Here is a 47756-nt window from a genome sequence, read left to right as displayed (position 1 = left end):
GGCGAGCGGCCCTTGGCGTGCGCCTCGTGGATCGCCGAGACCAGGAACATCTGGTAGTCCATCGCCAGGCCGAAGAGGATGCCGACGACCAGCACCGGCATGAAGCTCAGCAGCGGCCCGGGCTGCGTGACCTGGAACACGTCGGCCAGCCAGCCCCACTGGTAGATCGCCACCACCGAGCCCAGGCTCGCGCCGAGCGAGAGCAGGAAGCCGACGGTCGCCATGAGCGGCACCGCGATGGAGCGGAAGAGCATCACCAGCAGCGCCAGCGCCAGCACGACGATGAGGGCGATGTAGACCGGCAGGGCGTCGTCGAGGGCGTCGGTGACGTCGATGTCGAGGGCGGTCTGGCCGGTCACCAGGACCCGGGCGCCCTCGACGTCGTCGGTGGCCGAGCGGATGGCGCGCACGAGGTCGCTGGTGGCCTCGTCGGTGGGGCCGCTGCCGGGCACGACGGTGATGAGCTGGGTGCTGCCGTCGGCGGAGGGCACCGCGGGCGTCACGGCCACGACGTCCTCCAGGCCCTGCACCCGACCGGACACCTCACCGGCCGCGCTCGCCACCGCCGCCGGGTCGTCGCCGTCGACGACGACGAGCAGCGTGGCCTGCGAGCCGGGGCCGAAGCCCTGCACGAGCAGGTCGTAGGCCTGGCGGGAGGAGCTGGCGGGGTCGTCGTTCTCCGCCGAGGGCAGCGCGGTGCGCATCGAGGCGACGGGGAGCGCCACCGCGCCGACGACGAGCACGGCGCCCAGCAGCGCGATGACCGGGTGGCGGGTGACGGCACGGGCCCAGCGCCCGAGCAGCCCGCGGGCGGCGTCCTGCGGGGCCCCGGCGGAGTCGGCCTCGTCGCGCGTCGCGGCGGCGGCCCGCAGGCCGGCCGGGTCGCGGTGGCGCTCCCTCTTCGGCAGCACCCGCAGCCCGAGCACCCGCAGGAAGGCCGGCACGGCGGTGAGCGCCACGAGCACGGCGGTCGCCACGGTCGCGGCCGCCGCCAGGCCCATCTGCGTCAGGAACGGGATGTCCACCACGGCCAGCCCCACGAGGGCGATGACGACGGTGGTGCCGGCGAAGACGACGGCGGTGCCGGCGGTGCCGGTGGCCTTGGCGACGGCCTGCTCGACGCTCTCGCCGCGCCGCAGCTCGCTGCGGGTGCGGGCGAAGACGAACAGGGCGTAGTCGATGCCGACAGCCAGGCCGAGCATGCCGGCGAGCGCCGGGGTGGTCGTCGACAGCGAGACGACCTTTCCGAGCGCCAGGATCCCCAGGTAGCCGGCGCCCACGCCGATGCCGGCCGTCAGCAGGTTGGCGCCCGCGGCGACCAGCGAGCCGTAGGTGAGGACGAGCACGACGAAGGCGACGGCGACGCCGATGGCCTCGCTGGCGTGACCGGCGCTCGTGGTGACCAGGTCGGAGGTCGTCTCCACGCGCACGGTGCCGTCGGCGCTGCGCAGGTCGCCGTCGGTGGCGTCCGCGAAGGCGTCGGTGGTGGCCTCGTCGACGTCGCCGACGGCGCCGTCGAAGGTGACGGTGGCGGCGGCGATGCTCTGGTCGGCCGAGACCCGCGGGGACTGCGGGGCGAAGGGGTCGGTGACCGAGACCACGCCCTCGATGCCGCGCAGCTCCGCGAGCAGCCCCTGCACGGCGGCCGCGTCGGCGGGGGCCGTCAGCGTCCGCCCCTGCGGGGCCTGGAAGACCACGGTGGCGGTGGCCGCGTCGGTGCCGGTGGAGAACTCCTCCCCGATGACGTCCAGGCCCTCGCTGGCCTGGGTGCCGGGGATGGAGAAGCCGGTGTCCTCGGGGGCGGTCTGCTTCAGGCCGAGGGCCAGGGCGGCCAGGACCGCCAGCAGGAGCGCCCAGACGGCGAGCACCAGCCAGTGGCGGCGGGCGCTGAACCTGCCCAGGCGGTACAGCAGGGTGGCCATCGGGAGGCTCCTTCGACGAGGTCGCGGGGGTGCGGCGGGTCGTCGACACCGGTGGCGACGCGGAGGGCCGGCGGGCCGACGGTATCCCGCGGCCAGCCGGTCGACAACCGAACGCCCTAGCCGATCGGCAGGTTCCCGCCCAGCCGTTCGGCAAGGTGGGCGGCGGGTGCGCGGATATGCTCGGGACATGACGACGGCAGCTCGCGAGGAGCGTCCCGCGAGCGCCGGCCGGGAGCGGCTGCACGCCGCGGCCCTGCGGCTGTTCGCCGAGCACGGGGTCAGCGGGACGTCGCTGCAGATGATCGCCGACGAGGTGGGCGTCACCAAGGCGGCCGTCTACCACCACTACAAGACCAAGGACGAGCTGGTCGTGGGGGTCATCGACCCCTTCCTCGACCGGGTCGCGGGCATCGTCGAGCGGGCCCACGCGCGCCGCGGGTGGCGCGCCCAGGCGGAGGCGGCGCTCAGCGGGCTCGTCGACCTCATCGTCGACGTGCGCCGGCTGTACGTGGTGGCCGTGACCGACCCGGTGGCCGTGCACCTGCAGGAGCAGCACCCGCGGCTGCGGGTGGTCGCCGGTGAGCTGCGCGGGCTGCTCGCCGGTCCCGACGCCGACGACGAGCGCCGCATCGACGTCGCCTTCTTCCTGGCCGGCCTCGTCGGCCCGCTGGGCGACCCGCAGACCTTCCACGTGCCCGACGAGGACCTGCGCGCCCACCTGCTGGACCTCGGCCGGCGCTTCCTGCTGGGCCGGCGCCGCTGACCGGGCGCGCGGCGCTCAGGCGCCGGGCGCGACCCTGATGGCCAGGCCCTCGAGGTAGCCGGCGACGTTGGCGCGCACCTGCTCGACGTTGTCGCCGCCGAACTTCTCCAGCACCGCGTCGGCCAGCACGAGGCTGACCATCGCCTCGGCGACCACGCCCGCGGCGGGGACCGCGCACACGTCCGAGCGCTGGGCGATGGCCTGCGCGGCGCCGCCGGAGGCGGTGTCCACGGTGTCCAGGGCGCGGGGGACGGTGGAGATGGGCTTCATCGCGGCGCGCACCCGCAGCACCTCGCCGTTGGTCATCCCGCCCTCGATGCCGCCCGCGCGGTCGGTGCGCCGGCGCACGGTCATCCCCGCGGCCTGCTCGCCGCCGTCGGTGCGCTCGATCTCGTCGTGCGCGGCGGACCCGCGGCGGCGCGCGGTCTCGAAGCCGTCGCCGACCTCCACGCCCTTGATGGCCTGGATGCCCATGAGCGCCGCGGCCAGGCGGGCGTCGAGCTTGCGGTCCCAGTGCACGTACGAGCCCAGCCCCGGCGGCAGGCCGTGGACGGCGACCTCGACGACCCCGCCCAGGGTGTCGCCCTCGGCGTGCGCCTTGTCGATCTCGGCGACCATGCGGGCGCTGGTGTCCGCGTCGGCGCAGCGCACCGGGTCGGCGTCGATGGCCTCGCGCTGCCCGCGCGCCGGCACCACGCCCGGCGGGGCCTCCACGGTGCCCAGGGAGACGACGTGGGAGACGACCTCGGCGCCGACGGCCTGCGCGAGGAAGGCGCGGGCCACCTCGCCGAGCGCGACGCGGGTGGCGGTCTCGCGGGCGGAGGCGCGCTCCAGCACGGGGCGGGCGTCGTCGAAGCCGTACTTCTGCATGCCCGTCAGGTCCGCGTGCCCGGGGCGCGGGCGGGTCAGCGGCGCCGAGCGCCCGCGCGCGGGCAGCCGGCCGGGCTCGTCGTAGCGGCGGCCCTGCTCGTCGGCGGGGTCGGCGGCCATGACCTCCTGCCAGCGCGGCCACTCGGAGTTGCCGATGCGCAGCGCGACCGGCCCGCCCTGGGTGCGCCCGTGCCGGATGCCGCCGATGACCTCCAGCTCGTCCTGCTCGAAGCCCATCCGGGCGCCGCGGCCGTGGCCGAGGCGGCGGCGGGCCAGGGCGGCGCGGATCTGCGCGCTGTCGACCTCCACGCCCGCCGGGAGGCCTTCGAGGATGCCCGCCAGAGCGGGTCCGTGGGATTCGCCTGCCGTCAGCCACCGCAACACGCCCCCGATTCTGCCCCACGCCGGGGCGGGCGCCGGTGCGCGCGCGGTGCTCCGCTCAGTCCGTGAGACCGGACAGCAGCGGATCGATGCGGTAGGGGACCAGTTCGCGCATCGCCAGCGAGGTGCGGGTGCGCACGACGCCGGGGATCGACAGCAGCCCCTGCCCCACGCGGTAGAGGTCGTCGGCGTCGCGGGCCACGACGCGGCACATCAGGTCGCCGTCCCCGGTGATGCCGTGGACCTCCAGCACCTCCGGCGTCTCGCGCAGCCGGGCCAGGGTGTCGTCCTGCTGCCCCTGGTGGATCTCGATCATCACGAACGCCGACACCGAGAAGCCGAGCGCCGCGGGCGCCAGCCGCCGGGAGAAGCGGTGCAGCACGCCGTCGGACTCCAGCCGCTCCAGGTGCGCCTGCACCGTCCCGCGCGCCAGGCCCAGCTGGCGCGAGAGCCCGAGCACGGTCGCGCGGGGGTCCTCGTCCAGGGCCAGCAGGATCCGGGCATCGATGGTGTCGAGACGGCGCACGGACGACATCCTGGCGCATCCGGGGCGTGATCCGTCGGTCAATGTGCCCAGCGAGCCGTGTCCTCGCTGTGCATCCGGCGCATCAGGGCGCCGGGGGCGTCCCGACCTCGACCACCACGTCGCCGTCGACGACCTCCACGCGGTGGGTGCGCACCGGCCGGATCGCCGGCGGACCCGAGGGCTCACCGGTGCGCAGGTCGAAGGCGGAGGCGTGCCGGGGGCACTCGACGGCGCAGTCCTCGACCCAGCCGTCGGCCAGCGACTCCTCGGCGTGCGTGCACGTGTCGTCGATCGCGAACAGCTCGCCGTCGACGTTGAACACCGACACCGGCGCACCCAGCTCCGGGCGGTCCACCCGCACCACCTCACCGGGCGGCAGCTCCGCCACCGAGCACGCCACCCACCGCACACCAGCCATCGCCGCAGTCCTCCTCCTCGCGCTCGCGCGCGCCCGTGATCGCCCGGCGATCGTAGGCGCGGGCGTCCGCGCCGGCGCCCCGGCGCCCCGGCGCTCGCTACGGTTGACCCGGTGGAGACGCTCGAGCCGGTGCAGCCGCAGGACCCCGCGCAGCCGCTCGACCCCGCGCGGCCGCAGGCCCTGCCCGCCGCGCGGTGGCGCGAGCGCGAGGCCGCGCACGAGGAGCGCGCGCACGCGCTGACGGCCGCGGCCGCGCAGCGGCGCCGCGACGGGCGGGCGCACCCGGTCGAGGACTTCCTCTTCACCTACTACTCCTGGGCCCCCGGCCGGCTGCGCCGCTGGCACCCCGGCGTCGGGGTCGAGCTGCTGCTGGACGACGGCGACCCGGGCGGCGACGGGCGCGGGCGGGCCGGCTGGGCGCACTACGAGCGCACCGCAGGCGGGGTCCGCGTCGACGCCGCCTCCCTGCTCGCCCAGCGCGGGCCGACGGTGCGGCTGGCCCGGGACGTGCTGGCCGGCACCCGCGGCCGCCCCGCGCAGCTGGCCTGCTTCGGCCTGCACGAGTGGGCGATGGTCCACCGCGCCCGCCCCGAGGAGGTCCGGCACGCCGGGCTGCCGCTGCGGCTGGGGCACGCCGGCACCGACGCCGTCGTGGAGTCGCACCGCATCCGGTGCAGCCACTTCGACGCGTTCCGGTTCTTCACGCCCTCGGCCGTCGGCCTCAACGAGCTGCGGCCCACGCGCACCGCGCAGGCGGCGCAGGAGCAGCCGGGGTGCCTGCACGCGACGATGGACTGCTACCGGTGGGCGATGAAGCTGTCGCCGGCCGTGCCGGGGGAGCTGCTGCTCGACTGCTTCGAGCTCGCCCGCGACGTCCGCGTCCTGGACATGCGCGCCTCCCCGTACGACGTCAGCTCCCTGGGGTGGTCGCCGGTGGCGATCGAGACGCCGGAGGGCAAGGCCGAGTACGTGCGCGCGCAGCGGGAGTTCGCCGAGCGGGCCGATCCGCTGCGCGCCGCGCTCGTCGCGGTCTGCGACCGGCTGCTCGCCGCCTGAGCGGTGGCCCGCGCCGCCCCCGGCGGTATCCCGCTGGAGGCGCGGGCGGCGCCGACGTAGCATCGCCCCGCCGGCCGGTGGGGCCGGCGGACCGTCGGAGCGAGGAGCGGGCGCGTGCGCGACGTCGCCGCAGGGTGCGAGGTGGCCGTCCCGGCCTGCTCGGCTCCCGGCCGGACCCGCGTCCGGCGCCCCTGACTCCCGCACCACCTCCTCGCGCGCTCCCGGCTGCCCGGGTGCCCGCGCGCGCCGGTGGGGCTCGAGCGGTGCGCGGGCGCGGTGCCGTCCCCGCCCCGCCGCCGCCCGCACTGGGCCGCGGCCACCGACGAGACCGGAGCCGAACCGCCGTGCACCCCCTGACCGAGCAGCAGATCCGCGCGTCCTTCGCCAACGCCACCCGCCGGGAGGCGGCCTCGGCCGCGCTGCCCGACCTCGACGCGCTCCCCTGGGAGCGCCTGGACTACCTGGGCTGGCGCGACCGCCGCTCGCCCCAGTCCGCCTACGTGGTGCTGGAGCTGGACGGCGCCCCCGCCGGCCTGCTGCTGCGCGCCACCGCCCCGGACCCCACCCGGGTGCGCCGCACCACGCTGTGCGCCTGGTGCCAGGACGTGCGCTCCACCGACGCCGTCCTCCTCGTCGCCCGCCGCGCCGGCGCCGCCGGCCGGGCCGGCAACTCCGTGGGCACCCTGGTCTGCGAGGAGTTCACCTGCTCGCAGAACGTGCGGCGGGTGCCCACCGCCAGCGAGGTCGGCACGGACGACGAGGACGTCCGCGCGCTGTTCGTCGCCGAGCGCGTGGAGGGCCTGCGCGAGCGCTCCCGCCGCTTCGTCGAGGGCGTGGTGCGCGGGCGCTGACGCCCGCCGGGTCCCCGGCCGCCCGCGCCGGGGACCCGGTCGACGGCGCGGCGGCGGGGGCGCTTGGATCGGGCGGTGACCTCCCACGTCCTGCCGGCCGAGCGCCCCCTCCTCACCGACGTCTTCGACCCCGCGCTGCCGCCGGTGCTGACCGTCGAGCCCGGGGACACCGTCACCGTGCGCACCCTCGACGCCCGCGGGTACCTGGAGCGCCCGCGGCTGCCCGACGGCGCGGGCGAGCGCGCGTTCGCCACCAGCCGCGGGCACTGCCTGGCCGGGCCGATCGCCGTGGCCGGCGCGCGCCCCGGCGACGTGCTCGCCGTGACGCTGCGCTCGCTGCGCACCGACGGCTGGGGGTGGACGGCGACCGGCGCCCCGACCCCGCTGAACCGGCGGCTGGGCGTGCGCCGGGACGAGCTGCTGCTGTGGGAGGTGGACGACAGCGCCGGGACCGCCGTCAACCAGCTCGGCATCGAGGTCGACACCGCCCCGTTCCTCGGCGTCGTCGGCACCACCCCGGCGCAGCCGGGGGAGCACTCCACGATCCCGCCGCGGCCCGGGTGCGGCGGGAACGTCGACTGCCGCTCGCTGGTCGCGGGCAGCACCCTGTTCCTGCCGGTGCACGTGGACGGCGCGCTGCTGTGCGTCGGCGACGGGCACGCCGCCCAGGGCGACGGGGAGGTGTGCGGCACGGCGATCGAGTGCGGGATGACCACCGAGCTGCACCTGGACCTCGTCGAGGCGGCCGCGCTGCCGACCGTGCACGCCACCACCCCGCACGAGCGCATCACCTTCGGCTTCGACGCCGACCTCAACCGGGCCACCGACGCCGCCCTCGCCGACGTCGTCACCTGGATCGCCGCCGAGCTCGGCGTGGGCTTCGAGACGGCCCTGGCGCTGGCCAGCACCGCCGTCGACCTGCGCATCACCCAGGTCGTCAACGACACCTGGGGCGTGCACGCGGTGTGGCCGCACGGCGCGCTGCGCCGCCGCGGCTGAGGGCGGCCTCCGCCGCGGGCCTTCCCGGGAGCGCCCCGCGGGGGGCACCCTGGTGCCCCGCCGACCGCAGGAGGTGCGCCGTGCCGCTGCCCCGCCGCATCGCGCGGCTGAACCGCCGGGGGCTCAACCGCGTCGTCGTGCGCGCCGCGCCGGTGCTCCCGGGCTTCGGCGTGCTCGAGCACCGCGGCCGCCGCTCCGGGCGCGCCCACCGGGTGCCCGTCAACGTCTTCCACCGCGGCGGGCGGGTGCGGATCGCCCTCACCTACGGCGCGGGCAGCGACTGGGTGCGCAACGTCCTGGCCGCCGGCGGCTGCCGGCTGCTCACCCGCGGGCGCGTGCTGGAGCTCACCGCCCCGCGGGTGGTGCGCGACCCGGAGCGCGCCGGTCTGCCGGGGCCGGTGCGCGCGGTGCTCGGCCTGCTCGGGGTCGAGGAGTTCCTCGACCTCGACGTCGTGGCCGGCTGAGGCTCGCTGGGCGGCGCCTCAGCCGGTGGTCAGGACGGTCGTGCGCTGGTCGAGGCGGGGCACGTGGCGGCTGCCGAGCATGCTCGTCAGGGTGCGGTCCAGCGTCAGGGCGACCGCGCCCTCGACGGTGGCCTGGTCGCCCAGGGCGCTGGCCGCGACGTCGAATCCGCCGGCGCGCTCGGCGACGGCTCGGTGCACGGCCGCGGACATGAGCGCGTTCTGCCCGACGCCGCCGCCGAGGACGAGCAGGCCGGGGTCGAGCACCGCCGAGAGGGTCATCGCGAGGTGGGCGACGTCCCGGGCGTGCTGTTCCACGGCCCGGACGGCGACCTGGTGGCCGCGCTCGGCGTGGCGGAACAAGCCCGGGAGGCTGCGGGGAGCGGGCACCTCGGCGTCGTCCCACTGCGCGCGGCAGCGCTCGAGGAAGCTCGCCGACCCCAGGTACTGCTCGAGCTCGGTGGGGGAGGCCGGTTCGCGGGCGGGCCAGCCGACGGGGACGGCCGCGACCTCGCCGGCCGCTCCGTGCGCGCCGCGCAGCACGCGCCGGTCGGCGACGATGCCGGCTCCGACGCGGACGCCGACCTGCAGGAACACGAAGTCGTCGTGCCCGCGCGCGGCGCCGCGTTCCATCTCGGCGAGGGCGGCGCAGTTGACGTTGTTCTCCAGCAGGATCGGCACCCCCGCCGGCAGCGCGAGGGCGTCGAGGATGCCGGCGAGCGTGTGCTCCGCCCCGGCCCGCTCGGCCGTGGCGGCGGCGACGTAGTCGGGGATGATGCGCGGCAGTGCGATGCCGACCGATCGCAGGGGTCCGTACCGGGCGGGGAGGTCCTGCAGGTAGCCGGCGACCTCCTCGCGCAGCGCGTCGAGGACGTCGCCGCCGCGGCGGCGCAGCTCCCGGCGGGAGCTGCGGACGGTGCGCCCGTCCAGCGCGCGGGCGAGCAGTTGGACGCGGGTGGAGCCGACGTCCACGCCGAGCAGCCAGCCCGCGGTGGGGGCGACGGCGTAGACGGCCGCGGCCCGCCCGAGGCTGCCCTGGCGGGCGCTCACCGCGTGCACGAGGGACTCCGCCTCCAGCCGGCTCACGGCGGCGGAGACCGTCGGCTTGGACAGCCCCAGCTCGCCCCCGATCTCCGGGCGGGTGGTCTCACCGCGGGTGAGGACGACCGACAGCACGGCGCGCTCGGTCTCGGACAGGCCGACGTGGTCGCTGGTCGTCATGGGGCCTCCGCCGTTCGCATGTGCCGATCCTGCCCGGTCCGCACCCCTTGACGAGACCGGTCCTAGTAAGTCAATTTTACTTACCTGATCGACGACACCTCCGAGGGGACCGATGACGCAGCACACCTGGCTCAGCTTCGAGGACGGCATCGCCGTCCAGCGCGAGGGCCTCGAGACCTCCATCGCCACCGTCCGCGACTGGCTGGGTTCCGGCGCGGCCGACCACCTGCGCGGGCGCTCGCTGCTGCTCGCCGGCATCGGCGCCAGCCACGCGGCCGCCGCCACGCCCGCGTACGCGTTGCGCGAGAACGGCATCCGCGCCTACCGCAGCAGCTGCGCCGACGTGCCCGACGCCGGCGCCGATCTCGCCGACGTGTACGTCGGCATCTCCCAGAGCGGCCGCTCCCGGGAGACCCTGCAGGCCCTGCTCACCGTCCCGCGCGAACGCCGCGTCGCCGTCGTCAACCACGCCGGGTCGCCGTTGGAGGACCAGGCCGGCACCGTCCTCAGCGTCGGTGACCTGGACGACAGCCGCATGTCCTCCATCGGCTTCACCGCCACCGTCGCCGCGCTGGGCATGCTGGGCGACTACCTCTCCCGCGGCGCCGTCGGTCCCGGCTGGGACGACCTGGCCGCCACCGCGGAGGCCGCCGTGCGCGAGCACGACGACGTCCTGCGGGCCTTCGGCGCCCGCGTCGCCGCCGCCGGCACCGTCGACCTCGCCGCTGCCGCACCGGACCTGACGGCCGCCGAGCAGGGCGCGCTGCTGTTCCGCGAGGGCCCCTCCCTGCCGTCCACCGCGATGGACACCCGCAGCTACCTGCACGGGCCGATGGACTGCGCCGGGTCCACCACCAGCCACGTGCTGCTCGGTCGCGAGCGCGAGGCACTGCTGGCCGGGCAGCTGTCCGAGAAGGGCGTGCCCGTCCTGCTCGTCGTCGACCTGGACGCCGACGAGGTCGAGTTCGGGACCACCGCCGACACCTCCGCGGTCAGCGTCGTCCGGCTGCCCGCCCTGCCGCCCGCGCAGCGGGTCGTCGTGCAGGTCGCCCTGCTGCAGCAGCTCGTCCTGCACACCGCCCGGGCGCTGGGCCGTGACGTCGAGGACCGCGCGTTCACCCGCTACGACACCAAGGTGGACAGCGTGCAGCAGGTCCTCGCCGGCACTCCGTGAGCGTGCTCGCCGGCATCGACGTCGGGGGGTCGAAGACCGCGCTGCGCGTCGTCGACCGCGCCGGCGGCGAGGTCCGCGCCGACGTCAGCGTCGCAACCCTCGACTGGCGCGGGCGCGGCTGGGCGGACAAGGCGGCCCAGCTGGCCGCTCTGCTGCGCTCCCACGGCGCCGCCGACGCGGTGGCCGTCGGGGTCGGCGCGCACGGGTGCGACACCGGGCGCGAGTGCCGCGCCCTGCAGAGCGCCCTCGAGCAGCGCACCGGCTCGCCTGCCCGCGTCGTCAACGACGGGCAGCTCCTCGGCCTGGCCGCCGGCCACCCCGACGCGATCGGCCTCGTCTGCGGCACGGGTTCCATCGCCGTCGGGACGACGGCCACCGGAGACACCGTCCACGCCGGTGGAGCCGGCTGGCTGCTCGGCGACGACGGGGGCGCGACGGGTCTCGTACGCGAGGCCGTGCGCGCGGCCCTGGCCGCCCGGGACGCCGGGACCGGCGACCGCGTCCTCACCGCGGCCCTCCTGCGCGCCTCCGGGCGCGACAGCCTGTCGAAGCTGGGCATGGCGATGATGGTCGGCCGCCCCGAGCAGTGGGCGCGCTACGCGCCCGCGGTGTTCGAGGCCGACGCCTCCGGCTCCCCGCTCGCGCGGCGCGTGGTCTCCGCCGCCGTCGACTCCCTGGTGGCCACCGTCGTCTCCGTCGCCCGCCAGGGCGCTGTCTCCGACCGGGTCGTGGTCGGGGGCAGCGTGGCGGCCGCGCAAGGCGACTACGTCGAGGAGTTCCGCGCCCGCCTGGGCGCCGCCGCACCGCACTTGAGCGTGACCGTCCTGCACGGCCCCCCGGTCGCGGGGGCCGTGCAGCTGGCCCGGGCGGCCGCCCCCACCGGGGAACGACTGCCCTCGCTGCCCGGCTGACCCGCCCACCGACCCGCCACCGCCCCACCGACCTGCCACCGACCTGCCACCGACCTGCCACCGACCTGCCACCGACCAGGAGAACGATCCATGAAGCAGTTCCGCCGCCCGCTCGCCGTCGGCGTGTCGGCCCTCGCCCTCGTGGGAACCCTCAGCGCCTGCGGAGGGGCCTCGGAGCAGGACCAGGCCGCCGCCGCCACGGGTTCCGCCGCGCTGGAGGGCGTGGACACGCTGCCCGAGCGCGTCGACGCCATCGCCGCCACCGTCCCCGCCGAGCTGCGCGACGCGGGCAGCCTCACCGTGGGCACCGACGCGACGATGGCGCCCAAGGAGTTCCTCGACGCCGACGGCAAGACCTTCCGGGGTTTCGACGTCGACCTCAGCCACGCCATCGGCGAGGTCCTCGGCCTCGACGTCGAATTCGTCAACGCGGGGTTCGACACCCTGCTGCCGGGGGTGCAGAACGGCCGCTACGACATGGTCGCCTCCTCCGCCGCCCCCACCCTGGAGCGGGAGGCCGTCGTGGACTTCGTCAGCGTCGACCGCTCCGGGGAGACGCTGCTCGTCCGTTCCCAGGACCGCGAGCGGATCGGCTCCCTCGACGACCTGTGCGGGCTCACCGGAGCCGCCATCAAGGGGTCGCTGCCGGTCGAGGACCTCACCGAGCAGAGCGCGAAGTGCGAAGCGGGCGGGCAGGCGCCCGTCACCGTCAACTCCTACCCGGACGCCAGCGCCGTGAACCTCGCGCTCAGCAGCGGCCGTGCCGACGCCGCACTGCTGGACACCCCGACGTCCGCCTACCAGGCGGACCGGAGCGGCGGGAAGCTCATGACCACCGGCCCGATCTACCGCGCCGGCCTCGAAGGGGTGTTCATGCCCAAGGGCGGTGGCCTCGCGCAACCTGTCGCCGACGCGGTGAACCACCTCATCCAGACGGGGACGTACGCGGAGCTGCTGGAGAAGTGGGGACTGCCGGACAGCGCCGTCGAGGAGGCGTTCGTGAACCCCGCGACGAACGGGAAGGCGGAGTGAGGTGAGCAATCCCGCTGTGCACGCGGGCGCCACCGGTCCCGTCGGGGTGGAGCGCGGTGCCCCGCCCGCCGCGCTGCGGGTCCGCCGCCGGCCGCGGCCGTGGAACTGGCTGGCCGGCGCGCTGACCCTCGTCTTCGCCGCGCTGCTCGTCGCGGCACTCGTGGTGAACCCGAACTTCGAGTGGGGTGTCGTCGCGGAAAACCTCTTCTCCACCCAGATCCTCGCCGGCCTCGGCCGGACGCTGCAGCTGACGGTGCTGTCGATGCTCGTCGGCGTCGTGCTGGGGACGCTGCTGGCGGTCATGCGCGGTGCCGACAACCTCGCGGTCAGCGGCGCGGCGAGCCTGTACGTGTGGTTCTTCCGTGGAACTCCGCTGCTGGTGCAGCTGATCTTCTGGTACAACCTCTCCAGCCTGTACCCGACGTTGTCCTTCGGGATCCCCGGGACCTCCTGGCAGGTGGGGGCGTTGGCGACGAACTCGGTCATCTCGCCGTACACCGCGGCGCTGCTCGGACTGGGGCTGAACCAGGCCGCCTACACCGCGGAGATCGTGCGAGCCGGCATCCTGTCGGTGCCGCACGGCCAGCTCGACGCCGCCGCGTCGTTCGGGATGAGCCGGGCGATGACGATGCGCCGGGTGGTTCTCCCGCAGGCGATGCGCGTCATCATCCCGCCGGTGGGCAACGAGACCATCGGGATGTTGAAGACGACGTCCGTCGTCAGCGTCCTGGCGATGCCCGAACTGCTCTACAGCGCGCAGATCATCTACGCCCGTACCTACCAGATCGTCCCGCTGCTCATCGTCGCGAGCTTGTGGTACCTCGCGGTGACCTCGCTGCTCACCCTCGTGCAGGTGCGCATCGAACGCGTCTACGCGGTGCGGGGACCGTCCTCGGACGCTGGCCCCTGGAGCGCGTTCGCCCAGCGGGTCTTCCGCGTCCACGCGGCACCCGTCCCGGCGGTCGCCGACACGACCGCTCCCAGCCCGACCGGAGGTGCCCGGTGACCGACGTCCACGGACCCATGGTGGTCGCCCGCGACGTGTGGAAGTCCTACGGTTCCGCACCGGTGCTGCGCGGTCTCGACCTCGACGTGCACGCGGGGGAGGTCGTCTGCCTGCTGGGTTCCTCCGGATCCGGCAAGACGACGTTCCTGCGCTGCATCAACCACCTGGAGACCATCACCGCCGGTCGCATCAGCGTGGCCGGTGAGATCGTCGGGCACCGCGAGCACCGGGGACGGCTCGTGGAGCTGTCCGCCAAGGAGATCGCCCGGCAGCGCGCAGGCATGGCGATGGTGTTCCAGCAGTTCAACCTGTTCCCGCACCGCACGGTGCTGCAGAACGTCGTCGAGGCGCCCGTGCTGGTCAAGCGGGAACCCCGCGCCCAGGCGGAGGAGCGGGCGATCGACCTGCTGCGCCGCGTGGGTCTGGAGGGCAAGGCCCGCCAGTACCCCGGTCAGCTGTCCGGAGGGCAGCAGCAACGGGTGGCCATCGCCCGGGCCCTGGCGATGCGCCCGCGCCTCATGCTCTTCGACGAGCCGACGAGCGCGCTGGACCCCGAACTGGTCGGCGAGGTGCTTGCCGTCATGCGCGACCTCGCCCGCGAGGGGATGACGATGGTCGTGGTCACCCACGAGATGGCCTTCGCCCGCGAGGTCGCCGACCGCGTGGTCGTCATGGACGGCGGGGTCATCGTCGAGCAGGGCCCGCCGGCGGCCGTCTTCGACGACCCCCGCCACGAGCGGACCCGCGCCTTCCTGCGCCACGTCGCCAGGACCGCCTGACGCGCTCCACGACGGGACGCCCGACCGCGGCGGCGACCGCGGTCGGGCGTCCCGGTGCGCCGGACGGGGGCTCAGGCGGGGGCGACGACCGCGTCGTCGGCCTCGGTGGCGGCGTTCCAGCCCGCCTTCTCCGAGCGCCACCCCTCCTCGGTGCGCCCGCGCCGCCAGTAGCCGGAGGCGGACAGCAGCTCGCGCGGCACGCCGAGGTCGGCGCGCACCCAGCGGCGCACGGCGCGCACGCTGTCCGCCTCGCCGTGCACGAACGCGTGCGGCACGCCCGCGGGCAGGTCGAGGCCGCGCAGGAACGCCACGAGCGCCTCGGGGTCCGGCTCGGTGCGGTGCACCCAGTGCAGCGCCAGCTCGCCGGGGCAGGTGACGGGCAGCTCCTCGGCGGCGTCGGCCACCTCCACGACCGCCACGGCCCGCGCCCCCGCGGGCAGGTGCTCCAGGGAGGCGCAGATCGCCGGCAGCGCGCTGGCGTCGCCGACGAGCAGGTGCCAGTCGGCGTCGGGGGAGGGGGAGTACGCGCCGCCGGGCCCCAGGACCCACACCGCGTCGCCGGGCTGTGCGGAGGCCGCCCAGGGACCGGCGACCCCCTCGTCGCCGTGGGCGACGAAGTCGATCGTCACCTCGCCGCCGGCCGCGGAGCGCACCGTGTAGGTCCGCTGCAGCGGCCACTCCTCGCGCGGGCGGGTGTCGCGGACCACCCGGACGTCGAACTCGTCGCCGTAGTCGACGCCGGGCACGGGGAAGACGAGCTTCACGTAGGAGTCGGCGTGCTCGACGGCGAAGTCGGCCAGGTCGTCGCCGCCGAGGACGACGCGGACCATGTGCGGCGCCAGCCGCTCGGTGCGCAGGACGACCGCGCGCCGCTGGCGCCGGCCGCCGGGAGCGGGGGCCTCGCGCCGGAAGGGGTTTCGCACTGCTGGAGCCTCCGTCAGTCGATCTCGGCGCGACCCTCGCGCCAGTAGCCCATGAACGCCACGGACGTGCGCGGCACGCCGACGTCGCGCACCAGGTGGCGGCGCAGCGCCTTGACGACACCGGCCTCGCCGGCCAGCCACGCGTACAGGCACGCCGGCCCGGTGGCGACGGGGTGCTCGGGGACCTCCCAGAGGATCCCGGTGTCCAGGTCGACGTCGTCGAGGTCGACCTCGTCCAGGTCGAGGGGCGAGGAGGGCAGCTGCGCCTGCTCCACGAGCGCGGAGGCGACCTCGTGCACGCGCGCCTGCAGCAGCGCGCCGGGCACGCCGCCGCGCCGCGGCAGCCACTCGACGGTGAGGTCGGCGGGCGAGGACAGGTCGAGCAGGTCCCCGGCGTGCGGGACCTCCAGCAGCGCCGTCGCCCGCACCCCGGCGGGCAGCTGCTCCAGGATCGCCGAGACGGCCGGGACGGCGGTCTCGTCACCGGCCAGCAGCAGCGTGCGGGCCTCGGCGGGCGGTGCCCACTCCACGCCCCACATCCGGCCGGTGCCCGGGGTGCTGGGCCCCACCACGACGAGCTCGTCACCGGGGCGGGCGGCGGCCGCCCACGCCGAGGCCGGGCCGGCGTGCCCGTCCTCGACGCCGTGCAGGACGAAGTCGACGTCCATCTCGGCGCAGCGGTCCGGCGTGGCGGGCCGGAAGGCGCGCACGGTGTAGGTGCGCATGACGGGGCGGACGTCCCCGGGCAGCTCGCGCCACCAGGAGTACCAGTCGCCCGCCGGGGGGTCGTAGGCCTCCCAGGGCTGCTTGAGCAGCAGGACCTTGAAGCGCTGGTCGTGGCCGCCGACGCCGAAGGAGCCCAGCTCGGGGGAGGTCAGCGTGATGCGCGCGAAGCTGGCGCCCAGGCGCTGCGTCGCGGCGACGCGCACCCGGTGCAGCGCGTACGCGGCCCGCTGCAGCTGCACCTCGGAACCCTCGCCGTCCGGCGGCGCGGCGGTGGCCGTGCCGCTGTCCGTGATCGTGCCCGTGGACATGTCCCACCTCTCGTCGGTGAGGCCAGCCTAACCAATGGACGGGGGGTGGTCGAGACCGCGTCACCCCGCCGGTCGTCCCGCCGGTCGTCCCGCCGCCCCGCTGGCCGCCGCGCGCGCGGCGACGCAGAGTGGTCGGGTGCTGCCGATGCTCGCGACGCCCGCGGCGGCGGCCGACGTGCCCACCGACGCCGACGCCTGGGCCTACGAGGTCAAGTGGGACGGCGTGCGGGTGCTCGCCGACGTCCACGAGGGCGAGCTCGTGCTGCGCTCGTGCACCGGCCGCGACCTCGGCGCCGCCTTCCCCGAGCTCGCGGCGCTCGCCGGGGCCCACCCCGACGTCCTGCTGGACGCGGAGCTCGTCGCCCTGGAGGGCGGCGTCCCCTCCGCCGCCGCGCTCGCCGGGCGCCTGCACGCGACCGGCGCCGCCGCCGGCACCCGCGCCGCCGCCGACGCCGCCGCGCGGGCCGCCCGCTGCGCCCCGGTCACCCTCGTCGCCGTCGACGTCCTGCGCCTGTACGGCGTCGAGCTGCTCGACCGGCCCTGGCAGCAGCGGCGCGAGTCGCTGGACCGCCTGCTGCCCTCGGGCCGGGCCTGGCAGGTCTCCCCGGTCTACCCCGACGCCGCGGCGCTGCTGGTCGGCACGCTGGAGCAGGGCCTGCCGGGCGTGGTCGCCAAGCGCCGCGCCTCCGCCTACCAGCCCGGCCGGCGCAGCCCCGACTGGGTCGAGCACGCCCACCCCCGCGGCCCGGCCGGCGGCGGGGCGGGCGCGTGAGCGGGGCCGGGTAGCGTCCGCGGGTGCGCACCGACGACCCCGCCCAGCCCGACCTCGCCGAGATCTGGGCGGTGGTGCACGCCGTCTACGCGGGCTTCCTGTCCGGCGACACCACCGCCGGCGACGCCGGGATGGACCCGGAGGTGACGTTGTGGGACTCCGAGGCCGAACCCCTCGTGCGCGGTCGCGCCGGGCTGGCCGCGCTGCGCGCCGCGCGGCCGGGACCGGCCCCCGGCGCGGTCGCGGTGGTCGCGGTCGAGGCGCTCGACCCGCTGCTGGACGTCGAGGGGGACGTGGCGCTGCTGCGGCACCGGCTGCTCGTGCGCACCACCGACGGCGCCGTCGAGCACGTGCGCAACACCAGCGCCTGGCGCCGCCGCGGTGGGCGGTGGCTGATGCTGCACAACCACGAGGACGTCGTCCGGCGCGTCGGCGCCGGCTGAGGCGGGAGCACCGCGGGACCGGCGCGCGGGCTCGCCGCGGGTCCCGCGCGGGACCGGTCTCAGCGCGCGGTCCCGGCCGCCAGCAGGTGACCGCCCACCCCCAGCAGCGCGGGTTCGCGCTCGGTGCGCCGGACCAGCTCCAGCAGCCGCTTCCGGCCCACCGCGTCGTCGAGCAGTTCCGCCGGGGCCAGCCCGGCCAGGCCCTCGACGGCCACCGGCCCGTCCACGGCGAACCCGGCCTGCGCCAGCTCGGCGGCGAGCTCCTCGGGCCGGTGGAAGAAGGCGGTGGTGAACCAGCGCTCGCGCTCGCCGTCGTTGCGGTGCCGCCCGGTGGCGAGGTCCTCGTCGACGATCGCGGCGAACTCGGCGTCGGCGATCCAGCCGCGGGTGACGGCGTCGACCGCGGAGGCCCAGCGGGAGACCGCGGCGGCGACGACCACCCCGCCGGGACGCAGCACCCGGTGCGCCTCGCGCAGCGCCCGCAGGCGGTCCTCGCGCTCGGGCAGGTGGTACAGCGGCCCCAGCAGCAGCACGGCGTCGGCGCTGCCGTCGGCGAACGGCAGGTCCCGCGCGTCCCCGGGCCCGGCGGAGGCCAGCGGGTGCGCCGAGGCAGCGCCGGCCGCCCGCGCCTGCTCCACGTGCAGCGCCACCGGGTCGAGCAGGTGGACGACGTGCCCGCGCGCGGCCAGCGGCAGCGCGTGGACCCCGGCGGCACCGCCGACGTCGAGGACCGTGGAGGGCGGGGCGGGCAGCCAGCGGTGCAGCAGCTCGGTGGTGCGCCAGGCCTCCAGGCGCCCCGCGCCGGCGCTCAGCCGGTCCTGCTCGCGGCCGCGCTCGTAGTAGCGGCTGATCTCGGTCTCCACGGCCCCACGGTGCCCGCCGGGCGGGCCGGGGTCCAGGGGTTCCCCGCCCGCGCCGGCCGGTGCGGGCGGGAACCTCAGCCCTCGGCGGGTTCCGCGGGTTCCGCGGGTGGCCGCTCGCGCGGCTCCTCGCGCAGCGAGGGGAAGACGTGGCCGAGGTCCTCGCCCTGCTCGCGCCAGCGCGAGGTCGGGCCCACCCCGACGATGAGCGGGTCCGGCGTCCCGACGACGTCGGGGTCCTTGTCGTCGTAGGGCAGCAGCGAGAGCACGTGCCGCATGGCCTCGATGCGGGCGCGCTTCTTGTCGTTGCTGCGGATCGTCGTCCAGGGCGCGTCGGCGGTGTCGGTGTAGAAGAACATCGCCTCCTTGGCCTCGGTGTAGTCGTCCCAGCGGTCCAGGCTCTCCAGGTCCATCGGCGACAGCTTCCAGCGCCGCACCGGGTCGCTGGCCCGCAGCGCGAACCGGGTGCGCTGCTCGGCCCGGGAGACGGAGAACCACATCTTCACCAGGTGGATGCCGCTGCGCACCCACATCTGCTCCAGCTGCGGCACCTGGCGCATGAACTCCAGGTACTCCACGGGGCTGGCGAAGCCCATGACGCGCTCGACGCCGGCGCGGTTGTACCAGGAGCGGTCGAACAGCACGATCTCGCCGCCGCTGGGCAGGTGCGCCACGTAGCGCTGGAAGTACCACTGGGTCCGCTCGCGGTCGCTGGGCTTCTCCAGGGCGACGACCCGGGCGCCGCGGGGGTTGAGGTTCTCGGTGAAGCGCTTGATGGTGCCGCCCTTGCCCGCCGCGTCGCGCCCCTCGAAGATCAGCACGACCTTCTGCTCGGAGCGCTTCACCCAGTTCTGCATCTTCAGCAGCTCCACCTGCAGCCCCCGCTTGAGCTGCTCGTACTCCTTGCGGGTCATCTTCGTGGCGTACGGGTAGTCCTCCCGCCAGGTCTCCTCGGCCCCCTCGCCCAGGTGGTCCAGCAGCACCGGCACCTCCCGGCCGTCGGCGTCGCGCACGTCCGCGACGTCGTCGTCGTGGGGCAGCGTCCGCGCGGGCTCGCCGGCCTCGACCGGACCGCGTGCTTCGACCTCGTCGCTCATCCTCTGCTCCTTCCCCGCCGCCGCCCGTCCCACACCCGCCGGCGCGCTGCGGGAACCGCGTTGACCCGCCCGGCGCCGGGGGGTGCACTACGTGCGTGCTCACCCTCCACCGCCAGCTGCCCCCCGACGCCCTGCGCGCCGTCGCCGACCTGGAGCGGCGGGCCGTGGCCGTCGACGGCGGCCGCCTGAAGATCGCCTGGTCGGACCTGCGCGCGCGCCGGCACGACGGGGTGAACGACCTGCTGTGGACCGAGGCCGGCCGCGTCGTCGGCTACGCCAGCCTGGACGTGCACGGCGGCCCCGGCGTGGAGGTCGCCGGGGTGGTCGACCCCGCGGCCCGCCGGCGCGGCATCGGCTCGGCGCTGCTGGGGGCGGCCGTGGACGTGTGCCGGCAGCGCGGTGCCGGGCAGGTGCTGCTCATCGTGCCGCGCGGCTCCTCCGCCGGGCGCCACCTCGCCGAGCGCCGGGGCGCCCGGCTGCACCACTCCGAGCACGCGATGCTGCTGGACGGGCCGCCGGTGTCGGCCGAGGACCCGCGCACGAACGTGCGCCCGGCGGCCGCCGCCGACGTGGCGCTGGTGGAGCGGCTGCTGCGGGAGGCGTTCGGCGTCGAGCCCGTCGCGCTGGCCGACAGCGTCGCCGAGGGCGGCACCCGCGTCGTCGAGCACGACGGGCAGCCCGTCGGGACGCTGCGCGTGGACGTCGACGGCGGTGTCGGCGGCGTCTGGGGCTTCGCCGTCACCCCCGCCTCCCGGGGGCGGGGGATCGGCCGCGACGTGCTGGGCCGGGTGTGCCGGGAGCTGCTGGCGGGCGGCAGCCGCGGCGTGCGCCTGGAGGTCGAGGTCGACAACGACCACGCCCTCGGCCTCTACACCTCCCTGGGCTTCCGGCAGGTGCTCACCGAGGACTACTACGACGTGCCGCTGGAACCCCTCCGCTGAGCGCTCGCCTCAGCGGGGCAGCAGGCGGTGCGCCTCGTCGGCGCCGACGCCCTGGGCCTGCAGCAGGTCCACCACCGCCGAGCGCAGCTGCGCGACGACCACGGTCGCCGACAGCGACTCCGCGCCGAGCGTGCGCGGCCCCAGCGTCACCGCCAGCTCCTGCAGCCCGGCCACCGACGGCGGCGTGCTCTCCCCCGGGTAGGGCGGCTCGCCGACGGCGCGCACGGCGGCCGCCAGGGACTCCAGCGCCCCCGCCAGCGCCGGCGGCAGCTGCTCGTCGTGGTGCAGGGCGGTGCTGACCCGGCGCACCGCCACCCGCAGGTTGCGGGTGGCGCGGTCCATCCCCGCCTGCAGCTTCTTCTGCTGCACGATCTCGCTGCGCTGGCGGCGGCGCAGCGGGGACAGCCGGTGCACCTCCTGGCCGGCGGTGACCGCCTGCGCCCACCCCTCCAGCTCGGCCTGGGTGGCCCGCGCGCGGGCCAGCACCGCGTCGGCGGCCTCCACGTCGCGGGCGCGGATCGCCTCGGCGGTGTCCTCCAGCAGGTCGGCGACCTGCCCGGCGTAGGCGCGCCCGCGCCCGCGCACCTCGCGGCGCGGGTCCGGCGGCAGCAGCGCGGCGATGGCGAGCGCGACGACCACCCCCGTCATGGCGTCCAGCCAGCGCGCCGAACCGGTGCTGCCGGGCTGCGGGGGGAAGGCGATGATGAACGTCGCCTGCAGCGCCGCCTGGTTGACCAGCAGGATCCCCGAGTCCAGGAAGCGCGCGATGAACATCGCGGCGGCGACGATGAAGACGATCTGCAGCGGGCCGCGCCCGATGAAGTGGGCGATGAGGGTGCCCAGCAGCACGCCGATGGTGACGCCGATGCCCAGCTCGCCGACCCGGCGCAGCCGCTGGTTGTTCTGCACCCCCAGGCAGATGACGACCGCCACGCACGCGAAGACGGGGTAGGGCTGGTCCCACAGCTCCTGCGCCAGCAGCCAGGCGGTCCCGGCGCCGAGGGCGCACTGCAGGATCTGCCACCACGAGCCCTGCCAGCGCTGCCAGCCGGTGCGGGCCCGCCGTCGGGCGCTGACGGCGAAGGGGATCGTGCGGGCCACCCCCCGATCCTCGCAGCCGCCCGCGCCCGGCGCGCCCAGGGCAGCGCGCCCGCCCCCGCGTCGGCCAGACTCTGCCGACGTGGAACCTGCTGAGGCGCACCTCCCCGGCGAGCGGCCGCGCGCCGCCGCCCCGCCCGGTCCGGCGAGCGCCGCGGGTGCTGTCCCCGTCGTCCTCGGCGTCGACCTGGGCACCACGAGCACCAAGGTCGTCGCCTTCGACGCCGCCGGGAGCGCGCGCGCCACCGCCGGCGCCGGCTACGCGCTGCGCGAGGGCGGCGCCGGCCACGTCGAGCTGGACGCCCTGGAGGTCGTCGAGGCGGCCACCCGCGCCACCGCCGACGCCGCCGCCCGCGCCCGCGCCGCCGGCTGCGCCGTCGTCGCGGTCTCCTTCAGCTCGGCGATGCACTCCCTCATCGGCGTCGACGCGGACGGGCAGCCGCTCACCGGCCTCATCACCTGGGCCGACACCCGCAGCACCGACCTCGCCGAGCGGCTGCGGCCCACCGAGCTCGGCCGGCGGCTGCACGCGCGCACCGGCACGCCCGTGCACCCGATGTCCCCGCTGGTCAAGCTCGCGCACCTGCGCGCCCACGAGCCGGAGCTGTTCGCCCGCACGGCCCGCTGGGTGCAGGTGAAGGACCTGCTGCTGCACCGCTGGACGGGGGAGTGGGTCGTCGACCGCTCCACCGCCTCCGGCACCGGGCTGTTCTCCCTCACCGACCTCGACTGGGACCCCGAGGCCCTGGAGCTGGCCGGGGTGCACCCGGCGCAGCTGCCGGTCCCCGTCGGCGTCGAGCACGCGCGGCTGCGGCTGTCGGCGGCCAGCGCCGCGGCCACCGGGCTGGGGCGCGGCACCGTCGTCGTCGCCGGCGGCGGTGACGGCCCGCTGGCCAACCTGGGCGTCGGCGCCGTGCGCCCGGGGGTGGCGGCCCTGTCCATCGGCACCAGCGGGGCGCTGCGCGTGGCCGTCGACCGGCCCGGCACCGACCTCGACGGGCGCACCTTCTGCTACGCGCTCACCGACGAGCTGTGGACGGTCGGCGGTGCCGTCACCAACGGCGGTGTCGTGCTGCGCTGGCTGACCGAGACCCTCGTCCCGGACCTGGCGTCCGTGGCCGACGAGCTCGGCGACGTCCCCGAGGAGCCGCTGCTGGACCTGGCCGCCTCGGTCCCGCCGGGCTCGGAGGGGCTGCTGATGCTGCCGCACCTGCTCTCCGAGCGGGCCCCGCAGTGGAGCGCGGTCAGCCGCGGCAGCTGGGTGGGCCTGCAGCGCCGGCACACCCGGGCCCACCTGGTGCGCGCCGCCGTCGAGGGCGTCTGCCAGCAGCTGGCGCTGGTGGCCGACTCGGTGACCGCGGCCGGGCACGCCGTCGGGGAGGTCCGCGCCACCGGCGGCTTCGCCCGCAGCGCCGTGTGGCGCCAGCTGCTCGCCGACGTGCTGGGCCGCCCGGTCTCCTACATGGCCGGCGGCCAGGAGGGCTCCAGCTACGGCGCGGCCCTGCTCGGCCAGCACGCCCTGGGCATGGTCGAGGACCTCACCGGCGGCGGCGCCGCGGTCGTCGGCGAGGTCCTCGACCCCGATCCCGCCGCCGCGGCCGTCTACGCCCGGCTGCGGCCGGTGCACGCCGCGCTGGCGGACGCGCTCGCCCCGACGTTCCGGGCGCTGCGCGAGCTCGCCGGGGAGGAGGCGCGGGCCCACTAGGCTCCCTGCCCGTGGAGGTCCTCGTCATCGGTTCCGGTGCCCGTGAGCACGCCCTCGTCCGCGCGCTGCTCGACGACCCCGGCGTCGACCGCGTCGTGGCCGCCCCGGGCAACGCCGGCATCGCCCTGGTCGCCCCCGTCGAGCCCGTCGAGGCCGCCGACCCCGCGGCCGTCGCCGCGCTCGCGGTCCGCCTCGGCGTCGACCTCGTCGTCGTCGGCCCGGAGGCGCCGCTGGTGGCCGGGGTCGCCGACGCCGTGCGCGCGGCGGGGATCGCCTGCTTCGGCCCGTCGGCGCAGGCCGCCCGGCTGGAGGGGTCCAAGGCCTTCGCCAAGGAGGTGATGGCCTCCGCCGCCGTGCCGACGGCGATGGCGCACCTGTGCACCAGCGAGGAGGAGGTCGCCGCCGCCCTCGACGCCTTCGGCGCCCCGCACGTGGTCAAGGACGACGGCCTGGCCGCCGGCAAGGGCGTCGTCGTCACCTCCGACCGCGAGCAGGCGCTCGCCCACGCGCGCGCCTGCCTGGCCCACGGCCCCGTCGTCGTCGAGGAGTTCCTCGACGGCCCCGAGGTCAGCGTCTTCTGCCTCACCGACGGCGAGTCCGTGATCGCGCTGGCCCCCGCGCAGGACTTCAAGCGCGCCCTCGAGCACGACGAGGGCCCCAACACCGGCGGGATGGGCGCCTACTCGCCGCTGCCGTGGGCCCCGGCCGACCTCGCCGAGCAGGTCGTCGAGCGCGTCGCCCGGCCCGTCGTGGCCGAGATGGCCCGCCGCGGCACCCCGTTCGCCGGCGTCCTGTACTGCGGTCTGGCGCTGACCTCCCGGGGCCTGCGGGTCATCGAGTTCAACGCCCGCTTCGGCGACCCGGAGACGCAGGTCGTGCTGGCCCGCCTCGCGACCCCGCTGGGCGTGGTCCTGGACGCCTGCGCGCGCGGCGCCCTGGCCGCGCAGCCGCCGCTGCGCTGGCGCGAGGACGCGGCCGTCACCGTCGTGCTCGCCGCCCCCGGTTACCCGCAGCAGCCCCGCACCGGCGGGGTCCTGCACGGCCTGGAGGAGGCGGAGGCCGTCGCGGGCGCGGCGGTCCTGCACGCCGGCACGGCCCCCGCCCCCGACGCCACGGGCATCGTCAGCTCCGGCGGCCGGGTGCTCTCGGTCGTCGGCACCGGCGCCGACCTCGCCGCCGCGCGCGAGGTCGCCTACGACGCGCTGGAGCGGATCGGCCTGGAGGGCGGGCACTTCCGCCGCGACATCGCCGAGCGCGCCGCGGCGGGGGTCCTGGCGTGAGCGCCGCCCCGCAGCAGCTGCCCGGCTGGCGGCACGTCTACTCCGGCAAGGTCCGCGACCTGTACCGGCCCGCCGACGGCACGAGGGAGGGGACCGTCCTCGTCGTCGCCAGCGACCGGATCTCCGCCTACGACCACGTGCTGGCCAGCGAGATCCCCGACAAGGGCAAGGTCCTCACCGCGCTGTCGCTGTGGTGGTTCGACCAGCTCGCCGACATCGTCCCGCACCACGTGCTCTCCACCGACGTCCCCGCGGCCGTGGCCGGCCGGGCGATGGTCTGCCGCGAGCTGGAGATGTTCCCCGTCGAGTGCGTCGCCCGCGGCTACCTCACCGGCTCCGGCCTGGCGGAGTACCGGCAGACCTCCACGGTGTGCGGCATCGAGCTGCCACCGGGCCTGGTGGACGGCTCCCGGCTGGCCGAACCGGTGTTCACCCCCGCCACGAAGGCCGCGCTCGGCGAGCACGACGAGAACGTGACCTTCGAGCACGTCGCCGCCACCGTCGGCGCCGACGCCGCCGCGCAGCTGCGCGAGCTGACCCTGGCCGTCTACCGCCGCGCCGAGGGCGTGGCCCGCGAGCGCGGCATCGTGCTGGCCGACACCAAGCTGGAGTTCGGCACCGCCGACGGGCGCACCGTCCTGGGCGACGAGGTCCTCACCCCGGACTCCTCGCGCTTCTGGCCGGCGGAGTCGTGGGAGCCGGGCCGCCCCCAGCCCAGCTTCGACAAGCAGTTCGTGCGCGACTGGCTGACCTCCCCGGCCTCCGGCTGGGACCGCACCGGCGGCGCCGAGCCCCCGGCGCTGCCCGCGGAGGTCGTCGAGCGCACCCGCGCCCGCTACGTCGAGGCCTACGAGCGGCTGACGGGCTCCACCTTCACCGCCTGAGGCCCGCGGTGCCGCCGTGCGGGTGGTCGCCCGCCGGCGGCGCTCAGCCGGCGGCGCCCGGTGCCGACCCCTGCGGGGTGGACGGCGGAGCGGTGAGCGCGGTGAGCGCCTCCGTCGTCCTCGTCGTCGCTGCCCTGGCCTGCCTGGGCGCGGCCCGCCGCGCCACCCCGCGCGGGGTGCTCGGCTGGCGCTGCCAGGCGGCGGCGTTCCTGCTGGAGCTGGCCGACCGCGAGCAGGAGGCCGCGCAGGTGCTGAACCGCTGCGGGTAGCCGGGTAGCCGGGTAGCCGGGTAGCCGGTGCCTGCCGGTGCCTGCCGGTGCCTGCCGGTGCCTGCCGTGCCGGCGGTGCGGACCCGTTGCGCTGCAGGCGTTCTCGCGCGTCGCGGCGGCGCGCCGGCGCCTGGCCTAGCCTGACCGCATGAGCCAGTCGCAGCCGCCCGTCTCCAACCCCGGGCGTCCCCGCACCTGCTCGATCGCCCGTGCGCTGGAGCTGCTGGGCCAGAAGTGGTCGCTGCTGGTGGTGCGCGAGGTGTTCTACGGGGTCCGCCGCTTCGAGCAGATCGTGGCCAACACCGGGGCGCCGCGCGACGTGCTGACCACGCGCCTGCGCACGCTCGTCGAGGCCGGCGTCCTGGTGAAGGTGGCCTACTCGCAGCGGCCGCCGCGCTGGGAGTACCAGCTGACCGACGCCGGCCGGGACCTGCTGCCCGTGCTCATGTCGCTGATGCGCTGGGGCGACGAGCACCTGGCCGGCTCCGGGCCCGTGCCGGTCGTGTGGCGCCACGACTGCGGGTGCGAGCTGCTGCCGCAGACCACGTGCGCCGGCTGCGCGCGTCCTGTGGTCAGCGGCCAGCTGGAGCTGGTGCGCACCGCCGAGTCGGCCTGAGCCCCCGCCGCGGTGCGGCCCCCGTCGGGGCCGGCGCTGTGCCCGCAGAGGGTCCGTTCGGATTTCCAACTGACATCGGTAGGGTGCAGCCGTGCGCGCTCCCCTCAACCGTGTCGTGGCCGTCACCGGCCTGGGTGTCCTCAACCCCGCCGGCACCGGCGTCCCCGCGTTCTGGGCGGGCCTGATGGCCCCCGCCCCGACCACGCCGGTGCGCCGCGTCGACGGCTTCGACCCGGCGCGCTGGCTCAGCCGCAAGCAGCAGCGCACCCTGGACCGCTCCGCGCAGCTGGCGGTCGCCGCAGCCGACGAGGCGCTGCGCGACGCCGGGCTGCTGGCCCACCCCGACGCCGCGCCCAGCACGCCCGAGGCGTGCGTGCTCGCCGGTGTCGACCCCGCGCGCGCGGGGGTGGCGCTGGGCACCGGCATCGGCGGGGTCAGCACGCTGGAGGCGCAGACGGTCGTGCTCGGCGAGCGCGGCGCCCGGCTGGTCTCGCCGTTCACGGTGCCGATGTCCATGCCCAACGCCCCGGCCGCGGCGCTGAGCATGCGCTACGGCGCGCGCGGACCGGCCACCACCGTGACCACCGCCTGCGCCGCCGGCGCCGACGGCATCGCCGCCGGTGCCCGCCTGGTCGCCTCGGGCACCTGCGACGTCGTCCTGGCCGGCGGCGCGGACGTGAGCCTGACGCCGACCTGCCTCGCCGGCTTCGCCAACATGCGCGCGCTCAGCCCGAGCGGCACCACGCGGCCCTTCGACGCCCGTCGCGACGGGCTGGCCGCCGCCGAGGCGGCCGCGGTCCTCGTCCTCGAGCCGCTGGAGGCGGCCCTGGAGCGCGGGGCGGAGCCGTGGGCCACGATCGCCGGTGCGGCCTCCACCTCGGACGCCCACCACCTGACGGCCCCCGCGCCGCACGGGGCGGGGGCGCTGGAGTGCATGCGCCGCGCCCTGCACGACGCCGGTGTGGCACCGCAGGAGCTGGGGCACGTCAACGCCCACGGCACCTCCACCGTGCTCAACGACGCCGCCGAGGCCGAGGCGCTGCGGACCCTGCTCGGCCCCGCCCGCGTGCCGGTCACCAGCGTCAAGGGCGTCACCGGTCACGCCTTCGGCGCCGCCGGGGCGGTCGAGGCCGTCGCCGTCGCGCTCAGCATCCGGCACGCCCTCCTCCCGCCCACCGCCGGCCACGAGCACCTGGACGAGGGCATGGACATCGACGTCGTCACCGAGCCCACCCCGTGGGCGCCGGGACCGGTCCTGTCCAACAGCTTCGGCTTCGGCGGCCACAACGGCTGCCTGGTGGTGGCGCCGGTCCCCTGACGCGCCCGCGGGTCAGGGCCCGGTGCCGGCCGCCACCGGCTCCACCGGCTCCACCGGCCCCACCACCGCCGCCGCCCGCGTCGCGGCGCCCCTGCCCACCCGCAGGACGGCGCCGACCGCGCCCACCGACAGGCACGAGCCGACCGAGCCCACCGACAGGCACGAGCCCACCGAGCCGATCGACAGGGTCGAGCCGACGCTGCCGATCGACAGCACCGAGCCGACCGAGCCGATCGACAGGAACGAGCCGCCCGAGGCGATCGACAGCGCCGAGAACGCGCTGCGGACGCTCTGCCAGGACCACCGCGACGCACCGCTCACCGCCCCATCCTGACCCTTCCGCCGGTGATCTTCCTCCAGCGCTGCGCGCTGGCTCCAGGTGCACCTGGAGGAGGACCACCACCAGGGGGGACGGGTGGGCTGGCAGGGTGGGGGCGTGCCCGACGCGCCCCCACCCGGTCCCGGCCCGGCGCCGTCGCGGGGCTGGGCCCCGCACGTGCCCGCCGTGCTGGCCGCGCTCGCGCTGCTGCTGGGCCTGCAGCTGCTGGGCACGCTGCTCGTCGACGCGCTCGGGCTGCCCGTGCCGGGCGCCGTCGTGGGGCTGGTCGCGCTGCTCGCCGTCGGCGCGCGCTTCCCGGGGGTCGCCGCGCGCGCCGAACCGGCCGCGGCGCCCCTGCTGCGGCACCTGCAGCTGCTGTTCGTGCCGCCCGGCGTCGGGGCGCTGACCCAGCTGCCGGTCCTGGCGCGCTCGGCGGGACCGCTGGCGCTGGCGGTGGTCGGCTCCTTCGCCGCGGGGCTGCTCGTGGCCGGGCTGGTGCTGCAGCGGGCGCTGCGCCGCCGGGAGCGGGAGGGGGGAGCGCGGCGGTGAGCGCGCTGGAGGGGGTGGTGCACGCCCCGGGGTTCGGGCTGGCGCTGACGCTGGGCGCCTACCTGGCCGCCGGGGAGCTGCACCGCCGGCTGGGGCGGCCCGCGCTGCTGGCGCCGGTGCTGGTGGCGATGGTCCTGGTGGCCGCGGCGCTGCAGCTGCTGGGCATCCCCTACGGGGAGTACCTGGCCTCGGTGTCGGTGCTGACCCTGCTGCTGGGGCCGGCGACGGTGGCGCTGGCGCTGCCGCTGCTGGGCTCGGGCCGCGCGCTGCTGGCCGACCGCGCGGCGGTGCTGGGCACGCTGGTGCTCACCGGGACCGTCAGCGTGGCGGTGACGGTCGGGGCGCTGGTGGCGTTCGGGGTGCCCGGTGAGCTGGTGCGCACCGCGCTGCCGCGCTCGGTGACCACGCCGGTGGCGCTGACGGTGGCGCAGGCGATCGGGGCGAACGCGACGCTGGCGGTGGTGCTGACGCTGGTCTCCGGGATCCTGGGGGCGACGGTGGGCCCGTGGTTGCTGGACCGGGCGGGTGTGGTGGACCCGCGGGCGCGCGGCTTCGCGGTCGGGGTGGTCTCCCACGGCATCGGCACCTCGCGGGCGCTGGCCGAGTCGCCGGTGGCGGGGGGCTGGTCGAGCGCGGCGATGGTGCTCAACGCGCTGGCGATGACGGCGGTGCTGCCGCTCGTGGCGCGGGCGTTCGCCTGAGCCGCGCCGGGGCCGGCGGGCGTCCGCACCCGCCGGCCCCGTGCGCGTCGGTCCGTGCGCGTCAGTCCGTGGCGGGCGGCACCCCGTCGTCGTCGGAGCCGCCGCCCAGCCCGACCTCCTCGCGCTCGCGCTCGACGCGGTGCCCGAGCTCGTCGTCGCTGGGCCGGGCGGGCATCTTCGCGTGCTCCTGGCGGTCGCGGGGGGCGGCGATCTGCGGGTCGATCACGTCGTCCAGGGTCGGTTCGTCGTGTTCGCTGCTCATGCTCCGACGCTAGGCAGCGTTCCCGCCGGGCGCACCCGGAGCCGTGCCGGGAGCGGTGCCCGAGGGCCGGGGCCGGCCCAGGTGGTAGCCCTGCCCGTGCGAGACCCCCAGCTCCTGCAGGCAGCGCAGCTCGGCGGCGGTCTCGATGCCCTCGGCCACCACGTCCGCGCCCGTCTGGTGCGCGAACGTGGTGAGGGCGGCCGCCAGGGCGCGCCGGGTGGGGTCGCGGTGCACGTCGCGGATCAGGCTCATGTCCAGCTTGATGAACTCCGGTGCCAGGGCCAGGACGTGGCGCATGCTGGCGAACCCGGCACCCGCGTCGTCGACGGCGATGCGCAGCCCCGCGGCGCGCAGCGGGGCCAGGTGGCGCAGCAGCGCCGGGTAGTCCTCGACGCGCTCGTGCTCGGTGACCTCCAGCACGAGGTCGTCCAGGCGCCGGCCCTCCAGCGCGCGCGCCAGGCCCGGCGAGGCGGCCACGGCGGGGCTGACGTTCAGGGACAGGAACCCCGGGCCCGCGGGCCGCTGCCCCAGCGCGGCGCGCAGCGCCGCGAGCTCCAGCTCCTCGCCGGCGCCGATGCGCCTGGCGTCGGCGAACCACTCGTCGGGCGTGCCGGTGGGGAAGCGCGTCAGCGCCTCGGTGCCCGCCGTGCGCAGGGAGCCCAGCTCCACGACCGGCTGGTACACCGGCCGCGGGCCGCCGTCGCGGCGCAGCAGGTCCAGGCGCGCCAGCACGCCGTGGCGGTCCTCGGCCCGCTGCTCCTCGCGGGTCAGCAGCTCCTCCAGCGCCTCGGCGACGATCTCCAGGACACCGGCGTCGCGGGGACCGGCCGCCGGCTGCGGCGTGCGCGACAGCGCGCACAGGGTCCCGTAGAGGCTGCCGTCGCGGCGGCGCAGCGGGACCCCGACGTAGGCGCCGACGCCGAGCTCGGCGCGCAGCGGCAGGTCGGCGGTCACCGGGTGCGCCAGGGCGTCGGGCACGACCGGTTCCAGCCGCCCGTCGAGCACGCGCTCGCAGAAGGTCCCGGCCCGCTCCCAGCGGAACCCCGTCAGCGCCGGCACGCCCGGTCCGGCCGCCAGGTGCCGCACCGCCCACGTGTCGCCGTCGAACTGCCCGACGGCGGCCGCGTCCATGCCCAGCTGGCGGCGCGCGACGTCGAGCAGCCGGACGATCTGCGCGGCGGTGGAACCGTGCTCGGGGTCGGTGGTGAACAGGGCCGGGTGCACCTGCGGGCGCGCGGTGCCCGCGCGGGTGCGCTCCCGGCGCCCGGCGCGAGCGGCCTTGTCGGCGTACATGGCCGCGTCGGCCTCCTGCCAGGCGGCCACCAGCCCCGCCCCGGCCCGCCGCGTCGCCGCTCCCACGGACGCGCCGACGCCGGCGGTCGCCAGGTCCGCGCGCACCCGCTCCACCACCCGGGCGGCGGCGGCCGCGTCGGCGCCCGGCAGCAGCAGGGCGAACTCGTCGCCGCCGGTGCGGGCCGCGAAGTCCTCCGGCCGCAGCCGGCGCAGCGCGTCGGCCGCCCGCAGGATGAGGGCGTCGCCGGCCGCGTGGCCGAGGGAGTCGTTGACCTGCTTGAGCCCGTCGAGGTCGACCACGACGACCGAGGCCGTGGAGCCCAGGCGCCGCGCCCGCGCCTCCTCGGCGGCCAGCGCGAGGTCCCAGGCCCGCCGGTTGCCCAGCTCGGTGAGCGCGTCGCGGCCGGCGGTCGACTCGGCGTGCTCGGCGCGGCGGGCCTCCTGCTCCAGGCGCAGCTCGTAGGCCAGGACGGTGCCCAGCAGCCCGGCGGCCAGCTCGACCTCCGCGACGTGCTGCTCCACCCGCTCGCCGACGCGGGTGCGCGAGCCGGCGCAGACGGTGCCGAGCACGGCGCCGTCGGGTGCGGTCATCGGGACGGTCAGGTAGGAGCGGAAGGGCAGGCCGGTCGCGGCCCTGGCGTGCGCCCAGCCGGGCACCTCGTCGACCTCGAGGGCGAAGCGGGGCGCGCGGCCGGCGACCGTCGCCGCGCAGAAGGTGTCCGACCAGGGCAGGACGTCGCCGGCGCGGACCCCGACGCAGGTGGCGTCGATCGCCTGCAGGACGACGTAGTCCTCGCCGTCGCGGCGCGAGACCGCCCACATGTCCATCCCCAGCCGCGCGTGCAGCTGGCGCAGCGTCGCCCCGGCGGCCGTGGAGAAGTCCGCGACGGGCCCCGGGACCTCGGGCGGTGCGGAGGGGACGGGGTGGCTCACGCGCTGTCCATCGGCTGTCGGGGAGCACCGCTTGAGGGGGCCCCGCGCGTCGCCGGGCCCTCGTCGGGCACGCGCAGCACCCGCCCGGTACGGTCGGCTCGATCGTCAGCTCGACCCGCCGGTGGAGAACCCCGCCGGCTGCTCGTGCGTCGCCTGCTGCCCGTCCGACCGGCCGAACACCGACCGTCCTCCCCGACCAGCACCTCGAGGGTGCGCCCACCGCGCAAACGACGACGATCTGCGCCTGTCCCCCCGGAGGTCCCCGTGACCCGCAACGCCGCTCGCCGTTCCGTCCTGCTCGCCCTCGCCGCCGCCGGCTCGCTCGGCGCCCTGTCCGCCTGCGGTGCCGGTTCGGAGGTCTCCGGCGAGGCCGCCGCCGGCGGCTGCGACGTCGACGCCCCCGACGCGGCCACGACGGTCAACCTGCTCTCCTACGCGAGCACCGCGACCGACCCGTTCGCCAAGGCCATGTCCGACGGCTGCAGCACCGGCAACCTCACGGTCAAGCTGCCGCCGACCGACCTCGCCGGCCAGCACCAGCGCGCCGTGCAGAGCTTCTCCGGCCCCACGGCCAGCTACGACATCGTCGAGACCTACGGCAGCATCCGCCCGCTGTACGCCGACCGCGGCTGGGTGGTGCAGCTGGACGACATGATCGAGGCCAACAGCGAGCGCTACGCCCTCGACGGCATCGACCCGGCGCTGCTGGAGGCCGTCGCCTACGAGGGCAAGCAGTACACGCTGCCGACGTTCTGGGGCGTCGCCGTCCTGGTGTACCGCAAGGACCTGCTGGAGCAGGTCGGCCGCGAGGTGCCGACGACGTTCGCCGAGCTCATCGAGACCGCGCAGGCGATCAAGGACCAGACCGAGGTGGAGGCCCCGCTGGCCATCCCGTTCAACCCCTCCGGCGACATCGCCAGCCAGTTCAACCAGGCGCTGCACTCCCTGGGCGGTTCGCTGTTCGAGGACGGGCAGGCGGTGCCGACGCTGGACACCGACCTGGCGGTGAAGGCCATCACCGCCCTGGCCTCGCTGCGCCCGGTGATGAGCGAGTCCGTCATGAGCTTCTCCTCGCCCGAGGTCATCACCCAGCTGCAGACCGGCCAGGCCGCGCTCGGCATGCTCATGTCCGGGCGGGTCGCCGACCTCACCGACCCCGACAAGAGCAAGTTCGCCGACCAGATCGCCTTCGCCGTGCCGCCGTCGGTGGAACCCGGCGGGCTGCCGATGACCTACCTGTCCGTGGACGGGTTCTCCATCGCGGCGAACTCCTCGGTCGACCCGGAGCTGCTGTTCCAGCTGGCCTGCATCGGCACCGGTGAGGGCGCCGCGAAGGCCGCCGCGAACGCCACGATCCCCGCGCGCACCGAGATCGCCGAGTCCGCGGAGCTGCCCGTCAAGGACGCCGCGCTGGCCACGCTGCCGGACGCCGAACCGCTGCCGCAGGTGCCGTACATGGCCGACGTCTACACCGCGCTCGGCGCCCCGATCGGTGCGGCCGTCGCCGGCGAGACCACCCCCCAGGAGGGTGCGGCCGCCGCGCAGGCCGCCGCGGTCGCGGCCATCGCCGCCGCCGGGTACTGAGGCGCGCACGTGCGCCGCAAGGACTTCCTGCTGCTGTCCGGCCCGGCCGTGGTCCTCATGGCCGGGCTGCTGCTGGTGCCGCTGGTGACCACCGTGGTGTGGAGCTTCCAGAACGTGCCGGTCGGGCAGCCGGGGACGTTCACGGGCCTGTCGAACTACTCCGAGCTGCTCGCCAGCGCGCGCTTCCGCGGCGCGGCCGCGTTCACCGTCGGGTACGCCCTGGTGGCCACCGCCCTGAAGGTGGCCGCCGGGTACGCGCTGGCGCTGCTGCTGGCGCGGGTCCGTCGCGGGCGCACGGTGCTGCTGGGCCTGCTGCTGGCCTCGTACATCGTGCCCTCCGTCGTCGGCGCCCTCGACTTCTCGTGGCTGTTCAACGACGTCTTCGGAGGAGTGGTCAACCAGGTCCTCGGCCTGGTCGGCCTGCAGGTGAACTGGCTGGTGGACACCTGGCCGGCCCGCCTGCTCGTCGTGCTGCACGCCCTGTGGCACGAGGTGCCGTTCGTCGTGCTGGTGCTGCTGGCGGGGCTGCAGACCCTGCCGGCCGAGCCGATGGAGGCCGCGAGCCTGGACGGTGCGAACTGGTGGCAGAAGCAGCGCTACCTCGTCGTGCCGGCCCTGGCGCCGGTGTTCACCTTCGTGCTGCTCATCTCCGTCATGGACGGGCTGAAGGTGTTCGACTCGATCCGCATCATGACGCCCGCCGCCGAGCAGCTGGGCACCGAGTCGCTCATGACGTACGTGTACCAGGTGGCCCTGGGCGACAGCTTCCGGCTCGGGATGGGCAGCGCCGTCAACGTGCTGACGATGGTCGTCACCCTGGTGCTGCTCGTGCCGTTCCTGCGCTCGACGTGGAAGGGGGCGCGCGCCCTGTGAGCAGCACCAGGTCCTCCACCGGCACCGGCCCGCGCCTGAGCACCCCCGACGACGGCGGCGCGAACGCGCGGGCCCGCGCGGCCGCCCGCCGCCGCGAGCGCCTGGGCACGCTCGCCGCGACGCTGGTCGTCGCGGTCGTCGTGCTGGGGATGCTCACCCCGTTCCTGTGGGCGGGGCTGACGGCCGTCAAGCCGTTCTACGCGGCGTTCACGAACCCCCCGACGTGGTCGTTCACCCCGCAGTTCGACGCCTTCACCGAGCTGTGGCGCGCCACCCGCTTCGCGGAGATCCTGCTCAACACCCTGCTCGTCGCGGTCGCCGCGGTCCTCGTCATGCTCGTCGTCGGCGCCCCCGCGGCGTACGCGTTCGCCCGCTACGCCGGGCTCATCGGCCCCGTCCTGCTCGTGCTGGCGGTCGTGCTGCGCACCGTCCCGCGCTTCGCCGTCGTGCTGCCGCTGTACGAGGCCGCCCGCTCGGTGGGGTTGTACGACACCCGCATCGCCCTGGTGGCCGCGTTCGTGGCGGTCAACATGCCGTTCACGCTGCTGCTGCTCGTCGGCTTCTTCCGCGACATCCCCGTCGAGCTCGACGAGGCGGCCATGGTCGACGGCTGCAGCCGCCTGGGCGCGTTCCGCCGCGTCATCGTGCCGGTGATGGGCCCGGGTCTGGTGACGGCCGGCGTGTTCACGTTCCTGGTCGCCTTCCAGGAGTACCTCATCGCGCTGACCCTCACGCAGAACGACGCGGTGACGATCCCGGTGTTCATCGCCGCCCAGCGCGGGGCCGACGAGACCTCGACCTACCAGCTGCTGGCCGCGGCCAGCATCGCGCTGGTCCTGCCCATCGCGCTCATCGCGGTCGCCGCCCGCCGCTACCTCGTGGCCGGGCTCGGCGCGGGCGGGGTCAAGGCCTGACACCACCCGCACTCGGGGCGCGCGGGGCCGCGGCCGTGCCTACGCTCGGTCGGTGCCCGCCCGCCGCCGCCACCGACGCCCCCGCCCGGGTCCGGCGCCGGTCCGCGTGGAGCTGGACGCCGTCGACCTGGTCGCGGACCCGCCGGTGCGGCCGCTGCCGCACGGCGGCGTCCCGGACGCGGTCTGGAACGCCTGGCGCGCGCAGCGGCCCCGCCGGCCGGAGACGCCGCCGACCCTGACGCGCAGCAGGCCGGCCTCCGCCCCGGCGCCGGTGCCGGAGCAGCCGCCCTTCGACTGGCCCGAGGTCCTCGTGACGCTGCACCGCCACCTGCTGCTGCCCGCCGTCGGGCACCGGGTGCGCATCGCCGCGATCGGGACCACCGTGCGCCTGACCCACCTCGACGGCGGACCGGTCGCCCTCACCGACCCGGCGGCGCGGCTGCGCGCCCGCGCCCTGCTCAGCGGGCACCGCGTCGACCTGGACCCGCACGAGGTCCTCGCCTTCGCCGAGCTGCACGCCGACCTGCGCGGCTTCCTGGCCGCCCACCCCCCGGGCGGCGACCTCGACCTGCGCCTGGTCCTCGCGGCGGCCGGCGCCGGGCTGGGTGCGGCCGACGTCGCCGCCGCCCACGCCGCCGGCACGCTCACCCCCGACCGCATCGCCTTCCTCGCCGCCTTCCGGGGCGCGCTGGGCGAGCCCTTCCCCGACGCCTCCCGGAGGACCTCCGCATGAGCCAGCAGCACACCGACACCTGCGACGCCCTGGGCATCGCCCTGCTCGCCAACGTCCCGGTGGTCCTGTGGGGACCGCCGGGCCAGGGCAAGTCGTCGGTCGTGCGCGAACTGGCCGACGGCATGGGCGCCCACCTGGAGACGGTCATCGCCTCGATCCGCGAGCCCAGCGACTTCGCGGGCCTGCCCGTCGTCGACACCGCCTCGGGGACGGCCGCGCTGGCGCCGCCGTCGTGGGCGGTGCGGCTGCGCGACGCCGTCGAGCGCGAGGGCCGCGGCGGGATCCAGTTCTACGACGAGGTCTCCACCGCGCCGCCCGCCACCCAGGCGGCGCTGCTGCGCCCGATCCTCGAGGGGGTCGTCGGCGACCTGCGCCTGCCCGCGCAGGTGCGCACCGTGGCCGCGGCGAACCCGCCGGACGTCGCCGCCGACGGCTGGGACCTCGCCCCGCCGGTGGCCAACCGCTTCCTGCACCTGACGTGGAGCCTGGACGCGGAGACCGTGCGCGAGGGGTTCACCAGCGGCTGGCCGGCCGTCCGCGTCCCGCGGGCCGAGCAGGCGCGCGTGGCGGAGCTGCTGGAGCAGACGACGACGCTCGTCGGGGTGTTCCTGGGCTCCAAGCCCGAGCTGGTCACGCGGATGCCCTCGTCCTCGGACGAGGCCGGTCGGGCCTTCCCGACCCCGCGCTCGTGGGAGATGGCGGCACGGCTGTACGCGCACGCCCGGGCGGCGGGGGTGAACAGCACGGTGATCACCCTCCTGGTGTCCGGGACCGTCGGCGTCGCCGCGGCCGGCACGTTCCTGGCCTACGTCCGCGACCTGGACCTGCCCGACCCCGAGGAGCTGCTGCGCGACCCCGACTCCTGGGTCGTGGACCCCCGGCGCACCGACAAGACGTACGCCGTGGCGGCCTCGGTCTGGGCGGCGACCGCCCAGGACACCACCGTCGAGCGGTGGCTGGCCTGCGGCCGGGTGCTCGCCCGGATCGCCGACGCCGGCAGCGCGGACATCGCCTTCTCCTACGGGCGCAGGTGGGCGCAGGGCCGGCCGACGGGGGCGATGCCGACGCCGGAGGTCATCACCTCCCTCGGCCCGATCCTCACCGAGCTCGGCCTGCTGACCGGCGACGCGTGAACCCGCGGCGCGCGGACCCCCGGCGGGGCCCGGGGAGTTCGACGGGGAGTTCCGCGAGGAGTTCGGCGGGCGGTTCGACGGGGAGTTCCGCGGGCAGCTCCGTCGAGGAGCAGGCGGCGCTGCGCCTGGCGGCCGGCCGCGCCCGCGCCGGTGAGCTCATGCCGTACCTGACGGACGCGCTGTACGCGGTGAAGGCCGTGCCCACCACCGCGATCCCCACCGCCGGGATCGACCCGCGCTGGCGGATGTACTACAACCCCGAGTTCATCCTCACCCTCGACGTCGCCGAGGTCGTCGGCGTCTGGCTGCACGAGGTCGGGCACCCCCTGCGCGGGCACCACGAGCGGTTCGAGGCCCTCGCCGAACCCTCCGAGCGCGCCGCGCTGTTCAACCAGGCCGGTGACTGCGCGATCAACGAGGACCTGCGGGCGGCCGGGATCCGCCTGCCCGCCGTCAAGGCGTGGTTCCCCGAGCGGGTGCCCGGTGCCGACCCGGGGATGACCGCCGAGCAGATCTACCGGCTGCTGGTCGACGGCCCCGCCGGCCGCCGGCTGGCGGCCGCCTCGCCCGGGCTGCTGCTGCTGCCCTCGACGTTGCGCCCGGACCACGGGGTGCCCGCGCGCGTGCTGGCCCGCACCCGCGACGCGTTCCTCACCGGGCCCGCCGCGGTCGTCGTGCGCGGCGCCGACGGCGGCGCCCGCACCGGCGGGGGCGGTGCACCGCTCACCGGCCCGCTGACGGTGCACGACACCCGCACCGCCTCCTTCGAGGTGCTGACGAGGCTGCCCGCCGGCGAGCACACCGTCGAGGTCACCTGCGGGAGCGGCAGCGCGAGCGCCGTGCTGACGGTGAGCGCACCGACGATCGCGCTGCGCCCGGACCACCTGCCCCGCTCCCGCGCCGCCACCGAGAAGGTCGTGGTCGTCGGCCGCGACACCCGCTTCACCGCCGCCTCCACCGTGGAGGTCCTCGACGCCGCCGGCGCCGCGCTGGACGTGGTGGCCGACGTCACCCGCGTCGGCGACACCTACCTGACGTTCACCCTCGGGCCGGTCGCCGACGGCGCGCACGTCGTGCGGGTGCGCACCGGCGAGGAGGTCGTGCAGGCGGTGCTGCCCGTGGGCGTGCCGCACCTGGACCTCAGCCCCGACCGGCTGCCCAGCGGTCACCCGGTCCCCGCGGCCCTGGCCGGTGTCGGCGACGACGTCTCCTTCGACGCCGGCAGCACCGTCGAGGTCCTCGACGCGGCGGCCGGGCTCGCCCCGGTGAGCGGCGCGACGGGCCCGCCGGTGCTCGTCGGCCCGCACGTGGTGAACCTCGAGCTGACCCGAGTGCTGGCGGACGGCTCCTACCTCGTCGCGGTCACCACCGGCGGGGAGCGGGCGGTGGCGCCGCTGACCGTCGGCGGTGCGCGCCCGCCCGCGCAGGGTCCGCGCCCCGCGCCGGCCGGCTACGACGACTGCGGTTCCGGCGCCGGGGGCCCGCGCCGGGACTGGGAGGGCGACAGCAGCGGCCGCGACGCCGCCGGCGACGACGACGGCAGCGTGGACGCCGGGCGCGCCGAGCTGATCCGCCGGCAGACCGCGCGCAACGTCCTCGAGCACGTGCGCTCGCGGGGCTCGGTGCCCGCGGGGCTGCAGCGGTGGGCCACCTCCGTCCTCGCCCCCGTGGTCGACTGGCGCCGGGAGCTGCTGAGCGTGACCCGCCGGGTCAGCGCGCACGTGGCCGGGATGCGCGACTACTCCTACGCGCGCCCCTCGCGGCGCAGCGCCTCCACCCCGGGGGTCGTCCTGCCCGCGATGCGCCAGCCGCGCCCGCCGCGCGCCGCCGTGGTCGTCGACACCTCGGCCTCGGTGACCGAGGAGATGCTCGGGCGCGTCCAGGCGGAGACGGAGGCGGTCCTGCGGCGCTCGCACGGCGGCGCGGTGCAGGTCATCGCCTGCGACGCCGCGGCCGGGCGGGTGCAGCGGGTGCGGCGGGTGCAGGACGTGGTGATGGTCGGCGGCGGCGGCACCGACATGCGCGTCGGCATCGCCGCGGCCGCCGCGCTGCGCCCGAAGGTCGACCTCGTCCTGGTCGCCACCGACGGCGACACCCCGTGGCCGCAGCAGCCGCCGCCGGAGAACCCCGACGCCGCGTACGTGGTGCTGCTGCTGGACGGCGAGCGGGAGGGCGTGCCCGGCTGGATGCGCACGATCGTCGTCGAGGACGGCGAGCCCGCCGGGGAGCGCTGACCCGCCCGGCGGGGGCGGGACGGGGGAGCGGATTGCCCGGTCGAGCGCGCCCGGGCCGAGCGCGCGTCAGTCGAGCACGACCTGCTCGCGGGGGTCCCACCGCCACACCAGGTCCCCCAGCTGCGCCCGGGCCTCGCACGGCCCCTCGTGCCCGGCGGGCAGCGTGCACTCGACCCGGAAGCCGTCGATCCCCGCCCTGACCTCGCCGTCCAGCCACGCCTGCTGCGAGCGCTGCGCGGCCGACCCGGGCGCCGCGCCCTCCTGGACCCCCGGTGCGAGCGAGGCGTCCAGGGCCCGCAGCGTCCGCAGCGCCGCGACCAGCTGGGCGACCGGGCCGCCGGGGACCTCCGGCACCCACCGGCTGGAGACGTGCCCGCCGGCCGTCGGCTCCTCCACGACCACCGGGTGCCTGTCGGGCGCCTGGTGGGTGGCCGTCACCGTCGTCCCCGCCGACCAGCCGCCGCGGGCGGAGCGCACGAGCACGTCGAAGGAGGTGTCCACGTCGACCACCCGGCCGTTGCGCCGCTTGGCGTAGAAGCGCGGGTAGTGCTCGAAGCCCGCCACGTGCGCGGTCGGGGGTTCCGGGGCGCCCGCCGCCGCGATCCGCCGCTGGTGGCGCGTCCCCTGCTCCTGGACCGGGTCCCACCTGCGCACCCCGCGAGCATGCACCCGCGCGTGCCCGGCCGCGCCGCCGGGGAAGGCGCTGACGCCGGTGCCGCTGCGGGGGCGCCCTACGGTGGCGGCATGAGCCTCGCGCGTTCCCTGGCCCTGTTCGCCCTCGCCGCCCTCGCCGAGATCGGCGGGGCCTGGCTGGTGTGGCAGGGCGTGCGCGAGCACCGCGGCTGGCTGTGGATCGGCGCCGGCGTCATCGCCCTGGGCCTGTACGGCTTCGTGGCCACGCTGCAGCCGGAGGCGGAGTTCGGGCGCGTCCTGGCCGCCTACGGCGGCATCTTCGTCGCCGGCTCGCTGGCGTGGGGCGTGCTCGTCGACGGCTTCCGCCCCGACCGCTTCGACGTGGCCGGCGCCCTGGTCTGCCTGGCCGGTGTCGGGGTCGTCATGTACGCCCCGCGCGGTGCCTGAGGCCCGCTGCGCCGAGGCCCGGCTCACCGCCGGCCGGGCCGCTCCTCGTCCAGGCGGGACTGCACCAGCAGCAGGACGGCCACTCCGACGGCTCCGGCCAGGGCCAGGGCCGCCACGGCCCCGACGTCGGCGCCGGGGGCCAGCAGCGTGCGGTCCTCGTCCTGCCAGGGCCACAGCGCCCGCAGCGAGCCGACCATGAGACCGGTCATCACCGACAGCGTGAAGTCGGCGTGGCGCAGCAGCAGGTGCTGCAGGACCCGCACGAAGGAGGCCAGCCCGACCACCGCCCCGAGCGCGAAGGCGCCCAGGTAGGCCAGGTCGCGCTCGCTGACGGCCGCCAGGGTGACCTCGTGCAGCCCGAGGGTCAGCAGCAGGAAGGACCCAGAGATGCCGGGCAGGACGAGCGCGCAGACCGCGACGGCCGCCGCCGCCGCGACCAGCGCCCGACCACGCGGGCCGGGACGACCACCGAGACCAGCACCAGGCCGAAGGACACCGCGCGGGAGCCGACCGGGTGCTCGGTGACGACGGGTTCCAGGACGGTCGTCGCGACCAGCAGGGCCACGACCATGCCGACCAGGACGGCGACGACGACCGACCACCGGGCGCGGCGCAGGTGCTCCGCGGCCGCGCCCGGACCGCCCGTCAGCCCGGCCCGGGCGGCGCTGACGACGTGACCGGTCGAGGTGATGAGGTGCCCGTAGACCCCCGTGACCAGGGCGACCGTCCCGCCGCTGACTCCCGGGACCACCTCCGCGCACCCGATGAGGCCGCCGCGGACGAGGTCCTGCGGCACCTTGCGGGGCACGGGCCGCCGCGCAGCGCTCGGCCGGCCCCGCCGAGCTGGAGCGGCACCTCGACGGGGTCCCGGCGGTGGGTCGGGCGATGAGATCGGGCGACGGCGGGGGTCTCCCTCGACGAGCGTGCCCACCGGACCGAGGAGAGCCGTGACCCAGCTGCTGAAGGTGCAGAACTTCACCGTCTCCGCCGACGGCTACGGCGCAGGCGACGGCCAGAGCCTGCGACGGCCCTTCGGCCACGCCGACCCGGCCGTCCTGATGTCCTGGGCCCTCGCCACCGCCGGCTTCCCCGGCCGCACCGCCCCCGGGGGCTCCCGCGGGCTCGACGACCACCTGCTCCGCGACTTCCACCACGGCATCGGCGCGGAGATCATGGGGCGCAACAAGTTCAGCCCGCACCGCGGGCCCTGGGAGGATCACCGGTGGCGGGGGTGGTGGGGCGATGAGCCCCCCTTCCACACCCCCGTCCTCGTGCTCACCCACCACCCGCGCCCGTCCTTCACCCTCGCCGACACCACGTTCCACTTCGTCCAGGGCCCTCCCGCCGACGTCCTGGAGCAGGCCCGCGCGGCCGCCGGCGGGAAGGACGTCCGCCTCGGCGGGGGTGCGCAGACCATCCGCGCCTTCCTCGACGCCGACCTCGTCGACACCCTGCACGTCGTGGTCGCACCGCTGCAGCTGGGCTCGGGCAGCCGGCTGTGGACCTCTGCGGACGAGCTCGACGACCGCTTCCACCACGACGTCGTCCCCAGCCCCAGCGGGGTCGTGCACCACCTCCTCTGGAGGCGTTGAGCGGGTGCACCCCGACGAGAGGACCACCGGACCCGCCGACGCCCTGCGCGCCGTCCTGGACGCGCACGCGCGCACCCTCGCGGCCGGCACCGCGCGGTACTCCTGGCGCACCCCGGTCGAGGGTGCGGCCGAGACCTCCGCCCACGGGTGCACGGACCTGACGACGGGGGCGGCGACGATGACGTCGGTCAGCGCGGCACCCCGCTCGTCCCGGAGGCCGGCGCGTTGTCGATGGTCCTGCTGAGCGGACCGCCCACCCGGGACGAACGGGGCTGCTGGACCGGCTCGCGCTCCAGCGCCCCCGGCCTCGCGATGGGGGTCGACCCGGCGTCCGGCTTCCTCACGTCGCTCAGCGTCGCGGGAGCGGGGTCGGAGGACGGGCCCCGGATCGACCCGGTCCACCTGGAACTGCGCGACCACGGCGTCGCCGTGCGGATCGAGCTCCCCCGGCACGCGGGTGAGGCCCGGGCATCCCCTGGACGCGCCGCGCTGCGGCGCGTCCAGGGAATGCCCGGCGCCCGCACCGTCTTGCACCGGGCATGAGCACCATCGGGATCATCGGCAGCGGCAACATCGGCAGCGTCCTGGCGCGGCTGGCGGTCGACGCCGGTCACGACGTCGTCATCGCCAACTCACGCGGCCCGCAGTCGCTGGCCGGCCTCGTGGACCAGCTCGGTCCGCGGGCGCGCGCGGGGACCGTCGAGGAGGCCGCCGCGGCCGGGGAGCTCGTCGTGGTGACGATCCCGCTGGGGCGCGTGCAGGACCTGCCGGCGGACCTGCTGGACGGCAAGGTCGTCATCGACACCTGCAACTACTACCCCGAGCGCGACGGCGACACCGCCGCCCTCGACAGCCACGAGCTGACCACCAGCGAGCTGGTCCAGCGCCACTTCGCGGGCGCGCGCGTGGTGAAGGCCTTCAACAACATCTTCGCCCAGAACCTCGGGGAGCTGCAGCGTCCCGCCGGTGCCCCCGACCGCACGACGCTCGTCATCGCCGGCGACGACGAGGCCGCCGAGCGGACCGTCGCCGAGTTCATCGACAGCATCGGCTACGACGTCTTCGACATCGGCGGTCTGGCCGACAGCTGGCGCGTGCAGCGCGACCAGCCCGGCTACGCGCCCGCCTACACCGTCAGCGGTGACCCCGCCGAGCCGCGGCGGCTGACCCGCGAGGACCTGGAGCGCCTGCTGGAGCAGGCCGACCGCTCCATCCGCTGACCACCCGCCGCGGGTGAGCACCCCCACCGGGCCGGTCGCCGACGGGACGCCGTCCGCCGACGGGAGCGCGGCCGCGCTCGCGTGGTGGCGCACCGCCGCCGTCTACCAGGTCGTGCCGCGCAGCTTCGCGGACGGCGACGGGGACGGCGTCGGCGACCTGCCCGGGCTGCGCTCGCGGCTGCAGCACCTGGCCGACCTCGGCGTGGACGCGGTGTGGGTGAACCCCTGGTACCCCTCGCCGGGCGTGGACAACGGCTACGACGTCACCGACTACCGCGACGTCGACGCCGCCCTCGGCGGTCTCGCGCAGGCGGAGGAGTTCCTGCGGGAGGCGCACGCGCTGGGCCTGAAGGTGCTCCTGGACATCGTGCCCAACCACACCTCGCACACCCACGCCTGGTTCCGCGCCGCGCTCGCCGGGGACGAGCGCGCCCGTGCCCGCTACCTCTTCCGCCCCGGCCGCGGCGAGGACGGCTCCCTGCCGCCCAACGACTGGGAGAGCTGCTTCGGCGGGCCGTCGTGGACGCGGACGACCGGGGCCGACGGGCGGCCGGGGGAGTGGTACCTGCACTCCTTCGCCCCCGAGCAGCCGGACCTGGACTGGCGCAACCCCGAGGTCCGCGCCGAGTTCGTCGACGTCCTGCGGTTCTGGTTCGACCGCGGCGTCGACGGCTTCCGCGTCGACGTCGCCCACGGCCTGCTCAAGCAGGAGGGCCTGCCCGACGCGCTGGGCCGCGACCGGCGCACCGAGGAGCACCCGGGCTGGGACCAGGACGAGGTCCACGAGGTGTACCGGGAGTGGCGCGCGGTGGCCGACGCGTACGACCCGCCGCGGGTGTTCGTCGCCGAGGCGTGGGTGGCGCGGCGCGAGCGGCTGCCGCTGTACCTGCGCCCCGACGAGCTGCACATGGCCTTCGAGTTCGACCCCCTGCACGTGGCCTGGCGGGAGGGGCCGTGGCGCCGCGTGATCGAGCGCGGGCTGGCCGTCGCCCAGCTCACCGGCGCGCCGAGCGCGTGGGCGCTGACCAACCACGACGTCGTGCGGCAGGTGACCCGCTACGCGCGCTCGCAACCGCCCGAGCACGGTTCCAACGTCTCCGAACGGGCGCGGTGGGGCAGCGAGGTCCCCGACCTCGCGCTGGGGCGCGCCCGCGCCCGGGCGGCCGCCCTGCTGACGACGGCGCTGCCGGGGCTGGTCTACGTCTACGCCGGCGAGGAGCTCGGTCTGGAGGAGGTCGAGGACATCCCCGCCGACCTGCGCACGGACCCCATCCACACCCGTTCCGGAGGCCGCGACCCCGGCCGCGACGGTTCCCGGGTCCCGCTGCCGTGGTCGGGGCAGCGCCCGCCGTTCGGGTTCTCCCCGCCCGGCGCGCCCGCGCCGCGGCTGCCGCAGCCGCCGCACTGGGCGGCGCTGACCGCGGCGGCGCAGGCGCGCGACGAGGGTTCCACGCTCAGCCTCTACCGGCGCGCGCTGCGGCTGCGCCGCGAGCTGCTGACCGGCCCCGAACCGCTGCGGTGGTGCGAGGCCCCCGAGGGCGTGCTCGCCTTCCGGCGCGGGCGGGTCCTCGTGCAGGTGAACTTCGGCCCGCGGGCGGTGGCGCTGCCGTCCGGTGCGCGCCTGCTCGTCCGCTCGGGCCCGGCGCCGGAGGGCGTGCTGCCGGTGGACACCGCCGCCTGGCTCGACGTGGGCGCTCCCTAGCGCCCGCTCCTCACCGCCCGCGAGCAGCCCGTGCCCGGGCCTTGATCGCGTCGATGACCTCGGTCTTGGCGTCGGCGTAGGCGTTCGTGTCGTCCCAGCGCTCGCTCAGCAGGGCCCTCTTGGTGCTCTCGTAGAGGGCGCGGTCCTCCGCGTCGGAGCGCAGGTGGTCGCGCAGCAGGAGGTACTCGTCGATGGCGGGATCGCCCCGCCCGTACACGTGCACGTGGACGTCGCGCGCCGGTGTGCGCACGAGGCGGTGCCGGGGTTCGCGGACCCGCAGCTCGTACCCGGCGGCCAGCAGCGCGTCGAGGTAGTCCTCCTCGGCGGTGATGTCGTCCACCACGACCACGACGTCGATGATCGGCTTGGCCGCCAGCCCGGGCACGGAGGTGGAACCGATGTGCTCGACGTCGACGTCCACCGCCGCCAGGGCGTGCTGGATCCGCCTGCGGTGCTCGAGGTAGGTGCCCGCCCACCGCTCGTCGTGCTCGTGCAGTTCGACGCCGAGCGCTTCGACGCCGCCCACCAGTTCGACGGTGGTGACGTCCGGTCGGCGCGGCTCCCCGGTCGTGCTCACGAGGGCATCCTCGCAGGGCACCGCGAGCCGATGCCCGCGATCGAGGTCTTCGGTGGTGGGGTGGGGCATCACCCGGTCACCGCGGGGGGAGCGGCGCTGAGAGCCCTCCGGCACGATGGTGCGAACCGGTGCCACGAACCGGTGCCACGAACCGGTGCAGCTACCCGCCCCTCGCCTCGCGGGGGGATCCTCAGGACGCAGTGGCGGCGGTCGTGATCCGGAACACCGGGTGCTTGGGCCCTGCGGCCAGCAGCTCCGCCTCGCTCGCGTCGGCGTCGACCCCCTCGAAGAAGAGACCGACTTCCCACGCCCAGCGGCGCAGGTACTCCCGCAGCAGCGGCGGCTTGTCCGCCTCGGACACCTCCACCGCGGTGAAGGCCTCCGAGCGCCGGCCCCAGCGCAGCTCTCCGGTGCCCGCAGCCCGCAGGTTGCGCACCCACTGCGTGGTGCCGCGGGGGGACACGAGGTAGCGCACCCCGTCGATCGTGAGGGGGTTCACCGGAGTCGTGCGCCACTGCCCGCTGCTGCGTCCGCGCACGGCGAGCACGCGCGAGCCCGCCAGCGGCAGCCCCAGACGTGTCGCGGCAGCCACCAGGGGGTTGAGCACGCGTCGGGTGAGCAGGTCCGGGGCGATGTAGCGCGGAACGGGAGTGCGAGCGGTGGTCTTGGAAGAGAGCACTGATCTCGTCATGCGGACCAGTGTGCACTCGCCGGCGCACCTCGACAAGAGCACTGCTCTGAGAAGTGAGCGGTGCTCCGGCTCGTGAGAGGATCAGGACGTGCCTGCCGCCCTGAGCGCCCGTGAGCGCGCCCGTCGCGAGCTCACCGCCGACATCCTGGCCGCCGCCCGGCGCCAGCTCGCCGCCTCCGGCGCGGCCGCGCTGTCGGTGCGCGCCGTGGCCCGCGAGCTGGGCTTGGCCTCTTCCGCCCTCTACCGGTACTTCGCCACGCGCGATGAGCTGCTGACGGCGCTGATCGTCCAGGCCTACGACGACGTCGCCGACGCGGTCGAGGCCACGACCCTCCCCCGGCGCGGGGCATCGCGCCGTACCCGCTTCACCGGTGGCTGCCGCGCCTTCCGGGCGTGGGCCCTGGAGCACCCGCACGAGTACGCCCTCATCCACGGCTCGCCCGTGCCCGGCTACCGGGGCGACGAGCAGACCACGGCGGCCGGCGCGCGGGTTCCGCTGGCGCTGCTGTCGGTGCTGGAGGGGCTGCAGGCTCCCGCGACTCCTTCGCACGTGGCGCCGCAGTTGGCCGAGGGCGCGGCTCGCGTCGCCGCGGCCGGGGCTGGTGAGGTGTCACCAGCCCTCATCGTCACCGCGGCCCAGTGCTGGACGGCCCTGCTGGGACTGGTCAGCAGCGAGCTGTTCGGCCAGCTGGCGAACACCTTCGACCCGGCCGACGCCTTCGCCGAGGCCACGATCGAGGCGCTCGCCGACCGCCTGGGGCTCTGAGGTCGACCCCCGGCGGGCGCGGCCGCCGTTTCGACGCACGCGCCGCGTGGTCGACTCGCGCCCGCCGAACGCGCCCGTCGACCACCCGCTCGTCGACATGACCGCTGGGTCGCCAGCCGCCCGGACGGCGGGATGACCGTGACGTCGCGTTCGCTCCGCCTGCGGCACGGGATGCTCGTGCGTCCTATGCGAGGTGCCGGCTGATCACCTTCGCCAGTTCCGCAGCATCGAGGTCCCCTGCGGCCACGGCCAGCACCATCTGCTCGGCCTCGTCGACGTGCATGAGCAGGTCGGTGCCGTTGAGCAGGCAGAAGACGCGGGTCGCGGACCACGCCAGACGCTTGTTGCCGTCGACCAGCGGGTGGTTGCGGGCCAGGGAGTGCATCAGCGCAGCGGCCTTGTCGGCGAGGGTGGGGTAGGCCTCGCGGCCGAAGACGGTGGTGCGCGCTCGTGCGGCGGCGGAGGCGAGCAGACCCAGGTCGAGGACCTGCACGTCCTCGACGACGCCGGCGGCGATCTCGAGCAGGTCCTCGGTGGAGAGGTGGTCCAGCGGGTGTTCGGGCTGGGTCACCGTGCGAGGCGGGCGAGGAGTTCGGCGTCCTCGGTGCGCACCCGGTCGATGGCCGCGCGCAGGCGGGCGGGGCGGTCGGAGACGTACTCGCCGATGGCGGTGCGGGCGACTTCCTGCATGGAGCGGCCCTCCTGCTCGGCGCGGCGGCGCAGGGCGTCGGTCTCTTCGTCGGTCAGTCGGAGGTTCATCGCCACGAGTCAATGGTACCGCTCTGGTACCAGTCGGGCCAGGTGCGTGGGCATCGTCACGACCGCGCCGTCACGGCCTCCCGGTGATCGCGCACTGAGCGCGAGATGACCGCGAGGTCGCGCATCCCGCGCTTTGCGGCGACTTTGAGGTCGGTGACAGTTCCTCATCGCGGCGACAGCGGGCATCAGCTCATCGGCGCGGTCTTTTCCCGGCGTCCACGGACCCACCAG

Annotated in this window: 51 protein-coding genes and 1 pseudogene; 33 read left to right on the top strand and 19 right to left on the bottom strand. The window is 76.4% G+C overall.

The features are described 5' to 3' along the window. Window positions 1-1922: MMPL family transporter (locus ACRYM2_RS10795; RefSeq protein WP_432522198.1), on the bottom strand; the 1922-nt coding region annotated here is incomplete at its 3' end. 187 nt (window positions 1923-2109) lie between these two features. Here ACRYM2_RS10795 and ACRYM2_RS10790 point away from each other — a divergent pair. After that, the gene (locus tag ACRYM2_RS10790; protein WP_432522196.1) at window positions 2110-2685 is read left to right on the top strand and encodes a TetR/AcrR family transcriptional regulator; all 576 of its coding nucleotides are present in this window, start codon (window positions 2110-2112) and stop codon (window positions 2683-2685) included. Window positions 2686-2700: 15 nt separating this feature from the next. Here ACRYM2_RS10790 and aroC read toward each other — a convergent pair whose 3' ends face one another. From aroC to ACRYM2_RS10775, 3 genes are all read right to left on the bottom strand, one after another. Continuing rightward, a complete protein-coding gene (gene aroC / locus ACRYM2_RS10785) occupies window positions 2701-3939 on the bottom strand; it encodes a chorismate synthase (RefSeq protein ID WP_432522194.1) in 1239 nt (412 codons plus the stop codon). A gap of 55 nt (window positions 3940-3994) precedes the next feature. Continuing rightward, a complete protein-coding gene (locus tag ACRYM2_RS10780; RefSeq protein WP_432522191.1) occupies window positions 3995-4471 on the bottom strand; it encodes an Lrp/AsnC family transcriptional regulator in 477 nt (158 codons plus the stop codon). 73 nt (window positions 4472-4544) lie between these two features. After that, window positions 4545-4880, bottom strand: a complete 336-nt coding sequence (locus ACRYM2_RS10775; protein ID WP_432522189.1) for a bifunctional 3-phenylpropionate/cinnamic acid dioxygenase ferredoxin subunit — start codon at window positions 4878-4880, stop codon at window positions 4545-4547. A gap of 180 nt (window positions 4881-5060) precedes the next feature. Here ACRYM2_RS10775 and ACRYM2_RS10770 point away from each other — a divergent pair, with 180 nt between their 5' ends. From ACRYM2_RS10770 to ACRYM2_RS10755, 4 genes are all read left to right on the top strand, one after another. After that, entirely contained in the window at window positions 5061-5936 is an 876-nt protein-coding gene (locus ACRYM2_RS10770) for a 3-methyladenine DNA glycosylase (protein WP_432522207.1), read from the top strand. 344 nt (window positions 5937-6280) lie between these two features. Beyond that, window positions 6281-6787, top strand: coding sequence for an FBP domain-containing protein (locus ACRYM2_RS10765; RefSeq protein WP_432522187.1), 507 nt, complete (start codon window positions 6281-6283; stop codon window positions 6785-6787). A 75-nt stretch (window positions 6788-6862) separates the two neighbouring features. After that, window positions 6863-7786, top strand: a complete 924-nt coding sequence (locus ACRYM2_RS10760) for an acetamidase/formamidase family protein (RefSeq protein WP_432522185.1) — start codon at window positions 6863-6865, stop codon at window positions 7784-7786. Window positions 7787-7866: 80 nt separating this feature from the next. Further along, a complete protein-coding gene (locus ACRYM2_RS10755; RefSeq protein WP_432522183.1) occupies window positions 7867-8250 on the top strand; it encodes a nitroreductase family deazaflavin-dependent oxidoreductase in 384 nt (127 codons plus the stop codon). Window positions 8251-8268: 18 nt separating this feature from the next. On the opposite strand, the gene ACRYM2_RS10750 is transcribed toward ACRYM2_RS10755, so the two are convergent. After that, window positions 8269-9468: an ROK family protein gene (locus ACRYM2_RS10750; protein ID WP_432522181.1), complete on the bottom strand. Its 1200-nt coding sequence runs from the start codon at window positions 9466-9468 to the stop codon at window positions 8269-8271. Between the two features lie 112 nt (window positions 9469-9580). Here ACRYM2_RS10750 and ACRYM2_RS10745 point away from each other — a divergent pair, with 112 nt between their 5' ends. From ACRYM2_RS10745 to ACRYM2_RS10725, 5 genes are all read left to right on the top strand, one after another. Beyond that, on the top strand, window positions 9581-10642 hold the full coding sequence (locus ACRYM2_RS10745) for an SIS domain-containing protein (RefSeq protein WP_432522179.1): 1062 nt from the start codon (window positions 9581-9583) through the stop codon (window positions 10640-10642). After that, window positions 10639-11553 carry an N-acetylglucosamine kinase gene (locus tag ACRYM2_RS10740; RefSeq protein ID WP_432522177.1) on the top strand — a complete coding sequence of 305 codons (915 nt, stop codon included), beginning with the start codon at window positions 10639-10641 and terminating at the stop codon, window positions 11551-11553. The genes ACRYM2_RS10745 and ACRYM2_RS10740 overlap by 4 nt, the downstream gene beginning before the upstream one ends. Window positions 11554-11643: 90 nt before the next feature. Then, the gene (locus ACRYM2_RS10735; protein ID WP_432522174.1) at window positions 11644-12585 is read left to right on the top strand and encodes an ABC transporter substrate-binding protein; all 942 of its coding nucleotides are present in this window, start codon (window positions 11644-11646) and stop codon (window positions 12583-12585) included. A 1-nt stretch (window position 12586) separates the two neighbouring features. Next, complete coding sequence (locus ACRYM2_RS10730) at window positions 12587-13591, top strand: amino acid ABC transporter permease (RefSeq protein WP_432522172.1); 1005 nt, start codon at window positions 12587-12589, stop codon at window positions 13589-13591. Between the two features lie 17 nt (window positions 13592-13608). After that, window positions 13609-14370: an amino acid ABC transporter ATP-binding protein gene (locus tag ACRYM2_RS10725; protein ID WP_432522205.1), complete on the top strand. Its 762-nt coding sequence runs from the start codon at window positions 13609-13611 to the stop codon at window positions 14368-14370. Between the two features lie 71 nt (window positions 14371-14441). Here the strand turns inward: ACRYM2_RS10725 and ACRYM2_RS10720 are convergent, their stop codons facing one another. Both ACRYM2_RS10720 and ACRYM2_RS10715 read right to left on the bottom strand, forming a co-directional pair. Then, on the bottom strand, window positions 14442-15227 hold the full coding sequence (locus tag ACRYM2_RS10720) for a siderophore-interacting protein (protein WP_432522204.1): 786 nt from the start codon (window positions 15225-15227) through the stop codon (window positions 14442-14444). A gap of 80 nt (window positions 15228-15307) precedes the next feature. After that, the gene (locus tag ACRYM2_RS10715) at window positions 15308-16327 is read right to left on the bottom strand and encodes a siderophore-interacting protein (protein ID WP_432522171.1); all 1020 of its coding nucleotides are present in this window, start codon (window positions 16325-16327) and stop codon (window positions 15308-15310) included. Window positions 16328-16472: 145 nt separating this feature from the next. Between ACRYM2_RS10715 and ACRYM2_RS10710 the strand changes: the two genes are divergently transcribed. Next, on the top strand, window positions 16473-17099 hold the full coding sequence (locus ACRYM2_RS10710) for an ATP-dependent DNA ligase (RefSeq protein ID WP_432522202.1): 627 nt from the start codon (window positions 16473-16475) through the stop codon (window positions 17097-17099). 23 nt (window positions 17100-17122) lie between these two features. Next, window positions 17123-17542 carry a DUF4440 domain-containing protein gene (locus ACRYM2_RS10705; protein ID WP_432522169.1) on the top strand — a complete coding sequence of 140 codons (420 nt, stop codon included), beginning with the start codon at window positions 17123-17125 and terminating at the stop codon, window positions 17540-17542. 59 nt (window positions 17543-17601) lie between these two features. Here ACRYM2_RS10705 and ACRYM2_RS10700 read toward each other — a convergent pair whose 3' ends face one another. Further along, entirely contained in the window at window positions 17602-18405 is an 804-nt protein-coding gene (locus ACRYM2_RS10700; RefSeq protein WP_432522167.1) for a class I SAM-dependent methyltransferase, read from the bottom strand. A gap of 74 nt (window positions 18406-18479) precedes the next feature. Continuing rightward, window positions 18480-19499: a polyphosphate kinase 2 gene (gene ppk2 / locus ACRYM2_RS10695; protein WP_432522165.1), complete on the bottom strand. Its 1020-nt coding sequence runs from the start codon at window positions 19497-19499 to the stop codon at window positions 18480-18482. Window positions 19500-19594: 95 nt separating this feature from the next. On the opposite strand from ppk2, the gene ACRYM2_RS10690 reads away from it, so the two are divergent. After that, entirely contained in the window at window positions 19595-20440 is an 846-nt protein-coding gene (locus ACRYM2_RS10690; RefSeq protein ID WP_432522163.1) for a GNAT family N-acetyltransferase, read from the top strand. Window positions 20441-20449: 9 nt separating this feature from the next. On the opposite strand, the gene ACRYM2_RS10685 is transcribed toward ACRYM2_RS10690, so the two are convergent. Continuing rightward, entirely contained in the window at window positions 20450-21541 is a 1092-nt protein-coding gene (locus ACRYM2_RS10685; protein WP_432522161.1) for an FUSC family protein, read from the bottom strand. A 79-nt stretch (window positions 21542-21620) separates the two neighbouring features. Between ACRYM2_RS10685 and ACRYM2_RS10680 the strand changes: the two genes are divergently transcribed. The 6 genes from ACRYM2_RS10680 to ACRYM2_RS10655 all read left to right on the top strand — a co-directional run bounded on the left by ACRYM2_RS10680 (window position 21621) and on the right by ACRYM2_RS10655 (window position 27610). Continuing rightward, window positions 21621-23243 (top strand): gluconokinase, encoded by a 1623-nt coding sequence (locus tag ACRYM2_RS10680; protein WP_432522160.1) that lies wholly within the window; start codon window positions 21621-21623, stop codon window positions 23241-23243. 11 nt (window positions 23244-23254) lie between these two features. Beyond that, a complete protein-coding gene (purD, locus tag ACRYM2_RS10675) occupies window positions 23255-24523 on the top strand; it encodes a phosphoribosylamine--glycine ligase (RefSeq protein ID WP_432522158.1) in 1269 nt (422 codons plus the stop codon). Then, window positions 24520-25407, top strand: a complete 888-nt coding sequence (locus ACRYM2_RS10670; protein WP_432522156.1) for a phosphoribosylaminoimidazolesuccinocarboxamide synthase — start codon at window positions 24520-24522, stop codon at window positions 25405-25407. The genes purD and ACRYM2_RS10670 overlap by 4 nt, the downstream gene beginning before the upstream one ends. Before the next feature lie 101 nt (window positions 25408-25508). After that, the gene (locus ACRYM2_RS10665; protein ID WP_432522154.1) at window positions 25509-25676 is read left to right on the top strand and encodes a hypothetical protein; all 168 of its coding nucleotides are present in this window, start codon (window positions 25509-25511) and stop codon (window positions 25674-25676) included. 148 nt (window positions 25677-25824) lie between these two features. Next, entirely contained in the window at window positions 25825-26292 is a 468-nt protein-coding gene (locus ACRYM2_RS10660) for a winged helix-turn-helix transcriptional regulator (protein WP_432522152.1), read from the top strand. A 91-nt stretch (window positions 26293-26383) separates the two neighbouring features. After that, the gene (locus ACRYM2_RS10655) at window positions 26384-27610 is read left to right on the top strand and encodes a beta-ketoacyl-[acyl-carrier-protein] synthase family protein (RefSeq protein WP_432522150.1); all 1227 of its coding nucleotides are present in this window, start codon (window positions 26384-26386) and stop codon (window positions 27608-27610) included. A gap of 12 nt (window positions 27611-27622) precedes the next feature. On the opposite strand, the gene ACRYM2_RS10650 is transcribed toward ACRYM2_RS10655, so the two are convergent. Next, entirely contained in the window at window positions 27623-27931 is a 309-nt protein-coding gene (locus ACRYM2_RS10650; RefSeq protein WP_432522148.1) for a hypothetical protein, read from the bottom strand. A gap of 115 nt (window positions 27932-28046) precedes the next feature. Between ACRYM2_RS10650 and ACRYM2_RS10645 the strand changes: the two genes are divergently transcribed. Both ACRYM2_RS10645 and ACRYM2_RS10640 read left to right on the top strand, forming a co-directional pair. Continuing rightward, entirely contained in the window at window positions 28047-28478 is a 432-nt protein-coding gene (locus ACRYM2_RS10645; RefSeq protein WP_432522146.1) for a CidA/LrgA family protein, read from the top strand. After that, on the top strand, window positions 28475-29179 hold the full coding sequence (locus ACRYM2_RS10640; protein ID WP_432522144.1) for an LrgB family protein: 705 nt from the start codon (window positions 28475-28477) through the stop codon (window positions 29177-29179). Before ACRYM2_RS10645 ends, ACRYM2_RS10640 begins: the two co-directional genes overlap by 4 nt. 61 nt (window positions 29180-29240) lie before the next feature. Here ACRYM2_RS10640 and ACRYM2_RS10635 read toward each other — a convergent pair whose 3' ends face one another. Both ACRYM2_RS10635 and ACRYM2_RS10630 read right to left on the bottom strand, forming a co-directional pair. After that, window positions 29241-29441 (bottom strand): hypothetical protein, encoded by a 201-nt coding sequence (locus tag ACRYM2_RS10635; protein ID WP_432522142.1) that lies wholly within the window; start codon window positions 29439-29441, stop codon window positions 29241-29243. 9 nt (window positions 29442-29450) lie between these two features. After that, window positions 29451-31667: an EAL domain-containing protein gene (locus ACRYM2_RS10630; RefSeq protein ID WP_432522140.1), complete on the bottom strand. Its 2217-nt coding sequence runs from the start codon at window positions 31665-31667 to the stop codon at window positions 29451-29453. Between the two features lie 264 nt (window positions 31668-31931). On the opposite strand from ACRYM2_RS10630, the gene ACRYM2_RS10625 reads away from it, so the two are divergent. From ACRYM2_RS10625 to ACRYM2_RS10600, 6 genes are read left to right on the top strand one after another with little or no spacing between them, the layout of a single operon-like run. Beyond that, window positions 31932-33251 (top strand): ABC transporter substrate-binding protein, encoded by a 1320-nt coding sequence (locus tag ACRYM2_RS10625; protein WP_432522138.1) that lies wholly within the window; start codon window positions 31932-31934, stop codon window positions 33249-33251. A 9-nt stretch (window positions 33252-33260) separates the two neighbouring features. Continuing rightward, a complete protein-coding gene (locus ACRYM2_RS10620; RefSeq protein WP_432522136.1) occupies window positions 33261-34124 on the top strand; it encodes a carbohydrate ABC transporter permease in 864 nt (287 codons plus the stop codon). Continuing rightward, window positions 34121-35038, top strand: coding sequence for a carbohydrate ABC transporter permease (locus ACRYM2_RS10615; RefSeq protein WP_432522134.1), 918 nt, complete (start codon window positions 34121-34123; stop codon window positions 35036-35038). The genes ACRYM2_RS10620 and ACRYM2_RS10615 overlap by 4 nt, the downstream gene beginning before the upstream one ends. A gap of 52 nt (window positions 35039-35090) precedes the next feature. Beyond that, window positions 35091-35771, top strand: a complete 681-nt coding sequence (locus tag ACRYM2_RS10610; protein ID WP_432522132.1) for a hypothetical protein — start codon at window positions 35091-35093, stop codon at window positions 35769-35771. Then, complete coding sequence (locus ACRYM2_RS10605; protein WP_432522130.1) at window positions 35768-36904, top strand: ATP-binding protein; 1137 nt, start codon at window positions 35768-35770, stop codon at window positions 36902-36904. Before ACRYM2_RS10610 ends, ACRYM2_RS10605 begins: the two co-directional genes overlap by 4 nt. Beyond that, entirely contained in the window at window positions 36802-39138 is a 2337-nt protein-coding gene (locus tag ACRYM2_RS10600) for a vWA domain-containing protein (protein ID WP_432522128.1), read from the top strand. Before ACRYM2_RS10605 ends, ACRYM2_RS10600 begins: the two co-directional genes overlap by 103 nt. A gap of 66 nt (window positions 39139-39204) precedes the next feature. Here ACRYM2_RS10600 and ACRYM2_RS10595 read toward each other — a convergent pair whose 3' ends face one another. Further along, on the bottom strand, window positions 39205-39792 hold the full coding sequence (locus ACRYM2_RS10595; RefSeq protein WP_432522126.1) for a hypothetical protein: 588 nt from the start codon (window positions 39790-39792) through the stop codon (window positions 39205-39207). Between the two features lie 90 nt (window positions 39793-39882). Between ACRYM2_RS10595 and ACRYM2_RS10590 the strand changes: the two genes are divergently transcribed. Then, window positions 39883-40218, top strand: a complete 336-nt coding sequence (locus tag ACRYM2_RS10590; RefSeq protein ID WP_432522124.1) for a YnfA family protein — start codon at window positions 39883-39885, stop codon at window positions 40216-40218. A gap of 23 nt (window positions 40219-40241) precedes the next feature. Here ACRYM2_RS10590 and ACRYM2_RS10585 read toward each other — a convergent pair. After that, window positions 40242-40969, bottom strand: a pseudogene (locus tag ACRYM2_RS10585) (DUF368 domain-containing protein). 196 nt (window positions 40970-41165) lie between these two features. Between ACRYM2_RS10585 and ACRYM2_RS10580 the strand changes: the two are divergent. The 4 genes from ACRYM2_RS10580 to ACRYM2_RS10565 all read left to right on the top strand — a co-directional run bounded on the left by ACRYM2_RS10580 (window position 41166) and on the right by ACRYM2_RS10565 (window position 44732). After that, window positions 41166-41810, top strand: a complete 645-nt coding sequence (locus ACRYM2_RS10580) for a dihydrofolate reductase family protein (protein ID WP_432522122.1) — start codon at window positions 41166-41168, stop codon at window positions 41808-41810. A 4-nt stretch (window positions 41811-41814) separates the two neighbouring features. Beyond that, window positions 41815-42054, top strand: a complete 240-nt coding sequence (locus ACRYM2_RS10575) for a hypothetical protein (RefSeq protein WP_432522120.1) — start codon at window positions 41815-41817, stop codon at window positions 42052-42054. Between the two features lie 295 nt (window positions 42055-42349). Further along, window positions 42350-43030, top strand: coding sequence for an NADPH-dependent F420 reductase (locus ACRYM2_RS10570; protein ID WP_432522118.1), 681 nt, complete (start codon window positions 42350-42352; stop codon window positions 43028-43030). Between the two features lie 13 nt (window positions 43031-43043). Continuing rightward, the gene (locus ACRYM2_RS10565) at window positions 43044-44732 is read left to right on the top strand and encodes an alpha-amylase family glycosyl hydrolase (protein ID WP_432522116.1); all 1689 of its coding nucleotides are present in this window, start codon (window positions 43044-43046) and stop codon (window positions 44730-44732) included. A 10-nt stretch (window positions 44733-44742) separates the two neighbouring features. On the opposite strand, the gene ACRYM2_RS10560 is transcribed toward ACRYM2_RS10565, so the two are convergent. Both ACRYM2_RS10560 and ACRYM2_RS10555 read right to left on the bottom strand, forming a co-directional pair. Next, window positions 44743-45309: a GrpB family protein gene (locus ACRYM2_RS10560; protein WP_432522114.1), complete on the bottom strand. Its 567-nt coding sequence runs from the start codon at window positions 45307-45309 to the stop codon at window positions 44743-44745. Window positions 45310-45499: 190 nt separating this feature from the next. Continuing rightward, the gene (locus tag ACRYM2_RS10555; RefSeq protein ID WP_432522112.1) at window positions 45500-46000 is read right to left on the bottom strand and encodes a nitroreductase family deazaflavin-dependent oxidoreductase; all 501 of its coding nucleotides are present in this window, start codon (window positions 45998-46000) and stop codon (window positions 45500-45502) included. Between the two features lie 88 nt (window positions 46001-46088). On the opposite strand from ACRYM2_RS10555, the gene ACRYM2_RS10550 reads away from it, so the two are divergent. Then, window positions 46089-46766 carry a TetR/AcrR family transcriptional regulator gene (locus tag ACRYM2_RS10550; RefSeq protein WP_432522110.1) on the top strand — a complete coding sequence of 226 codons (678 nt, stop codon included), beginning with the start codon at window positions 46089-46091 and terminating at the stop codon, window positions 46764-46766. Between the two features lie 184 nt (window positions 46767-46950). Here the strand turns inward: ACRYM2_RS10550 and ACRYM2_RS10545 are convergent, their stop codons facing one another. Together ACRYM2_RS10545 and ACRYM2_RS10540 are read right to left on the bottom strand one after the other, a co-directional pair. Next, window positions 46951-47337 carry a type II toxin-antitoxin system death-on-curing family toxin gene (locus ACRYM2_RS10545; RefSeq protein ID WP_432522109.1) on the bottom strand — a complete coding sequence of 129 codons (387 nt, stop codon included), beginning with the start codon at window positions 47335-47337 and terminating at the stop codon, window positions 46951-46953. Then, entirely contained in the window at window positions 47334-47525 is a 192-nt protein-coding gene (locus ACRYM2_RS10540) for a DNA-binding protein (protein WP_432522200.1), read from the bottom strand. Before ACRYM2_RS10540 ends, ACRYM2_RS10545 begins: the two co-directional genes overlap by 4 nt. Window positions 47526-47756: the final 231 nt, after the last annotated feature.

It is taken from the genome of Kineococcus aridisoli (genome assembly GCF_050871885.1).
In the GTDB taxonomy this organism is placed as follows: Bacteria; Actinomycetota; Actinomycetes; order Actinomycetales; family Kineococcaceae; genus Kineococcus.
This window is presented reverse-complemented; position numbering and strand designations above follow the sequence as displayed.

Bases quoted from the DNA above. Each gene is read 5' to 3' on its own strand.
- ACRYM2_RS10790 (WP_432522196.1), top strand. From the start codon at position 2,110: ATGACGACGGCAGCTCGCGAGGAGCGTCCCGCGAGCGCCGGCCGGGAG.
- ACRYM2_RS10780 (WP_432522191.1), bottom strand. From the start codon at position 4,471: ATGTCGTCCGTGCGCCGTCTCGACACCATCGATGCCCGGATCCTGCTG.
- ACRYM2_RS10775 (WP_432522189.1), bottom strand. From the start codon at position 4,880: ATGGCTGGTGTGCGGTGGGTGGCGTGCTCGGTGGCGGAGCTGCCGCCC.
- ACRYM2_RS10750 (WP_432522181.1), bottom strand. From the start codon at position 9,468: ATGACGACCAGCGACCACGTCGGCCTGTCCGAGACCGAGCGCGCCGTG.
- ACRYM2_RS10745 (WP_432522179.1), top strand. From the start codon at position 9,581: ATGACGCAGCACACCTGGCTCAGCTTCGAGGACGGCATCGCCGTCCAG.
- ACRYM2_RS10735 (WP_432522174.1), top strand. From the start codon at position 11,644: ATGAAGCAGTTCCGCCGCCCGCTCGCCGTCGGCGTGTCGGCCCTCGCC.
- ACRYM2_RS10725 (WP_432522205.1), top strand. From the start codon at position 13,609: ATGGTGGTCGCCCGCGACGTGTGGAAGTCCTACGGTTCCGCACCGGTG.
- ACRYM2_RS10715 (WP_432522171.1), bottom strand. From the start codon at position 16,327: ATGTCCACGGGCACGATCACGGACAGCGGCACGGCCACCGCCGCGCCG.
- ACRYM2_RS10710 (WP_432522202.1), top strand. From the start codon at position 16,473: ATGCTCGCGACGCCCGCGGCGGCGGCCGACGTGCCCACCGACGCCGAC.
- ppk2 (WP_432522165.1), bottom strand. From the start codon at position 19,499: ATGAGCGACGAGGTCGAAGCACGCGGTCCGGTCGAGGCCGGCGAGCCC.
- ACRYM2_RS10660 (WP_432522152.1), top strand. From the start codon at position 25,825: ATGAGCCAGTCGCAGCCGCCCGTCTCCAACCCCGGGCGTCCCCGCACC.
- ACRYM2_RS10635 (WP_432522142.1), bottom strand. From the start codon at position 29,441: ATGAGCAGCGAACACGACGAACCGACCCTGGACGACGTGATCGACCCG.
- ACRYM2_RS10605 (WP_432522130.1), top strand. From the start codon at position 35,768: ATGAGCCAGCAGCACACCGACACCTGCGACGCCCTGGGCATCGCCCTG.
- ACRYM2_RS10590 (WP_432522124.1), top strand. From the start codon at position 39,883: ATGAGCCTCGCGCGTTCCCTGGCCCTGTTCGCCCTCGCCGCCCTCGCC.
- ACRYM2_RS10570 (WP_432522118.1), top strand. From the start codon at position 42,350: ATGAGCACCATCGGGATCATCGGCAGCGGCAACATCGGCAGCGTCCTG.
- ACRYM2_RS10555 (WP_432522112.1), bottom strand. From the start codon at position 46,000: ATGACGAGATCAGTGCTCTCTTCCAAGACCACCGCTCGCACTCCCGTT.
- ACRYM2_RS10540 (WP_432522200.1), bottom strand. From the start codon at position 47,525: ATGAACCTCCGACTGACCGACGAAGAGACCGACGCCCTGCGCCGCCGC.